47 protein-coding genes (1 of these 47 cut by a window edge) are annotated in these 57,671 nt (G+C 40.8%); 16 read left to right on the top strand and 31 right to left on the bottom strand.

Going from position 1 to position 57,671, the window contains the following annotated elements:
• Positions 1–23: 23 nt before the first annotated feature.
• The 11 genes from H6G79_RS14690 to H6G79_RS14640 all read right to left on the bottom strand — a co-directional run bounded on the left by H6G79_RS14690 (position 24) and on the right by H6G79_RS14640 (position 14,182).
• Positions 24–872: a MetQ/NlpA family ABC transporter substrate-binding protein gene (locus H6G79_RS14690; RefSeq protein ID WP_190589581.1), complete on the bottom strand. Its 849-nt coding sequence runs from the start codon at positions 870–872 to the stop codon at positions 24–26.
• Positions 873–1,064: 192 nt separating this feature from the next.
• Complete coding sequence (locus H6G79_RS14685; protein ID WP_190589582.1) at positions 1,065–1,721, bottom strand: methionine ABC transporter permease; 657 nt, start codon at positions 1,719–1,721, stop codon at positions 1,065–1,067.
• An 85-nt stretch (positions 1,722–1,806) separates the two neighbouring features.
• Positions 1,807–3,027 (bottom strand): LLM class flavin-dependent oxidoreductase, encoded by a 1,221-nt coding sequence (locus H6G79_RS14680; RefSeq protein ID WP_242048358.1) that lies wholly within the window; start codon positions 3,025–3,027, stop codon positions 1,807–1,809.
• Positions 3,028–3,292: 265 nt separating this feature from the next.
• The gene (locus tag H6G79_RS14675; RefSeq protein WP_190589583.1) at positions 3,293–4,531 is read right to left on the bottom strand and encodes an acyl-CoA dehydrogenase family protein; all 1,239 of its coding nucleotides are present in this window, start codon (positions 4,529–4,531) and stop codon (positions 3,293–3,295) included.
• A gap of 385 nt (positions 4,532–4,916) precedes the next feature.
• Positions 4,917–6,857: a TIGR03986 family CRISPR-associated RAMP protein gene (locus tag H6G79_RS14670; protein WP_199333947.1), complete on the bottom strand. Its 1,941-nt coding sequence runs from the start codon at positions 6,855–6,857 to the stop codon at positions 4,917–4,919.
• Positions 6,838–7,452 carry a CRISPR-associated protein Csx19 gene (gene csx19 / locus H6G79_RS14665; protein ID WP_190589585.1) on the bottom strand — a complete coding sequence of 205 codons (615 nt, stop codon included), beginning with the start codon at positions 7,450–7,452 and terminating at the stop codon, positions 6,838–6,840. Before csx19 ends, H6G79_RS14670 begins: the two co-directional genes overlap by 20 nt.
• A complete protein-coding gene (locus H6G79_RS14660) occupies positions 7,445–8,962 on the bottom strand; it encodes an RAMP superfamily CRISPR-associated protein (RefSeq protein ID WP_190589586.1) in 1,518 nt (505 codons plus the stop codon). The genes csx19 and H6G79_RS14660 overlap by 8 nt, the downstream gene beginning before the upstream one ends.
• Entirely contained in the window at positions 8,959–10,578 is a 1,620-nt protein-coding gene (locus tag H6G79_RS14655; protein WP_190589587.1) for an RAMP superfamily CRISPR-associated protein, read from the bottom strand. The genes H6G79_RS14660 and H6G79_RS14655 overlap by 4 nt, the downstream gene beginning before the upstream one ends.
• The gene (locus H6G79_RS14650; protein WP_190589588.1) at positions 10,578–11,243 is read right to left on the bottom strand and encodes an RAMP superfamily CRISPR-associated protein; all 666 of its coding nucleotides are present in this window, start codon (positions 11,241–11,243) and stop codon (positions 10,578–10,580) included. The genes H6G79_RS14655 and H6G79_RS14650 overlap by 1 nt, the downstream gene beginning before the upstream one ends.
• Complete coding sequence (locus H6G79_RS14645; RefSeq protein WP_190589589.1) at positions 11,244–12,884, bottom strand: Cas10/Cmr2 second palm domain-containing protein; 1,641 nt, start codon at positions 12,882–12,884, stop codon at positions 11,244–11,246.
• Positions 12,881–14,182, bottom strand: coding sequence for a DUF1887 family protein (locus tag H6G79_RS14640; RefSeq protein WP_190589590.1), 1,302 nt, complete (start codon positions 14,180–14,182; stop codon positions 12,881–12,883). The genes H6G79_RS14645 and H6G79_RS14640 overlap by 4 nt, the downstream gene beginning before the upstream one ends.
• 112 nt (positions 14,183–14,294) lie before the next feature.
• On the opposite strand from H6G79_RS14640, the gene H6G79_RS14635 reads away from it, so the two are divergent.
• Positions 14,295–15,686, top strand: a complete 1,392-nt coding sequence (locus tag H6G79_RS14635) for a TIGR03985 family CRISPR-associated protein (protein ID WP_190589591.1) — start codon at positions 14,295–14,297, stop codon at positions 15,684–15,686.
• 100 nt (positions 15,687–15,786) lie between these two features.
• Here H6G79_RS14635 and H6G79_RS14630 read toward each other — a convergent pair whose 3' ends face one another.
• The 8 genes from H6G79_RS14630 to H6G79_RS14595 all read right to left on the bottom strand — a co-directional run bounded on the left by H6G79_RS14630 (position 15,787) and on the right by H6G79_RS14595 (position 24,753).
• Complete coding sequence (locus tag H6G79_RS14630) at positions 15,787–17,124, bottom strand: LLM class flavin-dependent oxidoreductase (RefSeq protein WP_190589592.1); 1,338 nt, start codon at positions 17,122–17,124, stop codon at positions 15,787–15,789.
• Between the two features lie 18 nt (positions 17,125–17,142).
• Entirely contained in the window at positions 17,143–17,997 is an 855-nt protein-coding gene (locus H6G79_RS14625; RefSeq protein WP_190589593.1) for a MetQ/NlpA family ABC transporter substrate-binding protein, read from the bottom strand.
• 95 nt (positions 17,998–18,092) lie between these two features.
• On the bottom strand, positions 18,093–19,070 hold the full coding sequence (locus tag H6G79_RS14620; RefSeq protein WP_190589594.1) for a methionine ABC transporter ATP-binding protein: 978 nt from the start codon (positions 19,068–19,070) through the stop codon (positions 18,093–18,095).
• 35 nt (positions 19,071–19,105) lie between these two features.
• Positions 19,106–19,999: a MetQ/NlpA family ABC transporter substrate-binding protein gene (locus tag H6G79_RS14615; RefSeq protein WP_190589595.1), complete on the bottom strand. Its 894-nt coding sequence runs from the start codon at positions 19,997–19,999 to the stop codon at positions 19,106–19,108.
• A gap of 24 nt (positions 20,000–20,023) precedes the next feature.
• Positions 20,024–20,914 (bottom strand): MetQ/NlpA family ABC transporter substrate-binding protein, encoded by an 891-nt coding sequence (locus H6G79_RS14610; protein WP_190589596.1) that lies wholly within the window; start codon positions 20,912–20,914, stop codon positions 20,024–20,026.
• Positions 20,915–21,062: 148 nt separating this feature from the next.
• Positions 21,063–22,148 carry an aliphatic sulfonate ABC transporter substrate-binding protein gene (locus H6G79_RS14605; RefSeq protein ID WP_199331714.1) on the bottom strand — a complete coding sequence of 362 codons (1,086 nt, stop codon included), beginning with the start codon at positions 22,146–22,148 and terminating at the stop codon, positions 21,063–21,065.
• A gap of 578 nt (positions 22,149–22,726) precedes the next feature.
• On the bottom strand, positions 22,727–23,542 hold the full coding sequence (locus tag H6G79_RS14600; protein WP_190589597.1) for a hypothetical protein: 816 nt from the start codon (positions 23,540–23,542) through the stop codon (positions 22,727–22,729).
• A gap of 113 nt (positions 23,543–23,655) precedes the next feature.
• Entirely contained in the window at positions 23,656–24,753 is a 1,098-nt protein-coding gene (locus H6G79_RS14595; protein ID WP_190589598.1) for an LLM class flavin-dependent oxidoreductase, read from the bottom strand.
• A gap of 370 nt (positions 24,754–25,123) precedes the next feature.
• Between H6G79_RS14595 and H6G79_RS14590 the strand changes: the two genes are divergently transcribed.
• The 3 genes from H6G79_RS14590 (at position 25,124) to H6G79_RS14580 (ending at position 28,392) form a co-directional block, all read left to right on the top strand.
• Complete coding sequence (locus H6G79_RS14590; protein ID WP_190589599.1) at positions 25,124–26,179, top strand: LLM class flavin-dependent oxidoreductase; 1,056 nt, start codon at positions 25,124–25,126, stop codon at positions 26,177–26,179.
• Positions 26,180–26,399: 220 nt separating this feature from the next.
• On the top strand, positions 26,400–28,037 hold the full coding sequence (locus tag H6G79_RS14585; RefSeq protein ID WP_199333948.1) for an FAD-dependent oxidoreductase: 1,638 nt from the start codon (positions 26,400–26,402) through the stop codon (positions 28,035–28,037).
• A gap of 13 nt (positions 28,038–28,050) precedes the next feature.
• Positions 28,051–28,392, top strand: coding sequence for a 4Fe-4S binding protein (locus H6G79_RS14580; protein WP_190589600.1), 342 nt, complete (start codon positions 28,051–28,053; stop codon positions 28,390–28,392).
• Between the two features lie 221 nt (positions 28,393–28,613).
• Here the strand turns inward: H6G79_RS14580 and H6G79_RS14575 are convergent, their stop codons facing one another.
• The 3 genes from H6G79_RS14575 to H6G79_RS14565 form a co-directional block, all read right to left on the bottom strand.
• Positions 28,614–30,908, bottom strand: a complete 2,295-nt coding sequence (locus H6G79_RS14575; RefSeq protein ID WP_190589601.1) for an FAD/NAD(P)-binding protein — start codon at positions 30,906–30,908, stop codon at positions 28,614–28,616.
• 192 nt (positions 30,909–31,100) lie between these two features.
• Positions 31,101–31,196, bottom strand: coding sequence for an SDR family oxidoreductase (locus H6G79_RS36765; RefSeq protein ID WP_313933917.1), 96 nt, complete (start codon positions 31,194–31,196; stop codon positions 31,101–31,103).
• 376 nt (positions 31,197–31,572) lie between these two features.
• Positions 31,573–33,582 (bottom strand): outer membrane protein assembly factor, encoded by a 2,010-nt coding sequence (locus H6G79_RS14565; protein WP_190589602.1) that lies wholly within the window; start codon positions 33,580–33,582, stop codon positions 31,573–31,575.
• Positions 33,583–33,904: 322 nt separating this feature from the next.
• Here H6G79_RS14565 and H6G79_RS14560 point away from each other — a divergent pair, with 322 nt between their 5' ends.
• Entirely contained in the window at positions 33,905–35,257 is a 1,353-nt protein-coding gene (locus H6G79_RS14560; protein ID WP_190589709.1) for a lipid-A-disaccharide synthase-related protein, read from the top strand.
• A gap of 109 nt (positions 35,258–35,366) precedes the next feature.
• Here the strand turns inward: H6G79_RS14560 and H6G79_RS14555 are convergent, their stop codons facing one another.
• Positions 35,367–36,089: a response regulator transcription factor gene (locus H6G79_RS14555; protein WP_190589603.1), complete on the bottom strand. Its 723-nt coding sequence runs from the start codon at positions 36,087–36,089 to the stop codon at positions 35,367–35,369.
• Positions 36,090–36,937: 848 nt separating this feature from the next.
• Between H6G79_RS14555 and H6G79_RS14550 the strand changes: the two genes are divergently transcribed.
• The 3 genes from H6G79_RS14550 to H6G79_RS14540 all read left to right on the top strand — a co-directional run bounded on the left by H6G79_RS14550 (position 36,938) and on the right by H6G79_RS14540 (position 40,104).
• Positions 36,938–37,369 (top strand): response regulator, encoded by a 432-nt coding sequence (locus H6G79_RS14550; protein ID WP_190589604.1) that lies wholly within the window; start codon positions 36,938–36,940, stop codon positions 37,367–37,369.
• A 246-nt stretch (positions 37,370–37,615) separates the two neighbouring features.
• Positions 37,616–38,950, top strand: coding sequence for an ATP-binding protein (locus H6G79_RS14545; RefSeq protein WP_190589605.1), 1,335 nt, complete (start codon positions 37,616–37,618; stop codon positions 38,948–38,950).
• 26 nt (positions 38,951–38,976) lie between these two features.
• Complete coding sequence (locus H6G79_RS14540; protein ID WP_190589606.1) at positions 38,977–40,104, top strand: hybrid sensor histidine kinase/response regulator; 1,128 nt, start codon at positions 38,977–38,979, stop codon at positions 40,102–40,104.
• 41 nt (positions 40,105–40,145) lie between these two features.
• Here H6G79_RS14540 and H6G79_RS14535 read toward each other — a convergent pair whose 3' ends face one another.
• The 3 genes from H6G79_RS14535 to H6G79_RS37330 form a co-directional block, all read right to left on the bottom strand.
• Positions 40,146–40,607 (bottom strand): response regulator, encoded by a 462-nt coding sequence (locus tag H6G79_RS14535; RefSeq protein ID WP_190589607.1) that lies wholly within the window; start codon positions 40,605–40,607, stop codon positions 40,146–40,148.
• Positions 40,608–41,319: 712 nt separating this feature from the next.
• A complete protein-coding gene (locus H6G79_RS14530) occupies positions 41,320–43,851 on the bottom strand; it encodes a hypothetical protein (protein ID WP_190589608.1) in 2,532 nt (843 codons plus the stop codon).
• Positions 43,852–44,100: 249 nt separating this feature from the next.
• Positions 44,101–44,322, bottom strand: a complete 222-nt coding sequence (locus tag H6G79_RS37330; protein ID WP_190589609.1) for a peptidoglycan-binding domain-containing protein — start codon at positions 44,320–44,322, stop codon at positions 44,101–44,103.
• A 481-nt stretch (positions 44,323–44,803) separates the two neighbouring features.
• Between H6G79_RS37330 and H6G79_RS14520 the strand changes: the two genes are divergently transcribed.
• The gene (locus H6G79_RS14520; RefSeq protein ID WP_190589610.1) at positions 44,804–45,010 is read left to right on the top strand and encodes a glycogen debranching protein; all 207 of its coding nucleotides are present in this window, start codon (positions 44,804–44,806) and stop codon (positions 45,008–45,010) included.
• 131 nt (positions 45,011–45,141) lie between these two features.
• On the opposite strand, the gene H6G79_RS14515 is transcribed toward H6G79_RS14520, so the two are convergent.
• Positions 45,142–45,828, bottom strand: a complete 687-nt coding sequence (locus H6G79_RS14515; protein WP_190589611.1) for a Uma2 family endonuclease — start codon at positions 45,826–45,828, stop codon at positions 45,142–45,144.
• 248 nt (positions 45,829–46,076) lie between these two features.
• Here H6G79_RS14515 and argS point away from each other — a divergent pair, with 248 nt between their 5' ends.
• The gene (gene argS, locus H6G79_RS14510; protein WP_190589612.1) at positions 46,077–47,843 is read left to right on the top strand and encodes an arginine--tRNA ligase; all 1,767 of its coding nucleotides are present in this window, start codon (positions 46,077–46,079) and stop codon (positions 47,841–47,843) included.
• 321 nt (positions 47,844–48,164) lie between these two features.
• Positions 48,165–49,811 (top strand): serine/threonine protein kinase, encoded by a 1,647-nt coding sequence (locus tag H6G79_RS14505; protein ID WP_190589613.1) that lies wholly within the window; start codon positions 48,165–48,167, stop codon positions 49,809–49,811.
• Positions 49,812–49,873: 62 nt separating this feature from the next.
• Here the strand turns inward: H6G79_RS14505 and H6G79_RS14500 are convergent, their stop codons facing one another.
• Positions 49,874–50,083, bottom strand: a complete 210-nt coding sequence (locus H6G79_RS14500) for a capsule biosynthesis protein (protein ID WP_190589614.1) — start codon at positions 50,081–50,083, stop codon at positions 49,874–49,876.
• Positions 50,084–50,366: 283 nt separating this feature from the next.
• Between H6G79_RS14500 and dapB the strand changes: the two genes are divergently transcribed.
• Both dapB and H6G79_RS14490 read left to right on the top strand, forming a co-directional pair.
• Positions 50,367–51,203, top strand: a complete 837-nt coding sequence (gene dapB / locus H6G79_RS14495; protein ID WP_190589615.1) for a 4-hydroxy-tetrahydrodipicolinate reductase — start codon at positions 50,367–50,369, stop codon at positions 51,201–51,203.
• 88 nt (positions 51,204–51,291) lie between these two features.
• Positions 51,292–51,975: a phosphate ABC transporter permease gene (locus tag H6G79_RS14490; RefSeq protein ID WP_190589616.1), complete on the top strand. Its 684-nt coding sequence runs from the start codon at positions 51,292–51,294 to the stop codon at positions 51,973–51,975.
• Positions 51,976–52,024: 49 nt separating this feature from the next.
• Here H6G79_RS14490 and H6G79_RS14485 read toward each other — a convergent pair whose 3' ends face one another.
• From H6G79_RS14485 to H6G79_RS14475, 3 genes are all read right to left on the bottom strand, one after another.
• Positions 52,025–52,654, bottom strand: coding sequence for a precorrin-8X methylmutase (locus tag H6G79_RS14485; RefSeq protein ID WP_190589617.1), 630 nt, complete (start codon positions 52,652–52,654; stop codon positions 52,025–52,027).
• Between the two features lie 156 nt (positions 52,655–52,810).
• Complete coding sequence (locus tag H6G79_RS14480) at positions 52,811–53,620, bottom strand: TPM domain-containing protein (RefSeq protein WP_190589618.1); 810 nt, start codon at positions 53,618–53,620, stop codon at positions 52,811–52,813.
• Positions 53,621–53,985: 365 nt separating this feature from the next.
• Entirely contained in the window at positions 53,986–54,825 is an 840-nt protein-coding gene (locus tag H6G79_RS14475) for a prephenate/arogenate dehydrogenase (RefSeq protein WP_190589619.1), read from the bottom strand.
• A 178-nt stretch (positions 54,826–55,003) separates the two neighbouring features.
• Here H6G79_RS14475 and H6G79_RS14470 point away from each other — a divergent pair, with 178 nt between their 5' ends.
• The 3 genes from H6G79_RS14470 to H6G79_RS14460 form a co-directional block, all read left to right on the top strand.
• On the top strand, positions 55,004–56,569 hold the full coding sequence (locus tag H6G79_RS14470) for a pentapeptide repeat-containing protein (RefSeq protein ID WP_190589620.1): 1,566 nt from the start codon (positions 55,004–55,006) through the stop codon (positions 56,567–56,569).
• Positions 56,570–56,602: 33 nt separating this feature from the next.
• Positions 56,603–57,196: a DUF1517 domain-containing protein gene (locus tag H6G79_RS14465; protein WP_190589621.1), complete on the top strand. Its 594-nt coding sequence runs from the start codon at positions 56,603–56,605 to the stop codon at positions 57,194–57,196.
• 68 nt (positions 57,197–57,264) lie between these two features.
• A protein-coding gene (locus tag H6G79_RS14460; RefSeq protein ID WP_190589622.1) for a hypothetical protein crosses the window boundary here: on the top strand, positions 57,265–57,671 show its 5' end (the start). Its footprint extends 475 nt past the window's final position; 407 of the gene's 882 nt are visible here — the first part of the coding sequence; it begins with the start codon at positions 57,265–57,267; the stop codon falls past the right edge of the window.

The raw sequence follows: 57,671 nt of genomic DNA, 5'->3' as shown, positions 1-57,671 counted from the left end.
AAGCTTGGCGCGAGACATTTTTGCTAAAAAACTGGTACAAGCCTACCCTTATATTCCTGATTGATAAAATCTTTGACTTTAGGGTCAACGAGTAGCTTATTTAACTTTTGAATTTTGGCTTCATTTTCTCGACCCTGCAACGTCACGAATGCCAGCGCATATTTTTTATCTTTGGCTGTTTCCTGACCCATAGAATTAGGTTCTATCCCTGCCAGCGCAACAGTTTGAGCCGAAGATACAATAAAATCTACGTCATTAATGGCGCGGACTACTTGTACACCTTCAACTTCTTTGATTCGCAAGTTTTTGGGATTAGCGGCAATATCTCTTCGGGTAACAAATTGTGGAGCATTTTCTTTTAACTTAATTAGACCATTTGCTGCTAATAATCGCAATCCTCGGTCGTTATTGATGACATCATTCGCAATTGTGACAGTTGCATTTTGCGGAATTTCGCCGACGGATTTGAGATTTTTTGAGAAAAGACCAAGTGTGTTTAAATAAACTGTATTTAATGCTACTAAATTTATTTTCAATTCCTTCACAGCATTATTCATAAATGGTCTGTGCTGAAAGAAATTGGCATCAATTACCTTATCTCTCAAAGCTGTGTTGGGTTGTATCCAGTCATTAAAGGTAACAACTTGAATTTCTAAGCCTTCTGCTGCTGCTAGATTATTATTGACAAATTTCAAGATATCCTGAGCAACTACACCAGTTACGCCAACTTTAATTATTTCTTTTTGCTCTTTTTGGCTAATTGTCTGCGTACTATTATTAGATTCTTGGGTTGCTGGTTGGCTACAACTGGCAAATATTAAAGAAGCAGTTAGAGAACCTAAAGCTGTTAAGAAAAATCTGCGTGTATTCATAAAAATTTTAATTAAGAAGGATGATGGAAATTTCTTATACCAATTCTGTGTGAAGTTGCGATTAATAAGAAACGAACCGCATAGACGCGGTAGCGGCTTCCCGCAGGGTAGAGCGCAAAGTACACGAAGAGAAGAAAAGAATAAGAGAGAGTTTGGCGCAGTTTTGTAAAGAAATGGTTTTACGGTTTTTGTTTAGCGTTTTCGCATACGTTGAGCAATTAAATCACCTAAGAATTGAATAATTTGCACTAATGCAATTAAAACTACAATGGTAGAAAACATTACTCCTACATCAAAGCGTTGGTAGCCGTATTGAATGGCTAAATTACCTAATCCCCCACCGCCTACAGCCCCAGCCATCGCGGAGGAGTTAAGTAAGCTCACAATCAAAATTGTCATCCCTAATATCAATGAAGGAAAAGCTTCGGGAATCAAGACTTTAAGAACGATTTGCCAATAATTACACCCCATTGCTTGGGCGGCTTCGATGAGTCCCTTATCAACTTCTAAAATGCTGGTTTCTGCAATGCGTCCAAAAAATGGAATGGCGGCGAGGGTAAGGGGAACTAAGGCGGCGGTGCTACCGATGGAAGTACCAACAATTAAGCGGGTGAGTGGTGTTAACACGACAAGCAGAATAATAAACGGAAATGACCGTCCCGTATTGACGATCGCACCTAAAACTTTATGCAATTTGGGAAAGTCTAATAAGTTACCAGGGCCAGTCATTACCAACAATAAGCCCAAGGGCAAGCCTAAAAAGATTGCAACTAGGGCAGATATCCCAACCATATAAAAAGTTTCACTAGTGGCTTGCAGTAAACTTTGGAGTAATTCTTGCCCTTGCATTCATACACCTCTCAACATAATTTTTAGTGAATGGACTCAAATAAACTTTGCGTTCCTCCGCGCTTACCTCTGTGTTCCTCTGCGTTTAAAACCTAAGTCCAGCCTGTTTCAATAGTGGTAGAACACGCTTACCAAATAAATCTAAATCCGGCTCGAAATCGTAAAAAGCTATCTGAAAACCATCAACACCAGCTTTATTGAGTTGCACAAGTTGTTCGGTGATTTGTTCTGGCGAACCAATGAGTTGCACATTACCACCGATCGCACTGCCAACGCTATGACGCAGATTTCCTTTTTTATGCCCTCTCCAAGCGTGTGCATCGCTGCTAACAAGGGAACGTCCCGCAATTGATTCATGATCAGCCTGGTCAACAATGGCTTGGGCATATTCTTCTGCCTCTTTTTCCGTTTCACCCAGGACAATCAACGGATTTAGCAGCGTGCGGACTTGTCTACCTTGAGCGATCGCAGATTGTTTCACTCGTGCTGTATGGGCGGGTAAGGATGACAAAGCACTCTCTATATCTCCGCCAGCCGGACTGGTGATAAACACAATATCAGAATGACGACCTGCAAACTCAATACCCGCATCTGAACCAGTGGCGTTAACTAAAACAGGACGACCATAAAGCGGACGAGGGCTAATGTAAGCATCTTTGAATTGCCAAGAGCTTTTTTGACTCTGGTAAGAAAAGTTCTCGGTTTCTGACCAAAGTCTCTTTAAGACAGTGACAAATTCATCAGCCATTTCATAGCGGCGATCGTGTTCGATTTGACTCCAACCGAACAATTCATGCTCATAAGCCCGGTGTCCCGTGACAACGTTAATTCCCCAGCGACCTTTGGAAATGTGGTCTAATGTCGCCCCAAATTTAGCTAAATGAATGGGATGCCAAGGCCCATAAAGAACGTGAATGGTAGAAATTAAGAGAATCCGCGAAGTCATTCCCGCCAGAGAAGCTGTTGCAATGAAAGCATCTAAACCAGCTTCCGTGCGAGTCGGCCCCTGTCCACCCTTGGGTTGCCATGTGGAATAACCAAAAACGAGGTCAAATCCCAATTCCTCAGCTTTTTGGGTCAACTTGGCATTGTAGTCAAACGACCAATCAGTAGTGCGAGGTAAATATGATGAACTCCAGCCACCGTGATGAATTGGTAAGAACAATCCCAGTAGTACAGGCTGTTTGAGAGCTTGAGATAATGGACTGTCGGGATAGTCTGCGGGAGAGGCGTAGACGCAAAGCGGCTTGTCGCCAGACATCGCTTTTCTCTCTGTTTTGACAGCAGTGGTATCAATTACGCTCATAGAATGGTTAAATCCTTTTAAAATTTCTTTCTTTGTAGGCTAGGACGTACACATAAGTTATCGAAGTTCAACCACATCCCGCCTAGAACTAAAGTTCCAGGCTCATAGCCAAAGTCCACTCAAGTGGACTAGAAGACATTTTTAGTTGAGTCATCTTCAGATGACTTGCGCTATGAGACTCGGAATTCATTCCGAGGCGGGACAGATGCACTACACGAATATTTGTATGTACACCGTAGCCCTACACCCTTAAACCCCTACACCCCTAAAAGAATCCTCTCTGCGGTAATGGCGTACCGTTTATCTCATAGTCTCCAATCGCACGAGCCTTAAAGTGATTGGGATTATGTGAGGATAAAGTACGGGCATTGCGCCAGTGACGGTCAAAGTTTGAGCTTTTTTTGGTTGTCGAAGCCCCGCCAACTTCAAATAGTAGGGTAGCTGAACGTAACGCTAAATCATCAACAATTAATTTGGCTTTGGCTGCATTCAAAGAAGTTTCTAACGCTACAGCCGTTTCTGTTTCTTCACCTTGGGCTTTAGCCGCAGGCAGGCGATCGAGTCCATCGGCGGCGGCTAAAACGATCGCTTCTGCTGCAAAGGCATTAGCCGCAATTTGTCCGACGGTTTGCTGTAAGATGGGGTCGTCTGCTGCTTGCTCGGATACGGCATGGTAAAAAGTCCGAGGACGTTTATGAACGAGGTTTGTGGCATCACGCAGCACGCTACGAATAATGCCAGCGTTGATTGCCGTCAAAAATAATTGGGGGATGATATTGTATGGCAAATTGTCTTTGTCTGTGTCTGTCTCAAAAAACACTTCACTTTTCTCGACACGGACATTCGTGAAGTTAGTGGTTCCTGTGCCTGTAAGCCTTTGACCAAAGCCATCCCAATCATCTACAAGCTCAATCCCATCACGGTTTGTCGGGATGAGAATAAACGCCGTAGTGCCATCTGGTACTAGTACCCGCACAAAAATCAAGTCTGCATAAAGGCTGCCAGTGCTGTAATATTTCGTGCCATTCAGACGATAGCCGTCGCCATCGGGTGTTAATTTTGTATTCACGACTTGACCACCGCCAGCCCGTTTAACTTCTAATTCGGTGGAAGCGAGGCCAATAATTGCCCCATCAACTACTTCCTTTAGCCAGCGACGATTTCTTTCGGTGCGTTCTGAGCGCAAAATTCGCTCTGTGACAGAAAAATGATTCCGCACAATGTGAGCCACGTTCGGGTCAGCATCGCCTAACTTAATCACCACCTCGAATAATTCCCGCGCCGTGCTACCACCGCCACCTTCCGCAACGGGGATTCGCAATGCACCCAACCGAGAACGCCGGATTAATTCAACCACATCAAACGGCAGGATGCGATCGCGATCGCGTTCACTTGCTCCCAGAGCAATAAAATCAAACAAAGCTTGCAATTCAGGAGAATTGGCAGTTACAGGAGATGAAAATTGGATTGTCCTATCCGTAATTTTCTCTGGACTTTTAATCATTATTTCTGTCTCCGAATTTTCTATCTTGTATAAAATTTGTCTTAATAAGTGGTGAGGCTGTTCTTGGGACATTGCGAATGCTCTACGAATCTATCTCTATTAGTTCACGCGTCAATACCGCTTCGTCTTTCCAAAGTTGACGAATACTTCCACTTCCAAAGCTATTCCAACGACCAACTTTTAAGATCAACAGCAAACTACCAAAAATTTATCGAATTACCGTAGATTGATATTCCCAAATTTTTCATAGGTTGTCAATCTCATTGATTACAGTGGTGAAACAGGTAGACTTAATGAATCAAGTATAAAAAAATACTTTCTATAAAGCCTTAGAGAATTATAGAAAGCTGAAGCTGTAATATTTAGTATTCAAACTCGCATGAATTTATACATCTAAAGGAGTTGGTAAGACGCGCCGATTTTTATATTCATTAGGTTCGCCATCTAGTGGATTTTGCTCTCGTTCAATTTCCATATAGCGAGTTTTTGATGCTGAGGGACTTTGCCAACTCAGCATTTTTAAAAGCATTTGAATCCTGGGTATATCTTGAAACTTTCCTGTTTGTCTAAGCTCTTGAAGAATATAATTTTCAAACACCCGTTGATAATCTGGGTTATCATCTAGGTCTTCTGCTATTTCCCAATTGTTATTGTTAAATAACTTGCTATATCGGGCTTTTCTTTTACTTAAATATAAGCTACTTGCTATTTTTACTGCTCCCATACCCAAAGGTTTACCCATTCCTAGTGAAAGGCGGTAATTATCATTTTGAGCAATATCAAGAATCCAGATTAATGCACCAAGTTCGACGTTAGTTAAGTTTTCAAAACGGATAGTAAATTTAAATGTAACACCTGGGTTAATTGGTTTAATCTGAGTTTGAGTATCTTCATTTTTATCAGGTTTAGGATGTTGAATATCAGGATTACTTCCTTTATGCCAATATAGTTTATGTCCACGAATTACAGTTTCTTCTGTAGGTTGACTTGCATAATGTTTAAGTTTTGACTTGTCAGCATTAGTTTCTTCTGGTTGCACTAGATAATGCTGATATGTAGTAGGCTTAGGACTAGCAAGAATCTTGGGAGTGATTATACCTTGATTCATAAATACTTGATCTAAAGGAGTTTCACAAGTTGCATCACTCACAGAAATTCTACCTGCACGACTTTGTTCTTTACCTTCAGGTTGTTGAGTACGTCTGACAAAACCGAAAATTGCCTCAGCAATATCAATTACAGAATCATCTCGTAAATGTTCTGGAATAAAATCTACAACTGTCGCCGCTTTACCATCACCATTGGGAGAGTAGGGAATGCGGAAATAGGGACTATAACCAAATAATGTCACGATATTTCCTTGTTGTGGTTGACAATAAAATACAGGACGGCCTTCTTGCAACATTCCTAATTTGTCGTCAAAAGGAGGTTTTTTCTGAAAGTCAGTTAAAGCATTCAAATAATGATCTTTTGCTTCTGAATCAATTATGTATGTTTTATTAGGATTAGGATTAGGAGCAAATACAACGCAGTGATATGTGCGTATGCTTTCACTGTCAGTGTCAGAAGTTTCCTTCATGTTTCCGCTAGTGACTAATGTACCTTGATTGAGTGGGTATCGTTTGGGAATAGTAACATCTTCAGCTATATATCGTCTCTTAGGTTTAATTCTTTGATAACTAATTGGTAAATATTGTGGTAGATAATCTAAATCATCAAATCTCTTTAATTCAGGAAAATCAGCAGATGATAAATCTTCTTCTTTTACCCAAGCGAATGATGTTAAAGAATTGTTGACTTTAATTTCCTTAGCTGGTGTAATCTTCCAGGTATCACCATCACGTTTGAGATAACCAGCTTTTACCTTACTGGAATCTATATATTGTCGGTATGCTTGTGCTAGGGAATCATCTTTAGGTAAGGTGGCAACAGCACGAAAAAATAATCGCCGAAAGTCTGAGACTTGAGATATCTTGCTGAAAGTAATAATTTCGATTAAATTCCGTAGCATTCCTCGCAAGCTACTACCAGGAAGTACGGGTTTTTTAGTGATTGGGTCAATGTAATAAAAATCTGGTACATTTTTTGCTTCTTTACCATCTTTAAATTCTTCTTGGGTTAATCCACAACGAATGTAGAGTGGTGACGAAGTTGTTAATGTGCATTCAATTCTGCCAGTATGCCTATCTGAATAATAGCGGTTATTATCGCGTAGCTTGCCATTAGGTTCTAATTCTGATGTCACTATTTTATCAGGTAGCTCGACAAAATTGTAAGGTGCGATCGCCTGCCGATGAGTTTGAATTTTACGAATGTGCTTTTTCATCAATAACCTTCCTTGATTTCAGTGATACAAGCCGACTAAGAGAAATTCGAGCTAAACCTGTTTTTTCGTCATCATCAATATAATTACGAACAACAAGATACAGAGGACGATATAATTCTTTAGTTCTATCAAACTCAATGTTTAGTAAAGGTACAGCATGACGTAAACCTTGAGAACCATCTGAAACTAAAGTAAATTTATCTTTAACTTCTTCTGCTTGTGTTCCCCAAAGAATTTGTTTTTCGGTAATAAATTCTGTATCTTGATCATCTTTGATATTAATAGCTCTTAAACCATCTTCAGTTCTCCAAAACATGATTTCTTGACTATCACCAAAAATTCGACCTTGTTGTAAGGTTTCATATCTAAAAAATGGGAATTTATATTGAGAAAATAATTCTTCAGGTTCAGTCGCTGTAATTAAATTACCTTCCAAATCAAAATATCCCCAGATGACACCATCTTCTGCATGAACTAAGAGATATTTTAAGCTAGATTCTGAAGACTGAACTTTTGCTCTTATCCATGCACGTAAGTCACTAGTATTAGAGATGGCTTGAATATCATCCAGGATTTGACAATCTGGTTTATTCATACTGTTTTACCTGATTTACAAGTTCTGTTACTAAATTATTTAATTCAGCTTGGATTTTATTGAAAGAAGATTTTTTATTCAGCAAATCCTCGACTTGCAATTTGTTATCCTTAAGTTTAAATTTCCATTTTTTGGGAACATCTGTATACCAATTAATCGTTGCTTCCTTACCTTGTAATCTTCCCCGTCCGATGCTACTTGTACTACCTACGGGTAAATCACCAGTCCATAAATCTTTCAGTAATAAAATCAGTAAGCCAATTTCATATTTTTCTGGTTTGCGTAATTCGATTTTTAATTCTATTTCTGTCTGATCACTGGCGAAAATTGGTTGTTCTTGAAATAATGCACCATGTAATGCACCACCAGTAAATCTATCAATCGCAATGCGCGTTTGAACTAAATCGTTGGTTTCTTTAATTATGCTTTCATCGACTACTAACCGACTAGCTTGTGCTTTTTGATTGTCGTTTTGAGAAGCTGAATCAGAATTATCTTTTTTCTTTTCGACAAAACCAAATAGCTCATTAATTATCTGCTCATTTACTATTTGATGATTTTCAGCTAGGGTATTCACAATTCGTTCGGCTCGATGACGCAAGACACCAGCTAAACTAGTACCGGATAAAATTGGTTTGAGTTCACCATTGCGTCGGGATTTGAGATGTACGTCATCGGGAGCTTTATTAGTATCAGCTTGGTAGGAACGAATTAATAAGGGACTTGCAAGGGTAAAGATTGCTTGGATTGTAAGACGATTTCTTTTATCTTTCCAATTTGGTTTTATCTTAATTCCTGCTTTTTGAAATGCTTCTACTATTGTTGGATAAATGTTATACGTTGGAAGTAAATCTGTTTTCCAATGTTCAAAATTCAACCATTCTTTTAGCTGGTCGAGTTTTTGTAAATCAAATTGCCATACTTGCCATTTTATTACATGACAGCGACCAAATCCGCGTCTTTTTTTTATTCCTATGGAAATTTCACTGTTTTCTAATCCTTGCAAAACAATGAATAATTCTCTAATTAATTGCTCGCGGTTATCTTTTGCTCTTACTAATAATTCAAAGTAAAGTTCAAATTTAGTACCAGCTTCTAATAGTTCTAAATCATATTTCTTTTTATCTACTGCTGTTCCTGTGCTACTGTTGATTTCCACTCCGTCTCTTAACTCAGTTTTGATTAATTCACTACTTAATGAATCATTGACAATTAATGGACTTTGTTCACCATCATTATCACTGCGATCGCTACCAAATAATAATGATGTTTCTGTTGCATCATAGCCATTTTCAACTTCTCTTAAATAATTCCTTAAAGCTCCTGTAATAGATGAACCCATGAGCAATGCTTTATCTTCTATAGTATCTCGTAAAATTACTAAATCGACATTTCCATCCTGATCACCACTTCCTAAACCAGTGGGTGTATCTAAAATTAAAGTTCCTTTGATAATTATACGTTCACTAATCAAGCGTTGATTGCGGCTTTTAAGACGTTGATAATTCATCTAATTTTCTCCTTTGTTGCTTTCTTCACTAGTGCCATAATTAACCTTAATGTGTATTTCTCTGCTAGTTTACTTTCTATGGCTAATTCGTCACTAATACTTCGTTCTACGTTAGCAATTTTTACTTTTTTCTCTTCTTGATTACTCATCCAAGTCCAAGAATTTGGATTGTTTAACCAGTTCTCAAGCTGCTCTTTAAAAGACAGATTATTTTCGCCTATTTTTAATTTTTCAAACGGACTACTATTATTTATAAGTGATAAAACCAAGTCACAATTACCTGTTGCAATAGCTTCTCTGGCTAACAATTCTAGTCGAGAAAGTTGACTGTTAGTAATATCACCTTTGATTGAATTTATTCCTAGATATGTTTGTAAAGCTTCTTCTATCTTTTTGTGCAACATTCTCTCAGCCATTTGTGCGGCTAATGTACGTGATATCTCTGTTTGTAGCTCAGGTAAATTATTGCTGGTATTTTTATTTGGTCGATTGAGGGTAAATTCTTCTTCCTTAAACCAGTTAATAGCAACTCTACCAAAACCTTCGACTCTTTTTTCGCCAATACCTCTAAGTTCTATTGCTTTAATTTTTTCTAGTGTTAAATCAGAATTATCTATTTCAAAAACGAAAATGCTACCAGATGTAAATGCAGGAACAGTCGGTAGAGGTAATCCCCATTTGCGATTGAATCCACCAACTATAGTAGAATTAGTAAAGCATTTGATTGGCTGAAGTTCTAAGCCTAAAATTTTTTGTAGTTCTCGTGTCAGTGGTGCAGGTATTTCGTGTTTTGTAGACGGTGGAATTATTGCATATTGACCCCAGTCATCGTGTAATATCAAATTACTCAAGAGTGTAACCGTCAAGAAATCTCTCTCGCTTCTATCATCATCATCTCCAGAAATATTGACTTCGTTCCAGTCAGCAGCATCAATGATATTACTGATATGAGTGATTTTAGTATGTCCATACCCTGCACTTTGAGAACCACCAAGCCAAATATCTGGTGATATAGTTAGCAACTCTCTGATGAATTGAGCATCAGTTTCATTACTACACAAAATTACTGCTTGAAAAGTCTGTTCGCTATCTATGGCTTCGTAACGAAATATTTCTCCTTCTCCTTGTAGTTTAGTCGAACGTCCTTTTTTGCGATCGCGTCGATTATGAATATTAATCCGTCGCGTTTCCGTATAATAATTTATACTGCCACGCTCCGTAGTCCAAAAACCTTCTCCAACAGGTTTGGGACTTTCTGGTTCGTCTCCTCTTTCAAAGCTAAAATCATAAACCGTTACAGTAGATTCCTCAGTTAATTCTGCATTTTTTTCCTTAAACCAAGAACGAGGAATTGGTAGAGTGCGTTTACCTTCGTTACTGTGCAAGTAAGCATTTAAATAACAGGTACTATTTCCATCAAAAAACAACCGCTTCACTTCATCCTTAGCTAAATCTAATTCTGATAAACCATGCTGTTTCATGTACCGTCCAATTACAGCACCCCGAATCATACTACCGGGAATATAGGAATAAGAAACATCACTATTTGGATCACCCTCAAATGAAGTTGCAAGTAGTGGTTGTTGAGTTTGTAATGACACAGTAATTACTTTCACTAGACTTTCTCCTCAACTTTGCCAAATAAGTTTAGATAATCATGGGTAATATCTTTTCCAGAAATATAATGTAAAGTACATTTGATATGACCTCTTCCTCTGTTACGTCCACTTCCTATGCGTCTTAAAGCTAATGTACTTGCAGATAAAAGAGATAATATTTCATCACTGGGTTGAGTTTCAAAAATTAAATCTGCTTGAAATTCCAGTTGACGTATAACTACCCGAAATGAGCGCAAACTACCTTCCTCAGCTACACCTATTTGAGAGTTAATAGCAGTTTGACGGCGAATTGTAGTTAAAGAATCAAGGATTTCATTGCTCGTTAATTCTTCATTCTTAATTTGCCAAGCTACTGCTGTGCGTAAATCTTCTGGTAAACAAGCATCACCAACGTGCATGATACCTATTGATTCTAAAGAACTACCAGGTATACCGAATAGAGTACAAGCAATATTTTCCCAATAAGAAGAAATATCTTCTGGTAGGACACCTATTAAATTATCTGCTTCTTCACTTAATAACCCTTTTAATGTCCGTCCGCGTAAGTAAGGAAAACCATAAGCATCATGCTCTACTTCTTGGTCAATCACACCTGCGACACCATCACCCCTACCAAAAGTTGTATCACTCAAAAGTGTGATTTTTAATTTATATATAATCATTTAATCACCTTCTATTCCTAAATAAAAATCCATAGCTTCAATAGCATCAAAGTAACCACACCTATCATTTACCCAACCTTGTTTGATTATTGTTTCATTTTGTCCCGATAAATCTGTAAACGATGGTAAATTTGGTAATTTATAAGTTAGTAGAAATTGTGCTACAGCATCAGTAGAACCTTTCCGTAGCACCTCTCTCAATGTCATGGTTTTATTTTTGCGCCCTTTCCATTCATCTCCCTGTTTAAACTCCTTAATAACTTGAACTAAACCTGACCAAGTACGCCATTCATCCTGATTCTCTAACCGTAATGGACGCATTTCTAATTGCCAATTTTTATCTTTTACTCGATATTCACGCTGACGAATCTCGGATATTGAACCTAGTAAACCACTAGCTGCAAAATGCCAATCAATTGCGGAGAAATAATCTGAGTCATATTTTTCTCGCTCATATTTCACAAATTTCTTTGCTGATTTACTACATAAATCTTCACTCATCTTATAAGCTCGTGAAAAAGGATAATGAGTTTTAACGACACAAACACCAGCGCAAGCTGTTAAAGGTTGTCCGTCACTGACTTCTTGTTCTTCAAATTTTTGTAAAAATAACGCCGCCAATTCTAAACCTAGTCTACCTTCACAGAGCAAGGTAATATCATCGCCTGCATAAACTAAAGGACGAAGAGGAAGATAGAATATATTACCTTCCTTATGTTTCTTTAATTCAAGTTCTCCCAATTTACCAATAACTCTTCCTAATTCAATCTTTTTTATGAGAGTTTCAGCCACAGCTTTAAGTGCATTAGTACCTGCTACATCAACACTGTCAGAGAACCTTCGCATTGCATTAATGTAATCTCGATTTTCTCTATCCTTACCATAATTTTTAAATCTATCTCCCATCCCATTACCATCAATATGGACAACGGCTACATAGCTAGATTCGCCTTCAGAACGACCTAGATTATCAGTTCGGTACGGAAATTGATAAATATTTTGGTCAACTACTTCCGAGAAAATGTCCTGAAGTTTTTGATTGGCTTTTTTAACAGCTTTTAATTTCTGTTTTGCTTCAGTAGAAATTAAATATCTTTCTTTTCCTTCATCGTCATCATCATTGATTTCCTTATCTCTATCACTTATATCAACAGCAGGAAGTTGAGTTGAATTACAACTAGCTGTAACACCTAAACCTAATAATGGTGCAGAATGTATACGCTCATATTTTTGACGCTCTATCTCATTCTTTTTCAAGTCTTCAACTATTTCATATAAATTATCTTTATCCCAATCAAAATCAGCATGAGCAACTAATAAATTTACCCCTGATGCTTCGGTTAAAACCTTTTTACTCAATATCCGAGTAAATTTGATAGCAATTTCCCGTGATTTAAACACTATCAGAGCATTACCACCATTTGCATAAATTACTTCTGCATTAAGTCCGCTAGTATCAATCGGGTCTTTTTGACGAGTTTTATGAACTCCAAAGTTAGTTTCTAGGATGTCTTCAACCCATTCTTTTGTCGCTTGGGATAAAAGAAATGAAGCTCCAATATTTTCACGCAGCCGGTTGGTATTGAAGATATAATTTTGCTTGCCAGTTGTATCAATTACAGTAACAGTAAATTGTGTCATTTTGCTTCCTTGTCATTTTCACTAATCCAATTAACAATCTTGCTAGATAAATCTAGTAAATCTGCACGTCCAAAAACAGCAATTTTTTTACTGGAAAGTGTATTTGCAATTTCTGATTTGAGAGTATCTGGTTCATCAGAACAGCAAATTAACGCGACTCTTGCTTCGTCCCCTCCCATTTGTCTGGCTCTTAAATATGCTTCAAAAAGTTTACCCTTACATATATCTTTCTTTCTAGCAGTTGTGCAAGAAATTGCAAAAAGCTGATAACCGCGTGTAAAAGCGACATCAAATTGAAATTTATCTTTAGATTGATTAGGAATACCTTCAAAATCGAATCCGTAGTCTTTTAGAGATTGACTATTCGCAATATTTTTGACTTGTTGTAATGTATAATGCTCTAGCCATATCCCATCCAACCATTCACAAAATTTCTCAATTTTTGAAAAAATGTTAAGGTTTGTGACTTGTGCTAAAGCAAGTTGATTCTTACTAGTTAGTAATTGTACTTCCCCAAATACTTCTATTATTGCTAATGGTAATTGGTCTAAAGGTAGTAATAATTTAGATAATTCAGTAGGAGACTTCCAATCTCGGTTCTTATTTTTCTTGCGTGCTTGTTCACAAAATATCTTTTCATACCAATCAAACCACTGTTTTTCTTTCGCCTTATCTGCAAACACTTTGACAAGTTCTTCAGCTAGTTCTAGTAATTGTGTTTCTTTAGTAGGACGCTTTTGTAACCTTAATCCATGTAATTGAAAAAGAGTTTCCAGCTTTAATTCCAGCGTATCTGGTGTAACTTTTAAACGCTCTCGTTCGTTATCTTCCTTATCTATACATATTTCTAACTTACGAGCGTCAAGATAGCTAAAAATAATACCGTTACGTCGTCTGTAGATTTTATGAGTTGTATTTTGCGTATCTTGAATTTCCTCATAAAACAACGTCCGGTAAGAGTGTGCGGACATGGCTTTTGTACCACCTGTATAATTTAGCCCTATTTTCCCGTTGTTGATGGTCTTTAACTTGGCGTTAATTTCTTTTTGAATGTAGTAAGCATCTGACTCATACTGATTCAGTGGTAGAAATTTCACACTAAACTTGTTTTCAGGCTCGTTATCAAAACTCGTTTTTAGCCGCTTGGCTTCATCGAAGGTATCTGTCGTATGCACCAAATACGCAGTTCCACCCTGGTGAAGCAACAATTTAGCAGCTACGTAATTAGGTAGGGGGTTTTCACCAACCAGCAAAAATAGATGCTCAACTTTATACGGCTCAAACTTAGATGTATTCATAGGGGTGAGGTATCAGTTGTAAAAATCTCCCCCTAGTATTACACAGTATCGGAAATACCCTTTTCCAATACTTGCTAACCTAGAAAGTGTAGCTCAGACGTATTTAGCCACTGTGAATCTGCGTTTTACTGATTACCCATCCCCACAACTGTTAAAACAACTAGCCAAAGGTTCTTTAGAGCAGAGTCAAAATCTTACCCGTGCTATCCGCCTATGGACACTTCTACATTGGCTTTATAGCGACAAAGGATATACGAAAATTATAAGTAATTTTACTTATAATGATTGGCGTAAAGCTTTTTTTAGTACAACTCATCAAGATGAGAATAAGCAGGATATTCTAAATCACCAAGACTCAAACTGTGCTTGTAGCAAAACTATCGGACAATGGCTGCAAGAATTGGAAGTACCTATAGATAAATGGAAATATTATCTAAAAACAGAAATATCAATATCTAATTCTGATTTAGAAAAGCTACTAGAAGAACGTCTCTTTGCTCAAGTTAGGAAGTCATTGCAAAGTGATTTAGATTTATTGGTTAGTCGCAGGTATTTACAAAGATTAGATTCTACGCCAGGGAGAAGTAAATATTATCGGAGAGTCGAAAAATTGCCGTGCTTAGAATTTGCTGTTAGCCATAAAAATCAAGCTTATTTAGCAGAAACTTTAGGTATGTTCAGTTTTCTTGACCCCAGTTTACCTTTACTAGCTGAAGAATTTTCAGAACAGGTAGATGAAGATAATCATCGTGTATTTATGTATGTTGATTATCTTGTACCAGAATCAAGTCCCATACAAGATGCAGTGGATGAAATTCAAAGTGAACTACAGTCACTTTGGAACTCACAAGAAATTCTTCCTATACTTCTGACTTACTACAGCGCACATCTAAACTTACAAAAAGAGTGTGCTGTTTACCCTGTTTGTATTTATTTTATGGAAAGGGCTAAATATTTATGTGCTTACGGTACTACCCCAACAGGCGAAATTAATTGGTACAAATATCGCTTAGATAGGATAATATCTCAACATATAGAAACCCTAGATTGGACAGATACTCGTGTACCACAATTATTAAGACAACAATATAGTAATAACAAATTACCAACCCCAAAAACTGTAAATACTAAGCTAAAAGAAGTTTGGGGATGTGATTTTTATAAAGACAAAGAGTTAATGATATTGCGCTTTGAACGCGATTTTCACAACCGCTTTATCCAAGGTATTAGCATTCATGATGCTTTTAAAATGATTGATTACCAAATGGTTGCTAGATTAATTAAACAAAATACTCCAAATGTAAAACATCAAAAGGTTATTTTAGAAATTCTCGAATCTCGTCCAAGCACCGATGCTTATTACCAAGTCGATTATCGAGTTAACGACTATTATGTACTACGATGGTTGCGTGCTTTAGGTTCTAAAGTTGAAGTATTACTTCCTTTAAATTTACGCCAAGAGATGGCAGAGGAAAGCCAAAATGTTTGGAACTTGTATAACTAAACTAGAGTTGGAGAAGCTGCACGAATAGTAAATGGGGAATTTTGGCGATCGCACTCTTGCATAACATAATCATATCTTAATCCCCCTATTGAGACTATACTTATACTACTGTCTTTTGAAAGAAACGGTTAGCGGGGCGGGGGAGTCCCAAATTTTCCCGCAAGGTTGTTCCTTCATACTCGGTACGGAAAATTCCCCGGCTTTGGAGTTCTGGCACAACCTTGTCAACAAAATCGTTCAACCCTTCCGGCAGATAAGGGAACATAATATTAAAGCCGTCCGAGCCTTCTTCCTTCAGCCATTGCTCCATCTCATCGGCGATGGTCTGGGGTGTTCCCACAAAAGCTAAACCGCCGTAACTGCCAACACGTTGCGCTAGTTGTCGAATGGTCAAGTTTTCACGCTGTGCTAAGGCGATGACTCTTTCCCGTGAAGAGTGTCCGGCGTTGGTTGGCGGAATTTCTGGTAAGGGGCCATCAGGGTCAAAACCGGAAACATCGTAGCCCAGCGCACCATTTAAACTAGCGATTCCACTGTCATAATGCACAAGACTATCTAAATAAACGCGCTTTGCTTGCGCTTCGGCGACGGTTTCCCCAACCACAACTAAAACACCAGGTAAAATTTTGATACTATCTGGGTCACGTCCAATTGCTTTCGCCCGTCCTTTGATATCTGCAAATAATGCTTTGCCAGCCTCCAAATTACCAGCAGGCGCAAACACAGCCTCGGCAGTTTCGGCGGCTAATTGTCGTCCGGCTTCCGATGCACCAGCCTGGACAATTACAGGCCAGCCTTGCACGGGTCTTGCAATATTTAATGGCCCCCGCACCGAGAGATATTTACCTTTGTGATTCAGAACATGAAGCTTTTCGGGGTCAAAATAAATCCCGGCTTCCACATCCCGAACAAAAGCATCATCAGCAAAGGAATCCCAAAGCCCTGTAACCACATCATAAAATTCCCTCGCCCGACGGTAGCGTTCATCATGCTCTATCTCTTCTTCTAAACCAAAATTGAGTGCTGCGTCTGGATTGGCTGTGGTGACAATATTCCAGCCAGCGCGACCGCCACTAATATGGTCAAGAGAGGCAAAGCGACGCGCAATATGAAAAGGCGCATCATAAGTTGTAGAAGCTGTAGCTACTAATCCGATGTTTTCGGTGACGGTAGAGAGGGCAGAAAGCAGGGTAAATGGCTCAAAGGAGGTAACAGTATGACTGCGTTTCAGGGCATTTATGGGCATATTCAGCACGGCTAAGTGATCTGCCATGAAGAATGCGTCAAACTTGCCTGCTTCGAGTTTTTGGATGAATTTTTTCAGTGCTGGGAAGTTGAAATTAGCATCAGGTATAGCTCCTGGATAACGCCAAGCACCTGTATGGATGCTGACGGGGCGCATGAATGCACCTAATTTTAATTGCTTAGTTCTGCTCATTATCCCTCCATATCATGTTTAGAATACAGGGGCGATCGTCCCTTTGAGATAGTTATTGATGTAGTCTTTCAATTTGGGATCGACCACCAATTGATTTAGCTTTTGGATATTTGGATCATTTACTTTTGATTGTACAGTTGCTAAACCCACTGCATAATTTTTGTTAGCCATACCAATTTCGTCTAACACAATTGGGTCTAGGGATACTTTTGCTTGGACTAAAAAAGATGCCGAGGTCACGGCTAAATCGACATCATCCAATGCTCTGACGATCGCGTAATTATCTAATTCTTGAATTTGCAGGTTTTTGGGATGCTTAATTACATCTTTGACGCTGTAATACTCCCCTGACTTTTCTTTTAAATTGATTAAGTTAATTTGTTTGAGAAATTTTAAAGCCCGATCCTGATTGCTATCATCGTTAGAAATAGCGATGGTTACTCCAGTAGGAATGTCCTTAAGGGATTTTGTTTTGATTTTTTTTGAATATAGCCCTGTGATGGTGGTATAGCTGCGATTTAACATGACAAAATCAGCATTAAGTCTTTTAGCAGCTTGTCTCATAAATGGTTCATGTTGGAAAAAGTTAGCATCAATTTCGCCATTTTTAAGAGCATCATTAATTTTGACAGAATCAGCAATAGTCACAATTTGAAAGTCTAAACCGTGACTGGGGGCTATTTCTTTTTGAATGAATTTTAAAACATCTTCTGTGGTGGTATTGCGAGAACCAACTTTGAGTAATGTTGTCTTGGTTGATTGACTCACCAATTGACCAGTAGAAGTAGGCTGTTTTGGTGTACAACTAGCAAAAGAAATAGATGCGATCGCAGTGACTGTGGCAAGTAAAAAATAGCGGCGGTTGATTCCCATTTTCCGAATTACTGAATACTTTAATAATGTATGTTTCTAGCTCTAAAATGCAGGGGCGATCGTGCCTTGATAGGTTTTTGTTAAACTAGCCATGATCAATGTACTTCCACTTCAAATTCGGCTTCATGTAAATAGTTCAAAGCTTGCGTTATCTTTTGTCCTGCTAATTCAATGTGGAATTGACCAACTCGGCGATCGCCTACTGTCTCCACACTCCCACTCAGGATATTGACATCCACATCAAACCGTCGGGCTAAGGTGGCGAAAATCGGCTGACTGGCTTGTTCTCCCGCAAAGGCGATCGTGGCGAGGACAGCACCAGGTTTTGCTCTATAACCATTCCGACGGGGAAAAACTTCTTGGGCGAGAAATGATTCCGGTCTAGCGATTAAATCACTCACATATCCCTTTTCAACAATTTTGCCAGCATTGAGTACCGCCACACTATCGCAGATTTGCTTGACCACACCCATTTCATGAGTAATGAGTAAAATTGTCAAACCCATACGCTTATTCAAATCACGTAACAAGTCCAGAATCGACCTAGTTGTTTGCGGGTCAAGTGCAGATGTCGCTTCATCAGACAATAAAACTTTCGGTTCTCCCGCCAAAGCCCTAGCAATACCTACCCGTTGCTTTTGTCCCCCAGACAGTTGCGCCGGATAAGCATCAGCTTTACCTTGCAAACCCACCAGTGAAATTAATTCTTCTACCTTAGCCCGACGTTGTAGCCTACTCAGACCCATCACTTCCAAAGGAAAAGCAATATTTTCCGCCACTGTTCTGCAACTTAGTAAATTAAAGTGTTGAAAAATCATGCCAATATGTTGACGGGCGACACGTAATTTATCTCCCGACAATTTTGTGATTTCCTGTCCATCAACCACAACTGAACCTGATGTTGGTTTTTCTAGTTGATTGACACAACGAATTAATGTACTTTTACCTGCGCCACTTTGACCTAAAACGCCAAAAATTTCGCCTGGTTTAACAAACAGGCTAACTCCATCTAAAGCGACAACTTTTTGAGTACCTTGGTGATAAATTTTGCGAACATCAGTAAATGTGATCATTTCAGAATTACCCCACAATTAATCATGACTATTTTTTAAGGAATGGGAATCACTGCGCCTTGATATTTATCTCTAATAAATTGTTTGACTTGATCATCCCGTAACAACTTATAAAGTTTTTGAATTCTGGGGTCATTTTCCTGCCCTTGTAATGTTGTCACTGTCACCGCATAAATCGGATTTTTACTGGATTCTAACGCCAAGGCATCTTTATCTGTTCTTAGTCCTCCTGCCAGCACTGTTGCACCCGTCATCACAGCTAAATCAACATCAGGAAGCGAAGGAATCATTTGAGTCGCTGGTACTTCTTTGACTTGTAAGTTTTTAGGATTTTCGGCAATATCTTTAGGACTAACTAAACCTTTAGCAGTAGTTTTTAATTTCACTAATCCAGCTTCTTCAATTACCTTCAAAGCCCGATGAGCATTATTAATATCACCAGGGATAATCACAGTGCCATTTTTCGGCACTTCTGCCAAAGATTTGTGTCTTTTGGAATATACACCCACTGGATTTAAGTGAATCGGCGGATTTAAAGCCACCATTTTAATATTATGTTGCTTGCCAAAATCCTCCATAAAAGGAACGTGTTGAAAGTAATTAGCATCAATTTGTTTATCTCTCAGCGCAAAGTTATTTTGTACACTGTCACTAAAGGTGAAAATTTCAATATCTAATCCCGCCTGTGGTGCGAGATTTTTCTTGACAAACTCTAAAATTTCTCCGGCTGGAACTGGTGAAACTCCAACTTTAATTTTTTCTTTGGTTGCTGTTGTTGTTGTGTTAGAGGCTGGGGTAGCAGATGGATTAGTATTTGTATTAGCAGAATTATTTTGCGCTGAACTACAACTAGTAAAAACAGTAGAAGCTGTAAAAGAGACAACTGCTAAGAGAAAAAACCGACGATTGATGTTGTTAAGCAAAGTCATTGATTTAATTGCAAGTAATGAAAATTAAGGGATGGGAATTACTGCACCTTGGTATTTATCTCTAATAAATTGTTTGACTTTATCGTCCCGCAACAACTTATAGAGTTTCTGCACTCTGGGGTCGGTTTCTTTACCTTTTAATGTTGTGACAGTCACCGCATAAATTGGGTCTTTAGCAGTCTCTAAAGCTAAAGCATCTTTATCGGTTTTTAATCCAGCTTGCACAATCCAATTACCTGTAACTCCGGCTAAATCCACATCAGGTAAACTCGGAATTGCTTGCGCTCCTGGTATTTCTTTAATTTGGATGTTTTTGGGGTTAGCAATAATATCTTTAGGACTCGCCGGACGAACATTTTCTTTAAGTTTGATTAATCCTGATGATTCTAAGACTTTTAAAGCCCGATGAGCATTACTAGGATCATCAGGAATTGTTACTAGAGCTTTGTTAGGTACATCATTAAGGGACTTATATTTTTTAGAAAAGAGTCCCACGGGATTTAAATGAATTTGCGGCGTAAAAGCATACATTTCAAAATTATGTTTCTTGCCATAGTCCTCCATAAAAGGAATATGCTGGAAATAATTAGCATCAATCACACCATCTTTCAAAGCTGTATTATTCTGCACAAAGTCATTGAATGTAACTATTTCGATATCTAGTCCCGCTTCTGGTGCTAAATTCTTTTTGACAAACTCTAAAATTTCGCCTGCTGGAACTGGTGTGACACCAACTTTGATTTTTTCTTTGGCTGGAGTTGTGGTTGTATTGGCTGCTGTGGTGGCTGAAGGATTCACATTATTCACAGCCGAATTATTCTGCGGTGAACTACAACTAGCAAAGACTGTAGAAGCTGCAAATGATGTGATGGCGATGAAAAAGAATCGGCGGTTAATGTTAGTAGGTAATTTCATAGTTGTAATTACGAGTTAATTTGACTGTAAGAACTCAGCACCCAGGAATCAAAAGTCAGATATTGATCAGGAATGTAGCCTGATTTATATATATTATTCAGATTCTTTAACTATTCTGGCTCCTGACTTCTGAATTCTTAAGTTTGATTTACCATTTTTGGTCAGGAATCCAGTTGTAGTTTTTATCTTTGACATCTATTTTTTTCGGAATGATTTTGAGTTCATAAAATGTATCTGCCATACGTTGCAGACCACTTAAAACTTCATCTGTGACTGGTAATACTTCCCGTTGACCACCCCGTTCTTCTACTGTTTCCATTGTTTTTAGGTCAATTTTGTACAGTTTAGAAAGCAGTTTGGCAGAATCTTTGTAGTTTTCTCTCGACCAAGTACCAGCTTTTTCTAGCTCTTGTAAAACTATCTTGAGAACGTCGGGATGATCGCGGACAAAATCTGGAGCAGCATAATAAAAACTAGGGCTTTCGAGTGCTGCTTTATCTCCAAAGACGGCGCTATTATCTGCCAGTAAGCGAGTGCGGAGTTTACGTTCAGCTTCAGCTGTGTAAGGGTCCCAAATTAACCACGCATCAATATCACCACGTTCAAATGCTGGTAAGGCTTCAGCAGGTGTCAGATAAAGAGGTTGAATATCACTAAATTTCAACCCGACTTTTTCTAAAGCACGCACAATAATGTAGTGTTGACCAGAACCTTTTGCAAAAGCAACTTTCTTACCTTTTAAATCAGCAAGTGTTTTGATTGGGGAATTTTCTTGGACTAAAATAGCGGAACCTCTAGTGCTACCTGTACCGGCTGCGACTCTAACAAAGGGTTTATCACCGGCTTGAGCAAACACGCTTCCTGTACCACCACCGCCACCAAATACAATCGCACCTGCTCCCATCCCATCTAAAAGCGGTGCTGTGGAGGAAAATTCATTCCACGTTACAGATATCCCCAAGGGTTGTAATCGCTTTTCTAAACTTCCTTGGGCTTTGATAATATTCAACAACGCCATCCCTTTTTGATGACCCATTTTCAGGACTGTGAGCTTGGGTGCTTGGGCTTTTTGGGTGGATGTATCAGCTGAATTACTGGGGGCGCAAGATGCGATCGCTAAACTCAATCCCATACCCAGCACAAACAATACAGCAAAAGTTTTAATTCTTTGATGCCGAAATAATCCCCACTTTCTAAAAAAACTTAACAATTTATTTAGTATTTGCTCTATCATAAATTAACCCTCCTTATTATCAATGCAGTCTTGGGTTTTGCAATTATTTGTAATTAACATTAGGCATAGAAAAACCTGTTTTTCCTACGCCAGAAACTTTTGTTAAACCTAATTAAAATCAGTCTGTCAATTAGTGCTATTAGAAAAAATATAGTATACCCATTAACTATAAAATTGTTGTGTTCTTGGCGACTAAAACCAATATTTCTTACATCAATAAATAGAAAAGATGGATATCTCCAAAATCTCAACAAAAAATTATCCGTATTGATAAACAAAAGTTCAGTTAAGCATAACTGTAGGTTGGATGGAACGAAGTCTAACCCAACAAAACCTCCTAAATTTTGGCTTTTGTTCCTTAACCAGACCTATGTATTTTAAGGTTTGTGGTACTAGTTGAAACTTATTGTGCGATACCTCAGCAAAACAAAAAATAATGTTACTAATCATCAATGAATTAGTAACATTTAAAATCTTATAAAATATGAAAAATTAATGTGTTACCACGGTAAACCACAGAGGTTAATCGTTCCTTTTTTGGAGCTTTATAATTCATGCTCAAAGGATGGTTTTGATCATTAATCATTCACACTCACAAGTTTGGGCAATCTAGAAACAGGGACATCCAAGAAATAAGATAGAACTTCCTGCCGCCAAGTATCATAAAGTACTGGCAAATTATCAATTTCAACTCCAATACCTTTTTGACTTAATTGCCAATGATCTCGCAGATAAGGATTACGCCGACCTTGACCTTCTTCATCAGCTTCTAGAACTTGGGCAATTAAATCTTCTTTCTCGGCTTGTGAGGCGCGATCAAATTTACGTTGCCACCAATCAACCACACCTAAACGATGAACTGCTTCATCTGGTAAGATTTTTTCTGCTGCATATTTGGCAGAGTCTGGGTCATTGATTTTGCTAGTACGGCTATTGATAAATAACAAAGCCACAATATGCAGTTCATAATGTAATTCAAATGCTAAAAAGCCTTGCCAATTACGAATGGGTAAATCACCCATGTAATCCCAATGTTTCTGCACTTGTTTTTGGATATCTTCAATGGGGTCATGTCCAGATATTGCTTGCGCTCTTAAACGAGTATTTTGGGCATGTGCGCCATCGTCCCCTATTTGTCTGCTCAAAAATAGTTGTAATTCTGGGTCTGGAAAGGAGTCAATTATCTTAGCGCAGACTTGCACAATAAATAAATCATGGGCTGCACCAGCTACACGAAAACGATAAAAATTCTCTCTTTCTTCATCAGTTTCCGGTGGTCTTGGTTCAACTAATCGCTTTTTTGGAATGTGCGGTGCGTGTTTATCAACTAATTTATCGAAGATTTCTAGTTCTAAATCTGTAGTCCAAGCTGGACGAGTCAAGATTGCAGTCATAAAGTTTCCTTTGGGTAATGAGGAGTAGGAAAAGATTTTTGGATTCAATCTCAAATCCGTCTTGAAAAGTTTGCTCAAGTCGGGAAACCCGCCCACGCAACTTTTCGCAAAATCTAAAATCTAAAATTCTTAGCCCCTATTTTCGAGTTGGCGATCGCTTCACTTTCTACTGTTAAAGCTCTTACTCTTGGTATAATCTCCGCAGCAAAACGCTCCATTTCTGTCGTAAAAGGTTGGAATTGCAGCATAAAAGTATCAATTCCTACTTTGGTAAATTCAGCAATACGCTGGGCTACAGTTTCATAACTCCCAACCAAACCAGCCGCAGTCCCGCCATTGCTCCCCACACCTGGGTATTTCGCCATGTTTTTAAACATAACCACTTCGGAATCTACGCCTTTGAGTAGTTCTGTGCGATCGTCCTGGGCGAGTACCATTGCTCTTAAGTTCTGATACTCTGCTTCGGCTTCTGCATCTGTCGGTCGAGCAATGACAAAGGCTGACATTGCAAAGCCTATAGGTTGAGAGCGAGAGTGAGTTTTTTGCCGCACTTGAGCAATTGTTTCGCGGATAACTTCAATCGGACGACCATTGAGAAAGAATGTGTGCGCTTGTTTTGCGGCTAGTTCTTGCGCTGGTTCTGACTCTCCCCCGACATACACACGCGGATGGGGTTTAGCAATAGGTGGAGGATTTAGCTTTAAATCATTGATGTGAAAATAGTCGCCGTGGAAGTTGACTGTTTCTCCACTCCACAAAGCTTTGACAACTCTTATCCATTCATCAGAATAGCGATAACGTTCGTCGTGAGACAAAAAATTGATCCCTGGTTTTTCCATTTCTGGCCTAAACCAAGCACTCACTAAGTTAATGGCAAAACGTCCTTGGCTAATTGCATCAATCCCTAAAGCCATCTTGGCTAAGACGGCGGGATGAAATAGTAATGGCTTAACAGCTGCAATAATCTCAATAGAACTTGTAGCTTCTGCAAGGGCGGCGGCTGCTGTCCAGGTTTCTAATTGGTCAAGTTGTTGGTTCCTGGGATTGATGATATGTTGCGCTATTAAAGTTGTGGTAAATCCACACCTTTGGGCCAACCGAATTAAACTCTTAGCTCGTGAGTAACTAGCATCACGAGGTTCAAGAGGATGGTTCATCACGCCGCAGTTGCCGTAAACGGGAATCCATATCCCATAGCGTGGTTCAGACATAGTTTTCTAGAACCTTTGTAGTCGGCACTAAAACTAAAGTTTTGTAGCCAGATATCCTACGGTAAATCGGTAGATTTATAGTAGTATACTATGAGGTTTGCATATATGAGCATAAAAAACAAGGGGATATTGAGATTTTTATCTCCTAGGGCTTATGTACAAAAGTTGTCTGTTGAGGTTGGTTCAGGTTGGGTTTCAGGGTGTAGAGGAATAGTAGTTCACTAACCCAAAATTGCTGTGTAGACCTAGCTCTTGTGCAGGAGGCAGGGCGAAGATTTAGACCATACATTCACCCTGATTCAAACCCTTGATTTTGCTGATTAATACCTCAGCCTTATTTCTGTTGTGTTTGTTGAACTTGGAGGTAAAGATGTCAGAACCACGTTATGGTATTTGGTCGCCTGTTGGCGGTAACTTTGGCCCTCTCAACGCACCAGAGGAACCGATAGATGCTAGTTATGAGCGCACGCGATCGCTAGTATTAGAAGCAGAACGTTTAGGATATGTCACAACCTTAGTTGCCCAACACATTGCCAACCCCCGTAGTTTAGATTTAGAACAGTTAGAAACTTGGACAGCTTGTGCAGCCTTAGCAGAAGCCACAGAAACTATAGAAATTATCGCCGCCATTAAACCTTTATTATTTCACCCAGCCGTCTTAGCCAAGATGGCTTTAGGTATTGATGCCATTAGTCAGGGACGTTTTGCCATTAACTTAATTAGTGCTTGGTTCCGTCCAGAAATGGAACGGACGAATATTCCCTTCCCCCCCCACGATGAACGTTATCGCTATTCAGGAGAATGGTTGCAAGTAGTCAGAGCCTTATGGAGTGGTGAGAAAGTAAACTTTGAAGGTGAATATTTCAAAATTCAAGATTTAAGTTTTCGACCCTTCCCTGTTGCTCAACCTTATCCACGGATTTATCTTGGCGGCGCATCAGAACCAGCGCAGATATTAGCAGCGCAACAAGCTGATGTTTACTTTATCAACGGTCAACCGATTGAAGATGTCCGCAAAGTAATTCAACAAGTTATCAGCCGTCCCCGTTCCTTACCCCAACCAGTGCGTTTTGGTTTGTCAGCCTTTGTGATTGCGCGTCCCACCGACGAAGAAGCACAAGCAGAACTAGAACGCCTCATGGCACTACAAAAGCTAGAAGAACAATATAAATTAAGCGTGGCCAAAGGCGTTGACAAAGAAGCCGTTATGTTTCAACTCTTTGCCAAAAATCCTGCTGTTGGGGGGAATGGTGGTACAGCCGCAGGTTTAGTTGGCAGTTATGATACAGTTGCCACTCGCGTTGCAGCTTTTGTGGATGCCGGGATCGATACTTTCATGCTGCAATTTAATCCCTTTGTCCGAGAGATGACACGTTTTGCCGAAGAAATTATGCCGCGTGTGCGACACTTGCAGAAAGTTGCTTAGGAATTTCTCAGCAGGCAACAGTAACAAGATTAACTTGTAATACTTAATGTTTGACAAACTAACAGTTAGGGTATCATACTAACTGTTATTCGTTTTAAGTACTCTTTGTGTATATTATGCAGACTCTATTTTCTGCATAATCAGTCCGATAAAACCTCACTCATTTATTACAAACAAATCAGCGACTACCGCTAAGGCAATACCAAAAAGGAGAAAAAAATTGCTCACAGAAAATGAACTACAACTAAATGCTGACGTGTTGGTGATTGGTGGTGGCCCTGCCGCAGCATGGGCAGCATGGTCAGCAGCATCTCAAGGTGTCAAAGTCATCATTGTTGATAAAGGTTTTCTGGGTACGAGTGGTGCTGCTGCTGCAAGTGGTAATGGCATCATGGCTCCTTCTCCAGAGAACTGGGAAAAAGTTGTCTCAGAGCGTTATCGTGCAGGAAAAGACTTAGCTAACTTGCGTTGGATAGAGCGTGTAGTTGAAAAAACTTGGCTGAGTTTGCCTTTATTAGAAGATTGGGGTTATCGTTTCCCGAAAGAAAATGGGGAATCTGTGCGTCAGAGTTACTATGGCCCGGAGTATATGCGGGTAATGCGAAAAAACCTGCTACGTTCTGGGGTGCAGATTCTCGACCAAAGTCCGGCTCTAGAGCTTTTAGTCGCTGAAGATGGTTCTGTGGCTGGGGCAAGGGGTGTACAAAGGCAACATCATCGTTTTTATACAGTTCGTGCTGGTGCAGTAGTATTGGCAAATGGTGGCTGTGCATTCTTAAGTAAAGCATTAGGTTGCAACACTAACACAGGTGATGGAATGCTAATGGCGGTAGAAGCTGGCGGCGAACTCTCTAGTATGGAAGCTTCTAATCACTATGCAATCTCCACTGCTTTTAATGCCACAGTTACAAGGGGTGTTCCCTTTGGGTGGGCAAGTTATAGCGATGAAGAGGGGAATGATTTAGGTGGCTATATTAATGGTCGTCGTGATCCTAGCTTCTTACCAAATGCTTTGATGAAAGGGTCTGTTTATGCTCGTTTAGATAGAGCTACACCAGAAGTTAAAGCCGTGATTGAAAAGTCCCATTTCATTGCTTTTCTACCTTATAAAAAAGCTGGGATTGATCCCTATACAGAAAGAGTACCTGTGACATTGATTTTAGAAGGGACAGTCCGGGGTACAGGTGGTATTCGGATTATCGATGATAGTTGCGCGACAAAAGTACCTGGACTGTATGCGGCTGGGGATGCGGCATCACGAGAATTTTTAGCTGGTTTAGCTTCTGGCGGTGGTGGCCCTAATGCGGCTTGGGCAATCTCTACAGGGCAGTGGGCAGGAGAAGGGGCGGCTAAGTTTGCCAAGAGTTTGGGCGCACATACAGATGAAAGAACTGTACGTGCAGCTGGTCAGGTGGCAATGCGATCGCCCTCCACGTCTTCTGATACTTTTGATCATGAGGCGATCGTGCGTGGTGTGCAAGCCCAGATGTTCCCATTAGAGAAAAACTACTTGCGTTCGGAACAGAAACTTCTAGACTCTCTCGCCAAATTAGAAACACTGTGGCAACAAGTACAAGGGAATCCCAAACAAGATAGTGTCCGCGATATTGAATTTTCTCGGCGTGCAGTTGCTTTGACTGCCATCGCCAGATGGGCTTATTTTAGTGCTTTACATCGTACAGAAACCCGCAGCGAACATATCCGCATAGATCATCCCCAAACTGATCCCAACCAGCGATATTACCAAGCCACAGGCGGTTTAGATAAGCTGTGGGTGAGACGCGATTGGATTACGGATGCTTCCATTACATCACCAGTAGAAACCACTCAAGCCACACCCGTTGTATCAAAGTTATAGCCAGAATAAAATTATGATTGAGCTTGTCAGCCATAAACTCTGTATTAGTTGCAATCTTTGTGTTCAAGTTTGTCCGACTAATGTCTTTGATGCAGTTCCCAACCAACCACCTGTAATTGCTCGTAAAGAAGACTGTCAAACTTGTTTTATGTGTGAAGCTTATTGTCCTGCGGATGCGCTTTATGTTGCACCCCAGTCTCATACAGAGATTGCAGTTAATGAGGATGATTTGATTGAAAGTGGCATTATGGGTGAATATCGCCGGATATTAGGTTGGGGATATGGCAGAAAAAATAATAGTGAATTAGATACGGCGCATAAATTACGCCAATTACCGCGCCCATATCAAAGTTAATCAAATTTTCTGGGGAAACTGGGTGAAAGGGTTTAGCCTGGATTTCTCACAAGAGAGAAATCCAGGGGTGTGGGAGGATGGTGAAGAAATCTTTCCCCCCACACTCCCCACACTCCCCACTCCCCTACCCATACGTGAGAAATTCGGGTTAGGTATGCAAAACCCTCTCACCCCTACACCCAATCCTCAGATATGTAAAAGTTTCAAAATTTCACTCTGTTTTAGATATACATAGCAAAGTAATCGTTGTAGATTTCTGTATTCGTCATGACAGTTAGTTCTATTTGTTTTTGTTCTGCATCTGTAACAGAGGTTGTAACTGTATCCACGCTTTCTTGAGGAATAAAGTCACCACAGTATTGATTTGCAGGTACAGCTGCATTCATTTTTTGGGGATAACTCAATTTCAGATTATTCATGATGGTGATGAATTGGCTGCGGTTGCGAACGCTAAATCTGGCGTTGAGGCGTTTTTCTTCACCAATTGTCGAAACTGTGCGTCCTTTGTAGTCGTGGGCTGGATATACCAAGGTATCATCGGGCAAGGTGAACAGGCGTTGTGTTACCGCATCATATAAAGTGCCTGGATCACCTTCTTGAAAATCTGTGCGTCCACAACCCCGAATCAATAAAGCATCACCAGTTAACAGGTGAGTTTTGTTGACTAAATATGCGATGTGGCTGGCAGTGTGTCCTGGCGTAAAAATTGCTTCAATGATTACTGAGCTAATTTCGAGAATTTCACCACCCACAAGGGAGCGATCGGCTTTTGTCACCGCCGGATTTTGCGGCACAATTACCTGACAAGCAGTTTTGCGCCGGAGTTGACCTGCCCCGGTAATATGGTCAGCATGAAGGTGAGTTTCTAGGCAATAACGTAGTTTTAATCCCAATTCTTCTAAGGATTGCAAATCGCGGTCAACTTGTTCTAATACAGGATCAACTAATACTGCATCTCCGGTTTGTTGATCAGCAATTAAATAAGTATAGGTGCTGCTTTCTGGGTCAAAAAATTGCCGAAATAAAAAGTTTGATGGGGATGAATTGGGATCGCTGGCTTGGCTATTGGATAACGGCATTGTCGGAATTGAACGCACCCGCACTGGTAATGAATCCAACAATGTTTTTGCTAGTTTCTGTGCCTGTACCCGTAATTCTGGAACCGCGATTGTTTCCCATAAGTCGCCTTTGCGCGGAGTTCCCAAGGTATAAAGTAAATTGGAAACAGAATTATCGGCGGTGTATAAAGCACCATCTGTATTTGTATCTAGTCCTAAACCAATGCTATTGGGACGGACTAATTTTTGCGATCGCAAATTATCAATTAGCGGATGAGGCGAGTGGCGATAATCTGCGGCTACCCCTGTGCAGTTCACCACCCGATTCACCTGTAAAACGATGTTATTCTGAGTTTTGCGCTCAGATATGGTGACTGCTACACCTTTGGATAATGGTTGATATTCTTGAATTCGTCCGGCGGCAATGATTAATTGACCAGAATCCACCATTTCTTTAATCACATCTGCGACTTTTTGGGCAATCCGGTGACGATGGACATCCCAATAAGGTGTAATATGACGCAAAAAACGCTGCTGTTCTAAAGTTGGTAGTTTTTGCCAGATTTGTTGTGTCAGAGGGCGCAGAGAATCAATCACAGCCCGCCAGTCGTAACCTTGGGCTGTGGCATGTTTGACCTCTTGTCGTAGTCGTCGTACCCAACCTCGTGCTGTATTGGGTGCAGTTTCAAGAGTTAACCAAGCTGGATAAGGTTGAGAGGCTTGATGTTGTTGGGGGAATAATCCCCGACGCGACACAGCATAAATTTTGCCTTGATGCTGGCGATCGTGCAGAGATAACACCATATCCACCATTGTTAGCCCAGTACCAACCAGCAACACAGAAGCATCAGGATCAAGTCCTGCTAGGGCATCGGCTGACCAAGCATTCCGCCGATGATTTTCGTTGTTAGTATTGGGATGATCACTGGCTGGAGGTGTAAAAGGCGAGTTTCCTAAAGCCAAAACTACTTTATCTGCATAAAAACAGCGGCCGCTACGTAAAGCAACAATTGTTCCCTTGTCTTCTGGTTCAATTCCGACAACTTCATCTGTTAAGCGTTCGAGATGTACGTCATTAGGTGCAGTTGCTTCGGCTTCTGCCAAAATTGATTGAATATATAAACCATAAACTTTACGCGGAATAAAACTACTAGGATTAACTTCTTCGGTAAAAAATGGTTCTAACTCGTTTTGGTTGTAATACAACCACCGCAGCAGATGTCCTGGATCATGAGCAAATGCACTCATATTCCCTGCGGACACATTCAGCAAATGACAGTTGGTATCTGTGCTGTAGGCAATGCCTTTACCAATTTGATGGCTACGCTCAATCAGCTTGATAATGAGGGGCTGGCTGGCAGTTTTCATCAGATGCGTAGCCACTAGAGAACCACTAAAGCCTCCGCCAACAATAACTATCGTGGTTGGAGTGTGGGTAGTTAAAGAATTAGGCTGCATAGTAGTCTCGTATCAATAGTTACAGAGAGTTGGTCAAGTCTGTTTACTAGGGATAAATCTATTTCCAGCCCAGCCAACAAAATTCAGACTTGATCTCATATAAAGTTTCATAATACTCTGAATTCAGTCCAAAAATACATTTTATCGGTAGAAAAACCGTATTTGTAAAATTACACAGCTAATATCAATACATCACAAATGAGTCAGGTAGCCACCATCAACGGCTAAAACTTGGCCTGTGATATATGACGCGGCTGGAGAAGCGAGGAAGACAACAGCACCTGCAATTTCTAGCCATAAGCCTTGTCCTGCTCCAGTTACTAAAGCAATTTTTTGGACTAAAGTAAACTCTGATCAAGTCACAATAACTGCTGCTAATAATAAAAATGCCCTTACTCAAGGGCAACAGGTTACGCATTTAGGAAAGAAGAACGCTGACGATCAAATCTAAATTTTGGATTTATAACAGTTTTGATACTCCTTATTGTATATCGGAATATCGGAGTTTGCAAGTGAGAGTTTGGCAGAAATAGGATTTACGCTTCGGTTATACCATTTTGGATTTTAGATTTTGGATTGGGAAATTGCTTACTGGTGAGCTTTTCAGTAACCCATTTGTCGCAATCATTTTTCAAATTGGTATTAGTTCTGAGAAATCGACTGGTTAAAATCGCTGACCGATACCCAGATGCACTTTACTTTCGCCTTGGTCGTTAATGCCGTAGTCAGCACGAATTAACCCCAGTGGGGAATCTAAGCGCACACCTGCACCGTAGCCAAAGCCGTAACCGGGTTTATCACGCGCACCCGCCGGGTCTCCTAAAACGGTGCTACCAGAACCTAAATCTGAGCCGAAGTCGGCAAATAACACGCCCCCAACTATGGGTAGAATGGGGAAGCGGTATTCTGCGGAAGCTAAAACGTAACTGCGTCCACTGCCAACTTTACCTGCATCGTAACCGCGCACAGAGTTGGAACCACCCAAATTAAAGGCTTCGTAAGGTGGTAAATCGCCAATGACTGTCCCTGCTTGGACATTTAAAGCGAATACTTGCGTTTGTTTACTGTCGAATACTTTGACAGGTACATATTGACTGAAATTGGCGGTGACGCGGTTGAGGGAGATATTTCCTTGACCGATGGGTATAGATTGTTCTGTACTTAATTTGAGTAAGGAACCTTGAGTGGGGTTGAGTGGGTTATTGCGTTTGTCTTTAGCGGCGGTGAAAGAGACGGTAGTTAAGTCATCAATACCTGTACCACTGGCAGATAAGGGATTTCCTTGGGCATCGGTTGAATTAATATTACCTTGGCGATCGCGGATTGTTGTTCTTGTATAATTCAATCCTAAAGACGCATCCCAACCATCAATCGGTCTTTGCAAGCTGACACTCCCGCCAATTTGCCCTTCTCGCACTTTATCACCGTTAGCTAATTTAATGGTGTCATCAAAGGTGTCGGAAAGTTCTTGGCGACGGAAGCCGTTAACGGTGTAGCCTAAACTGTCAGGATTGTTGGGACGATAAGGATTAATTAATTTCCCGTCAAATTGCAAATCACGACTACTAACACCTACATTTAAATTTAAAATATTGTTCTTTCCGGCAACGTTTTGATCTTGATAATTAACAGTGCCTATAATGCCTTGATTAGCGTTATAACTTCCACCCAAATTAATTGCCCGTGCGCCATTTTCCTTGAGTTCATAAACTAAATCTAATTTACTAGCATCGCCTTCTAAGGCAACATTCACACTCGAAAATAAGCCTGTGCGGTATAATTGTTGAATATCTTGCTGGACTAACTTTTCTTGAAATATTTGCCCAGTTTGTAGTTTAATTTGCTGCCGTAAAAACTCTGGTTTAGTCCTTCCGGTGACGGGATTACCTTTACTATCAACAGTTTGACCTTCATCGTTGACAAATCGGAATTTAATATCACCTACTAAACCTTCGGCGACGTTGATGTTAAGTATTCCCTCCCGGCTGGGTTTAATTGATAGGACTCGCGCCAAGTTATAACCGTTGTCGCTGTACCATTTATTGACCTGTTGCACCGCTTTTTGCAATCCGGTGGGACTGATGGCGCTATTGAATTGCGGTTGAAATTGTTCCAGGGCTACTTGATAAGTTAGTACCTTTGCACCAGAAAGTTGCAGCGATCGCACTATTACTGGTTGCACTTGATAAGTTACACTCAACCCTGCGGCTGTGCTGCGGCTATTAACATTGGCGGTGGTAAATAAACCAGTCTCTAAAATTGCGGCGACATCTTTTTGTAGCTGGTTTTGGCTGGTGTCTCCCCCAGGCTGGGTTTTAATCACGCGGCGGACAATTTCTTGCAATTCGGGAGTTGCGCCTACTATCTGTACATCTATTGCTGTAACAACTAAGTTATTATCTGTTGGTAAAGTAGTCTTACTTTGATTAACTGGAGTGAGTACTACAGGAGATTTTTTGTTAATAACTGTGGATTTTTGGGTAAATTGCGGCGTAACCACAGTTTCCGGTGCTGAAATGGCTTCGGTGCGGATGGGAGTTTCTTCAATTACCGGAACTACGACATCTTTTTTAGTTTCTTTGGCTGGGGTAGTTGTTACAGCTAGTGCTTGTTGAGTGACATTACTAGCCGCTAAAGTAGCTAAAGTTAAAATTGCAGTTTTAGAAATTTGCATAACAAATAATTACTAATTCGTAATTCGTAATTGAAGTATGCAAGCCTACGCTACCACTGTGTTGATTGGGTTTACCCAAAACCACAGCAGTTCCCTCAATTTATTGACGGAAGTAATAAGCTTCAAACCCCTAGCTAACTTCTATGGGTTATACCAATTCTCCGTGAAGATGCACTTAATTTTTTTACGAACCGCCAAGAACGCCAAGAGCGCCAAGGAAGACAAAAATAATTATTTAGTGCAAGCTGACAGAGATTTGGTGTTAATTACGAATTATCAATTACAAGTTATTTTGACAGTTAATCTTGATGTTTTGTTTCTTATGAGTCATTCACCATCTGCAAGTTCTCGGTTACGCTTACTATTTTTAAGTAACGGTCATGGCGAAGATATCATCGCAGTCCGCATTGTGCAAGCATTCCAGCAACTATCAAACCCACCAGAGATGTTTGCTTTACCGTTGGTGGGTGAAGGACATGCTTATCATAAATTAGGCATTCCTTTGATTGGTGCAGTACAGACAATGCCTTCTGGTGGTTTTATATATATGGATAACCGCCAACTGATGCGGGATGTGCGCGGCGGTTTAGTACAGTTGACTCTCAGCCAAATTCAAGCGATGCGGCGGTGGGTGAGTTCGCAACCAAAATCAGGTAAACAAACAGCAATTTTAGCGGTGGGAGATATTGTCCCGTTATTGTTTGCTTATTTTAGTGGCGCGAATTATGCTTTTGTCGGCACAGCAAAATCTGAGTATTATGTGCAGGATGAAACAGGATTGTTACCACGCTCATCTAAATCTGCACGTTGGGAAAATTTTTCTGGTTCAATTTACCATCCTTGGGAACGTTGGTTAATGAGTCGTCGCCGTTGTCGGGCGGTGTTTCCCAGAGATAGTTTGACTACGGAAATTTTAAAACAATGGCCGATTCCCGCCGTTGATGTGGGGAATCCGATGATGGATAACTTGGAACCGAGTTTTCCCACGCAACGATTTTACACTGCTGATATCCAACAACAAGAATTAGCTAGACCATTGGTTGTGACGCTGCTTCCGGGTTCTCGCCCACCAGAAGCTTATCAAAATTGGCAATTAATTATGGAGGCTGTATCTGCACTGCTGGCTAGTTTTCAAGAACGAGATGCAGCAGGGCATACTTGTGGTAATGTAGTGTTTTTAGCAGCGATCGCACCCAGTCTGGATACCAGTCAACTCACCTCTAACTTACAAATTCAAGGTTGGCGACCCCACACAACATCACCAATTTCTCTACCTGATACCAATACGTTAATTTATCAGCAACGCCATGCTTATTTGCTAATCTCTCAACAAGCTTATAACGATTGTATACATTTGGGAGATGTGGCGATCGCAATGGCGGGGACTGCTACAGAACAATTTGTTGGTCTAGGCAAGCCTGCGATCGCAATTCCCGGACAGGGGCCACAATATAATTATGCTTTTGCTGAAGCCCAAAGCCGTCTTTTAGGATCTTCTTTGATTTTAATTGAGAAACCATCCCAAGCAGCGAAGGTGTTGCGATCGCTACTACAACATCCTGACAGGTTACAAATCATCGCCGAAAATGGTTTGCGGCGAATGGGTCAACCAGGCGCAGCTAGACGAATTGCTGATTGTTTAGCCGAAAGATTAGTTTTAAAAAGCAAAAAGTAAAAAGGTAAAAGATTCTCTTGTTTGAGAGTAAAGTGCTGATTTTTGAGCATCAATAATCTAGTAACTACAGCTATAACCTTTGCCTTTTGCCTTTTAACTTTTAACTTCTCTATGCAACTAACCCAGAACGTAACGCACGCACGGCGGCTTGAGTACGGTCGTCAGCGCAGAGTTTGTTTAAGATGTTGCGGACGTGGGTTTTAACTGTACCAACTGTAATGTAAAGTTTTTCGGCAATTTGACCGTTACTGCAACCAGCAACAATTAATTCTAAAATTTCTAATTCTCGTTGGGTGAGGGGATAGGTTTCTAGAACTTGTTCGTATTCTGTGGCTAAGGCTTCAATTTTCACGGTCTTGGGCTGATCACCCTTTTGGTTTTCCCCTGGTATGCCTTGGCGCATCTTACGTAATACTACATTAGCGATCGCCGGATCAATCCAAGAGTTCCCACTGTAAGTTGCTTGGATGGCTTCTGTTAACTTGCTAATACTAGTTTCTTTCATGTAGTAAGAGTCTGCACCAGCCGCAAACGCCGCCAATACTGCATCCTCTGTATGATCCATTGTCAAAATCAGGATTTTGGTAGCTGTTTGTCCAGTCTCAGCTTGATAACGTCTATATTTACGGGTGAGTTCAATCCCATCCATATCAGGTAAGCCAATGTCTACCACTGCGACATCTGGCTTTGCCGTTTCTAACAGTTTCATTCCTTGGGTAGCGTTAGCAGCTTCTCCAATTACTTTCAACCCGCTTTGCGACTGTAATGCAGCCTTCAGCCCCATTCTAGTTAAATCGTGATCCTCAATTAAAATAATGCTGATTTCGTTCATCACTAAACTCACTCTTCTATATATTCGCGTCTGTTCAACTGCGCTTTTGTCAATCACTTAATCTAAGTTTTTCCAAACCAAAGATAGATGATATGGCAATGCTCTTGCATCCACCGATAGAAGTATGATTTTCCCAGTTTTTCAAATGGATAGATACAAATATCTAGCCAGAGATGTATGGATATTCTACAACCAAATATGAAATATTTATCTCAATTTATCGTCTTTAACAACCTTTCGTAATATTTAGCGAAATAATTGATATATGACTCATATTTGATTTGGGAAAAAAATCAGTACACCCAGTTCAGCCTTCTTTCCTACTCCCTACTCCCTGCCTAAACAACTAGATTCAGGAGTCAAACCCTATTCCTATAGTTGTTGTCGAGACCTTGTATACCAAGTCTTGAGATCATTTTTAGAGTTCAGTTTCGCCTAAAATTGCTAGAGCCATCCTCCATGATTTATCAACATCTCACTCTCTTAATTTCCCAAATCCTGATATAGCTGTAACCCACCCTACTGAATATTTACTTTATAAACAGCCTTTGAATCAACAATAGTATGAATTAGCAGGCCATTGGCCAAGATGGAGGTAAGACAGTCAAACGGCTCAAGCTGATGATGCAAAATATTTGTTTACAACTCTCACTAATGGCTGAGGACAGGCATTAACAGGCTCATTTACAATGATAGTGAGCTTAAATCAGGCTTTTTTGCTTAGAGATTATTAAGCTGTTAATTACTAATCATAAAGATAGTGTAATTAATTAATTATTAATAATCAAGTTTATTTTCATAAGTGATTTAACTCATAATTACAAAAGTTGAGTTTGTTACCGAAAAACATGCTGGAAAGAGTGATTAATATATTACTAGTGGAGGATGATGAAGTTGATGTCATGAATGTCAAGCGGGCATTTAAAAAAGTTAATATTACTAATCCACTGTATCTAGCAACTAATGGTTTAGAAGCTCTCGAAATGTTGCGTAACGATTATGGTCAAAACCCAAGTGTACCAACAGAGCGTCGCTTGATTTTATTAGATTTAAATATGCCAAAAATGAGCGGTATCGAATTTCTGCAAGAATTACGTTCTGATCCAAAATTATGTACCACGCCTGTAGTAGTGATGACTACCTCAAATCAGGATCAAGATAGGGTACAAGCCTACAACTTAAACGTTGCTGGCTATATCCTTAAACCAGTCACATTCAATAAATTTGTCGAGACAATGGCTACCTTGAATAAATACTGGGTATTGTGCGAAATACCTTAAACAACTAAAACCTGATAGGAAATATGTATAAGATGGATTTTCTTTAAACAAAGACTAATAATCAGAGTCAAAATAATTACCGAATTGAGATATTATTTTGTTAATCAATATAATAATGTCCACTAAAGATGTTTCTTTAATTCGTATATCCAAACCTGTAACTCAAATCTCAAACTTTTTATTTGGATAGACAGAAAATAAAAATGATAGACATTAAACCGCATTGGACAGCGAAAATAAAAACAAATGGAAGAAACGCTGAGAATTTTGGTTGTAGACGATGATGAAGTAGACCGGATGGCAGTACGCCGTGCCTTGATGCAAGCAGGTGTCAAAATGGAACTGTCAGAGGCTGGTAATGGCCATGAAGCACTGTTAGCATTGGCGAGTATCACCTTTGATTGTGTTTTCCTAGATTATCGCTTGCCAGATCAAGATGGTTTAACACTGATTCGTCGGGTACAAGCATCAGAAATCAAAGTTCCTTTAGTGGTTTTGACAGCACAAGGTGATGAACAAATCGCAGTCGAGTTGATGAAAGCTGGCGCGACAGATTATCTGGCAAAATCACGGGTATCTTCAGAAATCTTGGCACAAATTTTACGCAATGCTATGCGAGTATATCGTGCTGAAATGCAAGCAAATTTAGCACTACAACAGTTAAAAGAAAGTAACGAACAACTCATCCGCAAAAATCAAGAACTCGAAAGACAAAGACAACAAATTCAAATCCAAAATTTAAAATTAATCGAAGCATCACGGTTAAAAACCCAGTTTTTAGCTACAATGTCTCATGAATTACGGACACCAATGAATGCAATTATTGGGTTTTCGCAAATTTTATTGCGACCAAAATTCGGGCAATTATCGCCTCAACAAACCGATATGGTCGAGCGCATTCTGAATAATGGCAAGCATTTATTAATGTTATTAAATGAAGTTCTAGATTTTTCTAAATTAGAAGCAGGTAGACTGGAACTAAAAGCCGAATTATTTGATGTAACGACAGTGATCAATAGCACTGTCAAAGAAATGCAATCTCTAGCAGAAGCGAAAAAATTAGATTTGCAAGTCGAGATAGATTTAGAAAATCCTTGGGTATTTAATGACTCGGTACGTGTGCGGCAAATTTTAGTAAATTTGCTGTCAAATGCAATTAAGTTTACCGAAACAGGTTCTATCTGGCTAGAAGTGGAAGAACTGCCAGAAAATCGGATAGCGATCGCAGTTCGTGATACAGGTATTGGTATCGCTCCCAAAGATTTTCAGCATATTTTTGAAGCCTTTCGCCAAGTTGATCAAAGCCTCACACGGAAATATCCAGGTACAGGCTTGGGTTTGGCAATTGTCGATTCCTTGGTGCGAATGATGAATGGCCAAATCTTGATCGAGAGTCAATTGGGAATCGGTTCGATGTTTAAAGTCGAGTTACCCCGACAAATATTAGCCAAAGAGATAGCCGGAAAAATCCCGGCTTTAAATGTTGATGGTGAACATATTTTTTTCTCGGCGCATAATCCCCATAAGTCTTCTCCCCCATCTCGTCGTTCATCGATGAGGTATCCCAACCTCAAACTATAAATCCCTAGCACAAAAGTAAATTAGTCATGTCTGTTGTGGAAAAGTCTCAAAAAGTTGATCGCATTCTTGCCGTTGATGACACTAAAGATAACCTGATCTTAGTGCAGACAATTTTAGAAAGTGAAGGCTATCACATCGATTTAGCAACTGACGGTAAATCTGCTTTAGAATATGTCGAAAAATCTCCGCCAGACTTGATTTTGCTGGATGTGATGATGCCAGGGATGGATGGTTATGAAGTGACAGATCGCATTCGCAAGAACCCAGCAATTAAAGTTTATATTCCCATTCTGCTGATTACAGCCTTTCATGAATCTAGTGTAGTAGAGGGACTAGATGCAGGTGCAGATGATTTTATTCGCAAACCTTTTGATACAGATGAACTACTAGCAAGAGTGCGATCGCTTTTGCGACTCAAGCGCAGTTTAGACGAACAAGATAAAATGGCTCGTCAACGGGAAGACTTTGTATCGCGTCTTACCCATGACTTGCGTACTCCCTTGGTAGCCGCAGATCGAATGCTGGGGTTGTTTCTTGAAGAAACATTCTGCAAAATTTCGCCGGAAATGAAACAAGCCATCTCCGTGATGATTCGCAGCAACAAAAACTTAATGCAAATGGTCAATACCTTGTTAGAAGTGTCTCGTATGGATGCAGGGAAAAAGACCTTCAACGATGATGTTTGCAACTTACCCGAAATCATACAAGAAGTAGTCAGCGAGTTAGCACCCCTGGCGAGTGAGAAAAATTTAAATGTCACAGTAGACAGCAGTGGTTTAGCCAACAATCCCACAAATCTCGGAGTGGTGATGGGTGATCCTTTAGAACTGCGCCGTGTGTTCAACAACCTCTTGGGTAACGCCATCAAATTTACCGATACAGGCAAAATTACAATTCGGATTTCCGAACAAGCAGACAACCCCCAAGGCAAAACCTGGGTAATCATCACCGTGGAAGATACAGGTTATGGTATCGCCCCCGAAGACCAAGCAGGTATATTCGAGCGATTTCGTCAAGGGAGAAATAAACGCTCTGGTAGCGGTTTAGGGTTGCATCTTTCATACAGAATTGCTGAAGCTCACGGTGGTGATATTACCGTTGCTTCCGAACTGGGTAAAGGCAGTGTGTTTACAGTGCGACTACCAAAAATCTAAGCAAAGTGCTGAGTTATGATTCAGACTTCAGCCTTGTTTTCCTACTCCCTAGCCTCTAGCCGCTCATCATTGGAACAAGGCTCTAATTTTCCCTTCAAAAGACGGCGAACCACACTTTCTAAATCTTCAATCAAAAATGGCTTGCTAATGTAGTCATCAAATCCCGCCTTGAGAATGCGTTCTTTGTCTTCTCTGGTGGCTAAAGCCGTTACTGCGAGTACGGGAATTTTATGAGTTAGGGGATTTTCCTTGAGATAACGTACAACTTCAATGCCACTGAAACTAGGTAACAAAATATCTAACATGATCAAGTCTGGCTGATACTCTTTAGCCACCAACAATGTTGAGGAACTGTCTGATTGACAGATAAATTGACAGCCAAGTGACTCAAGAGCATAACTAATCAGCAACAGATTATCATCATTATCTTCCACTGCCAAAATTAAAGGCTGCTGAGAGTGCTGCTGCTTGCTATCACTGATGAATGAATGTGCTAGATACATCTTTTCTCCAGAAAAATCAATGGGGATTTATCGTCTCTGGTGATTTTGCAGACGAGCCATCCCACAAGGGATAGGATGGAGGGACTTGAGAATTGCGTTCAGATTATTTTTTGCCAGTTGAGTTATGAGTACAGTCTATCTACAATCTTAAATTCAATGTCTCAAATTGACAGACTTTTATAGGTTGAGCAGACACTTTTTGATTATACGCAAAATTACATAATTTTTTGGCAAGAGCTTATCATAATTTGATATAAAAAAATTTAATTTAGGCTATGGTCTATGGTGAGGCGATCGCTATCACAATTAAAAATACAAACTTATAGGTATAAATGAGTAAGGAGTTAGGAGTAATGAATAATGAGTTAGTAGAAATACTCATTACTTATCAGGACTTACGCAAAATTATGAAAAAACGTAGACGCGTTCTTCGGCTACCCGCAGAGTAGGAAAAAAGTTATGAGATTTTGAGAGATTTCTTACGTAAGTCCTATACTCACTACTCATACCAATTCGCAATTCGCAGGCTCGCTAACGCAATTAAGAAATCTAGCTCAAGTAAGACTTTCCTGATTTATATCTGTCGCATTCTTATTTCAAATGGGTATCACTACTCACTACTCATTACTCACTCCACTTCGTCCCATAAAGTTTAAAGGGTGCAAAGGTTTTGAACACCCTTACACCCTTACACCCTGTGATACCCCTAAACTTAATATTGCGGCTGAGTCTCAGGCGTTGGCGGATTTTGATTATAAGCTTCTGCTTCCGGGTTCGGCACGGCTTCTGGGGTTGGCGCAGGATTTGTTTGCGGTGGCGGATTATTATTTGTCACAGCAACTTTGAATTTCGGCATTTTATATATTTTTGCCAAAGCTTCAATCAACGAAAAATCATAGACGCTCAGAGCTTTATCATCGTAACAATTAGGAGCATCGGGAGATTTAGTCATCATCTCCGGTACAAGACTTGTGAGTGCTTCGGGAACATTCTGAATGTTTTCTGTATATCTCATCTGCTCGGTTGTGATGTGTGCAAAACACAAAGCTCGAATCTTTAGAGCGTCCTTGTCAGAAATTTTCAGATAGTTCAACTCATCCAAATTAGACTTGTAAAGACCCGCTACAGCTTCAGTCCAATAACGCTGACGATATTCTTCATCCGAAGCTGCATTCTCTTTGGGAGATACGTGTAAATCTCTAACTGCGGCGATCAGTGCATCATTTGTGCGAGCTAATTGCGTCAAATTCAATAACTCTTTGTTGAGTTTTTCGGGAGTTTGCTCATTTTTAGCTAACAATTTGAAGATTTTCAGCAAAGCACGCTGGTTAAAAAGATGAGCTTGTCTGAAGTTTTCATCAGTGATTGAAGGTTGAATTCTAGAATCAGGTGGATTTTTGAGAAAGAAATCTACCATACTGAGCCGCGCATAGCGAGTCATACCTTCAATATTGTCCAGAGCCGCCGCTTTTTTGTAATATTCTTTCGCTTTGACTAAATCTCCTAAATGTTCCGCAGAATCTCCTAAACCAATTTCTACTTTTGCTTTGTCTTCATCACTACTAATGAATTTTTTTGCTTGGAGAAAACTATCTTGAGCTTTCAGCCAATTAGTATTATGTAAATATCCTTGTCCTTGAGCAATATAAACTTTTCCCCAGGCGGGTAATGATGCAGCGACAGAACCTGTAATAGCCGTCATTCCCGCCGCGATCGCTAAGGCTGTAGGTGCTTGTTTGGTGGGGGGTAACTGTAAGTTAGTAAAGAGTTTTTCGAGGGTTTTTCGACCACCACTAGTCAAAGCTGCTGCGCCACCTGCACCTAAACCAATGACTTGCAATACCGCCGCCATGTTTTGTGATAAGTCGGCTTGTTGAGTTTCTTGTCCTTCAACCTTCTGGAAAAATACTTGGCTACTATAAGCTGTAAACGCTGCACCAATACCTAGACAAAGCACAGCCAAAGTATTGAGTAACCAGTCACGGCGTGTCCCTGGTTCTTCTTCCGAACCAACGATCGCAGGTTTGAGTTCCCACCACCAGCGATTTTGGCGTTTTAAGCTATCTTTCCATTGTTTGATTTGGTTATCTTTGTTGAAATCAAGACGATATTGTTTTAATTTGTTGTCTAAAGCAATGAGTTGTCTGGCTAGTTTTTCGGGGACGGGTTTATTGCGATAGGCTTGTTCTAAAGCTTCTTCTACTCCATCACGCGCCAAGAGTGTTTCTAAAAGTTGATCAGAAGAAGGTGGTTTACTAGTTGCAACGATTTCAACTGTTTTTTCGTAACGTGCGATCGCTTCATTCGGTAACGGAACAGAACGGGTAAAAGACCACCACCAACTCATTTCCGGTGGTTTCAGGTTGTTTTTCCATTCATCAACAATATCATCGTTAGCAAAAGACCAAGATTGCGCTTTTAACCGCTTGTCTAATTCAATGATTTTTTCGGTTAAATGACGTGGTGGTTGTTGTTGCTTATTCCAAGCTTTTTCCACTGCGTCCCGCGCTAGTAGTACTTCTAAGAGTTCTTCCGAAGTCGCTGTTGGTGGAGATTCCATCTCCTCTAAAGCTGCTGCGTAACGTTGGATAGCTTGTGCTGGTAGTGGTTCTGTATCGCTGAGTTCCCACCACCAAGTATTAGGTGTAGTTTTACTTAAGCTGATTTTCCAGTACTCTAATTTACCATCTTTAGTAATTACATCGGCGAGCGATCGCAAACTTTCATCCAAATCAATGACAATTTTAGCGATATGCTCTGGTAAAGGTTGATTATCACGGGAAGTTTCAATTGCGTCCCGTGCTAGTAATACTTCTAAAATTTGTTCTTGAGTCGGATGGGGAAGCGCGGCTGACAATGCAGAGATAGCTTGTTGATAGCGTTTTGCCACTTGGATTGGTGACATCGCTAACGGATATTTTAAATGCCACCACCACATATTCGGCGGTGCATTTAAGCTATCTTTCCATTGTGCTAATTCATCATCTTCACTCAGCACTTTGGCTTGTGCTTTCAGGCGCTCATCTAAACTTAATAACCTCGCGTAACTACTACCAGTGGGGTTTTGATCAATTTGCCTCTTCTTCTCTACCCCATCACGCGCTACTAATACAGTCACTTTTTGGTCAAATGTTGCTTGTAAAGGCGCTTCTTCTAATGCAATTAAAGCTTCCTCATAAACATCAAGTGCTATATCTAATTGCGATTTTGCTGATACTGAAGGTTGTCCATTTGTATGAACCATTATTTGGATATTCCTTGACTAAGCTATATTTGTATGAGCGATTTTTATGTTTTTATATACTCTGCATTTCTTCTACTTCATCACAAGCATCCGTCTTCAAAACATCACAAATATTAGTGCCACCGCAACGATGACACTAATATCTATATTTGCCACAGTAAATGCTTTACCTTTTATTTTTTATTGTGCTGCCAAAATCAGAATAAAGGTACATCACCTCTCAAGTTATTCGTTAAAAATCCTAGTTATTTAGCAGCCTTGGTTCATTAACGCATACCAAGTGTTAGGGCCGACAACACCATCAGCCACCAGACCATTAGACATTTGAAAGTGTCGGACAGCATTTTCTGTCATCGGGCCAAATATACCATCAGCAGAGATAGAATAGCCCAATGCTTGTAAAGTTTGCTGCACCATATATACATCGCCTGTCTCACAGCCTTGTTGCAAAAAATAACCTGGATAAGACATTTTCTCTCCTATGCTTAAAATGCGCTTTTTTTGACAAGTATTTATGACTAATGATGTTATTTACATCCCTGTTACAGAGATAGTAAAATACTTGATTAATCACAAACTTTGACTGATGACAAATTCCAAATTTCACCACCAAATCCTATCAAGCTAACTCGATATAAATTTGAAATTGTGAATTAATTGGGAATTTCATTTTTGAGAAATTAAGTATATTTTTGTTCGCCAATCAGCGAATGTCATCAGTTAAACTACGCAAGAAATGTATGGCGTAACATATTGCAATTTATTAAGCTAGTGGCTGGTTTTTCAACTTACACAAAACTAACTTAGCGATCAGAATAGAAAAAACTCGGTTAAAAAACTTAAGATGGATAAATTTTTGGCATCAGCCCCACAATGAATGGGTTTTTAGCTTTGCTAGTATTCTAAAATGACCAAATGCCTTGTTAATTTATAGCTTTCGAGAGGATACACCATGACTATTTGGGTAAATGAGCAAATTGATCCATCGGGTATGATATATGCCTGCATTGCTTGTTGTAATGAGTCTCAAGCCAAAGATTGTCATGAGTCGTTTGAAAAAAATTTGACAGAGCAACAAAAAACAGATGGTTGGATAGCTAGATTACGGATAGTTGATTCTTGGGATGAAGTACCAGTTAATGCTTTAAAGCTCAATTGAGGCGAGAGGTTAGAGGTTAGGAGCTAGAGGCTAGTGAGAATCACGGCTGACGCAGAAAGTCTGCTTGTTGAGACAGGGGGTAAGGGTTTTGCTCATTTATACACTTATACCCCTACATCCCTGAACCATCTTTAAATCTCATCTGGATTAATGCCCAACTCCCGCAACCTTTGTGCTAGTCTCTCAGCACGTTCCTTTTCTTGCTGCACTAACTCCTCTGGTGTAGGTAATCTCTGTCCAACTTCGTCATACCAATACAACCACTCGCGCGTCCTTCCCAGATAAGTACCGCGTTCTCTACCAAGTGCTAAATTAATTTCTGGTATCCACACCCGTGAACCTGGTTGTAAGATGTATTCACTATTTTCTAAACGATAAACTTCTAAAGGTTCTCGTTTACGCCGATATCTCCGGTTGGGGACGTAAATTGCATAATATAAAATGCCTAACTTCGCGTAGTCGATTTTTTTCTTTTCGTATTCGCCGCCGTAGGTTTGTGAAACAACTTCTAAGGCAAAAATAGGAACAATACCATCTTCTTCCCAGAGAACATAGCTTAAACGTCCCTCTTCACCAATAAAACGTTCTACACCTATGCTGAGAAACCCATCAGGTACTAATTGCGGAGTTTCGGGTGCATAATAAATCCCCATATCAACGCCGAAAAACCAATCGGTGCGTTGACTCCAGACTAAAGCTAAAATAGCTTCTAGTAAATTGGGAATCAGGTTTTGTAGTTCGTTATCCACTGGCGTATCATCAGAGTCGGGTAATTCTGCCGAGGACGGAAGGCAGCTGAGGGGGTTGTACTGTACCATGAAAATCCTCAGTTAAATTAGGTGATTATATTTTAAGGTTAAAATAATCAAGCCTTTGAGAATACCTCACTTTCACCCGAATTTCTCACGTATGGGTAGCGGGTGTGGGGAGAGAGGGGAGTGTGGGGAGTGTGGGGGGAAAGATTTCTTCACTATCCTCCCACCCTTCCCACACCCCTGTATTTCTCACAAGAGAGAAATCCAGGTCTCAGCAGTCGCGTTTTGCCTGTCACAGATAACATTTATATATGAATGCTACACAAGAACAATTAAAAGTTAAATTTGAGCAGGCGATGGTTGCTGCTTTTGGTGATGAATACGCCACAGTAGATCCGATTTTAGTACCTGCGGGTAATCCGAAATTTGGTGATTATCAAGCGAATGTGGCTTTATCCCTGAGTAAAAAATTAGGACAGCAACCAAGAGCGATCGCTGCTGCTATAGTTGACAAGTTAGATGTTGCCCAAATCTGCGAATCACCAGAAATTGCTGGCCCCGGTTTTATTAACCTCAGACTTAAAACCGCTTACCTAGAAGCACAACTCAAAGCAATTCACGCCGACTCCCGGTTAGGTGTTCCCCCAGCGAAAACGCCACAGCGAGAAATTGTTGATTTTTCCAGTCCGAACATTGCCAAAGAAATGCACGTCGGACATTTGCGTTCCACCATTATTGGTGATTCTATCGCCCGGATTTTGGAATTTCGCGGACATGATGTTTTGCGGTTAAATCATGTGGGTGATTGGGGTACACAATTCGGAATGCTCATCACTTACCTGCGAGAAGTTTACCCCCAAGCGTTAACCACCGCCAACGCCTTAGATATCGGCGATTTAGTCAGCTTTTACCGCCAAGCAAAACAGCGTTTTGATGCTGATGAAACCTTCCAAGAAGCAGCACGCCAAGAAGTCGTGAGATTACAAGCAGGCGCAGAAGATACAATTCATGCGTGGAAACTGCTGTGTGAACAATCCCGCAAAGAATTTCAGGTTATTTATGACTTGCTGGATATCCATATCAATGAACGCGGCGAATCTTTTTACAACCCCTTATTACCCAAAATTGTGGAAGATTTAGCCGACTCTGGCTTACTTGTAGAAGATCAAGGCGCAAAAGTTGTTTTTTTAGAAGGCTATACCAACAGAGAAGGTGAACCGTTACCATTAATTGTGCAGAAATCCGATGGTGGTTATAACTACGCCACCACAGATTTAGCTGCATTGCGCTACCGCATTCAACAAGATGCAGCCAAACGCATCATTTATGTAACCGATGCGGGACAAAGTAATCACTTTGCTCAATTTTTCCAAGTTGCACGCAAAGCTGGTTGGATTCCTGATGATGTGGAACTAGTGCATGTTCCCTTTGGTTTGGTGTTAGGGGAAGATGGCAAAAAATTCAAAACCCGTTCTGGAGATACTGTCCGGTTACGAGATTTGCTCGATGAAGCAATTATCCGCGCTCGTGCTGACTTAGAAAAGAGATTACAAGCAGATGAGCGTACAGAAACAACAGAATTTATTGCCAATGTTGCCCAAATTATTGGTATTAGCGCCGTTAAGTATGCTGACTTGAGCCAAAACCGCACCAGTAACTACATCTTCAGCTATGACAAAATGCTGGATCTCAAAGGCAATACAGCCCCTTATATGCTTTACGCCTACGCTCGAATTCAAGGTATTAGCCGCAAGGGTGGAATTAACTTTGAAGAATTAGGTGATCAAGCACAACTTGTATTAGAGCATGAAACTGAATTTGCTCTTGCCAAGTATTTACTGCAATTGGGCGAAGTGATTAGTACTGTGGAACAAGACTTGTTACCAAATCGTTTATGTGAATATCTATACGAATTGAGTAAAAAGTTTAATGTGTTCTACGATCGCAATCATGGAGTTAGGGTATTAGACGCAGAAGAACCACAGCGCACATCCCGTTTAGTATTGTGCGATTTAACCGCCAGAACTTTAAAACTTGGATTATCGCTGTTGGGAATTCAAGTATTAGAGAGAATGTAGGTTACAAAGGGAGTAGGAAGTGGGGAGTAGGAAATAAACCTTGTTAATCTTTGGCAGAAAAATGACGTTTTCAAAGCGTAAATGTACGCGGGAGTAAAATTTTCACCTTCTGCCTCTGGTTGGTGAATCTCGACTTCGCTCGATTACCGCGTAGCCGAACCGCCGCCTTCTTCTTCACCTTCACCTAATTTTCAAGATGCAATGTGTGAGCCTACTGTATCATGAAAAAGATTAAGCGGTGGCAATGAGGTGGAGGCTGTTCAATTTCGGGTGGCATATATCTGCTCATTCAGGATTTAGGACTCAAAACGCAGAACATCTATGTTAGCAGGCAAAATTTTGCAGGGTGGAAAATATACCCTCACCCAAGAAATCGGACATGGTGGCTTTGGTATTACCTTTAAAGCTACACATCACTACTTAGGTCAAGATGTAGTGGTGAAAACTATTAACGAACGCTTGCGGCAACATCCAGATTTTGCCAAGTTCGAGCGCCAATTCCAAGATGAAGCTAGAAGACTAGCTACTTGTATCCATCCCAATATTGTGCGGGTAAGTGACTTTTTTATTGAAGATGGTCTACCCTACATGGTGATGGAATACATTCCTGGGGAAACTTTGGGCAATGCTTTTGTCCTACCAGGGATACCCTTACCGGAAGCCACAGCTATTCACTACATCCGCCAAATTGGTGCAGCCCTACAAGTAGTCCACAATAATGGTTTGCTCCACCGCGATATCAAACCAGATAATATTATTCTCCGCCAAGGCACTCAAGAAGTAATATTAATTGATTTTGGGATTTCACGAGAATTTAATAGTGGTGTCAAACAAACTCACACCGGCATAGTTTCCGAAGGCTACGCACCCATTGAACAATACTTGACACAAGCGCCGCGCACCCCGGCTACAGATGTTTATGGTTTGGCAGCAACCTTGTATGCTTTGTTAACAGCACAGGTTCCCATGCCAGCATTATTGCGCGATCGCGAAAAAATGGCATCTCCCAAAGAATTACAACCCCATCTGAGTGCCGCCGTCAATCAAGCTGTGATGCGCGGTATGGCGGTTGATTCTCGCTTCCGTCCCTCAACCGTGGCTGAATGGTTACAACTACTACCGGGTAGTGAGAGCAAGAATATTACCCAAAGCGTTGCCACTAATACAGTCGCCACCGTTGATTTATCAATGCAGCCAGGACGAGGAGTTTTTGGCAAGAAACACAAGGAATATCGGACAAAAAACCCGATGGCAGCCTTGACTAAAACACTCGCAGGGTCTAAAGCCTTAGTTGGTGTAGGTGTGGCTTTATTTGCCGCGAGTGCGGGTTTTGGCATCACTAATTTATTGTCTTCCCATAACAAGCCAAATTCATCCGCCACACCCCTGTTTACTAACCCAGTCACACAATCAAGAGACAATAATTCTAATACCGAGGGTTCACAGTCAACGGCGGAAGCAAATAACACTAACAAAAATACCCAAACAACCACTGCAACCGAATCAGCGTATATTTCCAAACGCCGCCGACAAAACCGCCCAGCACCTACACCACAAGCCACAACCAACAGCAACCCAACCTCAGAAAATACTGCCGCCACCAACTCCGAAACTTCGTCTCAGCAAAATCCCGAACAAGCATCTGTTACACCGAATACCTTACCGACACCATCATTAGTAGATAAACTGAGAGCCTATCGTTCTAATCGAGAAGTTAATCGGGAAAGTGCAACCAAGCGATCGCCAAATAATACCCCACCTGCCACCACCAATCAAACTACACCCAATCCATCAAGCAAGCGATCGAATCCTGTGGTGATACCAGTACCACCACCTACCACAGAATCAAAAAGCCCAGATTCTTCGGCTGTAGTTGTCCCAACTGTAGAAAATAAGCAAAATTCTGCTCCTGACAGCCCATCCCCAAAAGATGAAAAGTCAACAACAGAAAGTAACACTAGTAACTAAGTACCAGTTGTGAACACAAGGATTTTGACTCAGCACTCAGCACTTTCAACTCATCACTCTACTTAAGGGTTTAAGGTAAAAACGCTATCATCTGGTGACGGTGTAGGGGCAGGGATAACAAAGGGTAATATCTGGGGGGGTTCAGATGTAGTCGCAGCGTTAGATGGTTGCAACTGTCCAAAACGAATGAAAACACCAATTCCCAAGCCAAAACAAAAGCAAAAACTAATAAAACCAAAAGAAAGTAATTGCATCAATTTTTGGTTGGCCATAATGCACTCCTCAAAAGATGGTATTAGTTTACTGCAACAAAACCGGAACTTGGCAAGGATGTAAGGGCAAAATCAAGTCAAAAGTAAAAAGTTCAAAGTCAAAAATTCTCTGATTTTTGACTTCCGCATAGAGGTGTTCAAGACCCTTCCCTTTTACCCCTTCACCGTTCGGCTGAAGCTCACGGCGAAGCCCTCAAACCCCTTCACCCAATCTCCACAGACAATCTTGGAGCGTAAGTAGTTTACTATGGACAATGAATAATTGACCATTGACCATTGACTTATGACAAATCAAACTCCGATTCCGGTGATTATTAACGGTGCTGCTGGCAAAATGGGTCGTGAGGTAGTCAAAGCAGTCGCCCAAGCACCTGATTTAACTCTGATGGGTGCAATTGACCGTAACCCCGAACTTCAAGGTAAAGATGCTGGGGAACTTGCTGGTTTAAGTGAACCTTTAGAAGTACCAATTACTGACCAATTAGAACCGATGTTAGGGTACGTGGCGGGTGAGCGACAGCTACCACCAGGAGTCATAGTAGACTTTACCCACCCTGATTCAGTTTATGACAATGTACGGAGTGCGATCGCCTATGGCATTCGTCCGGTTGTCGGAACTACAGGCTTAAGTCCCGAACAAATTCAAAATTTAGCCGACTTCGCCGAAAAAGCCAGTACTGGCTGCTTGATTATTCCTAATTTCTCCATTGGGATGGTGTTACTCCAACAAGCCGCCGTCACCGCATCACAATATTTTGACCATGTAGAAATTATCGAATTGCATCACAACCAAAAAGCTGATGCACCCAGTGGTACAGCAATTCAAACTGCTCAGTTACTAGCAGAACTCGGTAAAACTTTTAACCCAGCAATTGTCCATGAAACCGAGAAAATACCGGGAGCCAGAGGCAGCCTAGCCGATGAAGGAATTAGAATTCATAGCGTACGCTTGCCAGGATTAATTGCCCATCAAGAAGTAATTTTTGGTGCTGCTGGTCAAATTTATACCTTACGCCATGATACAAGCGATCGCGCCTGCTATATGCCTGGAGTGTTACTGGCAATTCGCAAAGTCTCACAGTTAAAGTCGTTAGTGTATGGTTTAGAAAAGATACTTTAAAAGAAGAATTCAGAATGCAGAATCCAGAATATTCTGACTCCTGAATTCTGACTCCTTGTTAAACACTAGCACTCAACACCCAGCACCCATGCTTGTTCCACTGACTCGCCAGAAATTTGAACAAATTATCCCCCTCATTGCTACTGGTCAGCAGTACAAGTACTACTGGGGGAAATTTTCTAATTTTTTACAGCGACTATTAGTTTCGGTAGTTTCTGTAGTTGTGGTTTTACTAGTGAAAGCCCTGTTTGGGCTGGATTTTGGCCCCCTCCTATTTTTCTTGGGGGTTATTGGGGCGATGTTTTGGCTGTGGTACCCAGTGTTCCAAGCCAGTATTCGGAATGCCAAATGTCGTCGTTATAAGTACAGTGGCTTTTTCCGGGGACGCATATTAGATTGGTGGATTACAGATAGATTGATGGGTAAACAAGAAACTGTTAACAGCAAAGGCGAATTGGTAATTGTTGAAAACCGGGAGAAACGAATAAATCTAGAGGTAGGTGACGATACAGGGTTTAGCGTTGAGTTAGATGCACCTCTGCGGCCTTATCATAAAGCGATCGCCCGTGGTCAAATAGCGGAAATGATTGTTATGTCGAACCGTGCCGATTTAGGCACCATTGAAGATTTCAGCGATGTTTACATTCCCAGCCGCGACATCTGGGTTAACGATTATCCCTATCTCCGCCGAGACTTCTTTTCAGAAGCCAGCCGCCGCATCCGCGAAGACCAACAAGATAGACCACGGCGAAGGCGGCGGAAAACAGAGTGAAGTATGAAGTATGAAATTTAATATTTCTCCTTCTGCCTCCTGCCTTCTCCTAACTTCCCCGACTCGCATTCTGTCCGTAAGCTTGCCAAGCTAAATCTACCAATCCATCAACAACAGCAGCAGCAACAACGGCATTTCCTTTACGACTTTCAATAGTAATATAGGGAACTAGAGAATCTTGCAGGCGGCTTTTATCAGTATCTACATCAATAAATCCGACTGGAGTCGCAATAATTAAAGCTGGGCGAATTTCTTCCGCTTCAATTAAATCTATTAGTGCTGTTAGTGCTGTCTGTGCCTGACCAACTACAAAAATGCCCTCTGGATAACGTTTGGCGAGAGTTTCAATTCCCCATGCTGCCAGTGTTTTTTCCTTTTGCGGACGTGTGACAGTTTCCATGCTGCAATAGACTGGGTTAGCAAACGTGCTTTGGATGTCGGAAGCAATACCTACTTGTACCATTGGGACATCTACTACGATTGTGGTGCGTGCTGCTAATGCTGCTGCACCAGCTTGTAAAGCATGTTCCGAAAACCGAATTAAAGATTTATATTCAAAGTCAGCAGTGGCGTATATCACCCGCCTCACAATTTCATACTCTGCGGGTGAAAAGACATGATCGCCAATTTCACTGTCGATGATTGCTAAACTTTGAGCATCAGTTACGTGCCATTCCATCACTATTCAGCGCCGATATACCAGCTTTCAGCTTATCAGCTAAGAGTGAATGCTGAGTCAAAATCAACAGGACTTCCACACTAGGTTATCATTTCAGGCTGGTGTAAGGGTGTAGGTGTTCTAAACCCTTACACCCTTTGTGATAACTACCAACAATCACAACTCCGCACTCGAAGAAGGACGGCTGAACACAGGGGATAGGTAAGCCACTAAAGCACCAATAAAAAAGCCAGAAATATTTCGCACTAGGGGTAGCCAATCACTAGTGCGCGTTACTACTGGCCCAATACCGAAGGCGATAAACAAAATTCCCCATAATGGCGAGAAAATTAACGCCCATTGCCAAGCAACAATTTGTTTGTCATTGCGGGGTTGGGCAGCAAATCCACAAATTATCCCACCAATGACTGAGGTAACTAGGGTGAGAATCCACTGTTCTCTGGGTAGTCCAGGTACAACGTTACAACCGCCTTTGAGTAAGCAGCCTTTAACTGAGTTGAGGGCTTGTAAAATTGCTTGGTCTTCGCCTTGTTCTCGCACAAAGTACAAGTTACCAAAACGAGTTTGTAATTCTATCCAAAATGTCCGGGGTAAAAGCTCATAAACGTCATCGCCCACACTAAAGCTGAGAATGTTACCGCCACGAGAATCTGCAACTAGCAGGATACTTTTATCATCTAAACCCCAATAATTGATCACTGCTCGACCAGGGGTGCGATCGTACTGAGTTAATACGCGCAGTTTCCAGCCAGTATCGGTTTCAAATTGCTTGATATCTGAAACTAGCTTGTCTTCCTGAATATCAGTCAGAGTTTTCGCTAAGTCAATAACCGGAGTTTGGAAGTTAGGTAATAAATCAGGATTGTCATAAGCCAGTGCTGCGGAAGGATTTGTTAACCAAATTGACCCAGCCACCAAAAATATGCCAATAGATACTAAAATTCGTCGCCAAAAACAAGACTGCATGGATTCTCTTATACAAATATCAACACTAAAAGTGAACAAGTTGTTTTAAAAAGTAGGAGAGAAAAGTGATACTTCTTTACACTTGTTTACTTTACTCTAATATTAGGGTCGAGGAAAAGTGGGAATTCAGGGGTGGGGAGTGGGGAGTAGGAAATGAGGCAGAAGTGCAGGGTGCAGGGGGCGGGGGGAAAAAGAAAAATACTCGACTAGACGAGGGTTGAGCGAAGCGATGCACTGAGCTTGCCGAGGTGTCGAAACCCGATAATCTTCAGTTAGGTTTAATTTAGTCCTTCTATTCATAGACCATGATAGCGATCGCTATTTTTTGCTTCAGTATTTTGGAATGCGAAAATTTCAATTCCTACTTACTCTGTAAACAAAGGTCTTGCTTGTTGGGTTGACTGCAACTTGGCTTCTAAGGTGTTCCAATCTTCTTGTTCAATCAAGTTAATAACTTCATTAATGTTGTGGCGATATTGTTGCAATGAACTCAACAAGGCTTGGCGATTATATTTTGCCATCATCACTCCCAACTCAGGGTTGCCACCACCGACTCGGCTGGTATCTCGGAACCCAGAACTAGCTAAATTTTGCGCTAATTGTAAAACTGCGGGGTCAGTTTCACCCATACAAGCAGTAATTAAAGCGGCACTTAGCATCACAGGTAAATGGGAAATCCAACTAACGGCGCGGTCATGTTGGGCTGGTTGACAGTGGTAAATTTTTGCGCCCAGCGATCGCACAATCTCCTCTAAAATAGCGATCGCATCTTGGGGTGTATGGGTATCTGGTGTGAGTACGTAAGGTCTATCGACAAATAAATTTTTTTGCGCCGCCTCTATGCCACTATCAGCCGTTCCCGCCATTGGATGACCGCCCACAAACCGTTCCCACATCGGTGAAATTGCCTCGACTATAGGTGCCTTCACCGAACCCACATCAGTAATAATCGTAGCGGGAGAAAGATGTGTAATTAACTGCTCAACTTGGGGAACAATAAGGGCGATAGGCGTACAAATAAAAATTACGTCTGCGGCTGCTAACAAACTCATTTCCACAGATGCCTCATCCACACTGCCAAGGGCTACAGCTGTTTGACAGGTAGATTCCCGGCGACTGACCCCCAAGAGATGATGACCTTGCGATCGCAAATCATAACCCAAAGAACCGCCTATCAATCCCAAACCCAAAATACCAATATTCATAAATTTAGACAGTTTATTTTTATGTACATTTTAGGGGCTAAGGATTGAGAAGAAGCAAGGGAGACAAGGAGCAGGGGACAAGGGGAAAATTTTCTCCCCTCTGCTCCCTACTCCCTGCCCCATTTCCTACTCCCCACTCCCCACTCCCTATTCCCTTAACTTTGTATGGGTAGCATCAATGACTGTAGAGGAATTACTCGAACAATACGCAGCAGGGGTTACAGATTTTAGCGGAGTCGAACTTGGCGAAGCGAACCTGAGTGGTGTCAAACTCAATGGTATCAACCTGAGTCATGCTAATTTGAGTGTCGTTAATCTCAGTGGGGCAAATCTCAGCGAGGCTAATTTGAGCCATGCTAAGTTGAATGTCGCCCGACTGAGTGGCGTGAATTTCGTGGGTACAATCATGAATCACGCTAGTTTGAATGTGGCAAACTTGATTCGTTCTGACCTCAGCCGCGCTCAATTGCGTGGTGCTTCTTTAGTACGTGCGGAGTTAATTCGGGCAGACCTGAGTCGCGCTGACTTATTTGAAGCTAATCTCAGTAATGCTGACTTACGTGAAGCCACCCTACGTAAAGCCAATCTTCGCCGCGCTAACTTGCATGAAACAATCTTAAAAGGTTGTACCTTAGCTGGTGCGAACTTAGAGATGGCGAACTTAAACGCCGCCGACTTACACCGTAGCGACCTCAGTGGTGCTAACTTACGTGATGCAGAATTGAAACAGGCAAATCTCACCCATGCTAACCTCAGTGGGGCTGATTTAAGTGGCGCAAACCTGCGTTGGGCTGATTTGAGTGGCGCAAACCTCAGTTGGGCTGATTTAAGCGGTGCAAAATTGAGTGGTGCGACCTTGATGGGGGCAAACTTGAGCAATGCTAATTTAACCAATACAAGTTTTGTCCATGCCAACTTAACAGAGGCGACATTAATTAAAGCCGAATGGGTTGGTGCTGATTTAACAGGCGCAACCTTAACTGGGGCAAAACTGCATTCTGCGTCTCGGTTTGGGTTAAAAACAGAAGGAATGATTTGTGAATGGGTTGATCTTAGTCCAAAAGGCGATCGCTCGATCATCCAAAAATTTGAAGCCGACGACCCACGGGAATTTTTTAACGAAACCCCCCCAACCATTAGAATTATCGTCGATGCAGCCTTAGAACCAGAAGCGAACTTTGCCCTTGCGGGTGCTTATTTCCACATTGCTCAAGAATATCGCATCATCAAACAACCCCCCAGCATGGAAATTGGCCGTCGCCGGACTGTATTCACATTTCGAGTAGACAGCGATGAAGCTTTATTACCTACAGCCTGTTTGGCAATTCTCCCCTTTAGAGATGCGACTAATACCCACAAAAGCATTTATCAAGTGGTAGAGATTCTGAATAAAAAAGATGTACCTGACTTAGACATCAAAATCTCCCATCAGGTGAAGACACTGACCACACTCATCGAAGAAGCTATTAGTCAGGCGCAAACCATTCGGCAAATGAAAAAAAATCTGGAACTAGCAGCAAAATTAAATTTCTTTCGAGCGCCTACGCAAACAATCTTAACTAATACCAGCGCCCAAACCCTGACAGTATATGATAACCCCTACTTTGGGAAAAAATTTATTCATACCTCGCAACTCGATGCCGCATTTTTAGCAGATAAATCCTCTGATACTGCCACAATTGCATCACTTTCGTTAAATATAGTTGTAGATTTTCTCAAAAGCTTTCACTATATCAATGAATAAAGAAAAACTCAAACGAATTTTTGGAGGTAGCAAATGCGTGATACCTTTAACAAAATGGTTGGTCGGACTCGCTATGTAGTCTCTCGGTTATTTATTCACTTGGGTGGGTCAGATGTTGCGCCAATTTTAGGTGTATTAAATCGTGGAGCGAGAGATGCGATCGATTCTGAAGGCGATATGCAGGTTTTAGGAGAATCATTAGTCGAACTGAGCGAAACCCTTCTGCGCTACGATCAAGATTGGATGTCTGCTGCCAACGAAGGCGACGTATTTTGGAGTGAAGGCGAAGCAGGTGATTATGTCAACGAGTTATTTACTGACTCGGCCGAAAGGTACGGTGCTGATATTGATTGGGATTCTCCTTCTGGGTTTGATGAACCTTTATCTATTCCAGTTACCCGCAATGTTGTGGTGATGATTACCGTCGCTTTGGAAGGTGAAGTACCAGAGTTAGAAACCGACCTATCGAATATTCGCGCACTCAAAGAAGGGTTAAAAGCCCTGATTAATCTGCACTACAAAAACAAATTCAGAGCCATTCAAGTACATTTTTCGCCAGCACAGCTAGGCGATGAACTGAGCAACGATGAATTGTTGCAATATTACCCAGAATTGATACCTTTGTAAGTTGTTGGGTTGTCCGCACACCAACCATTTTAAGAAGTTGTTAAGCTCGGAGATAAGACAATACTGCAATGATCATGACCATATTACGTAAATTTACAGTTGTTGTTTTAGCCTTGAGTTTGTGTATAACAACTGTTGCCTGTGGCGGTGGAGAGCAAACTACTCCTACAGGCCGGAATGTTAGCCAAACTTCTACTGCCACCAAATTAACTGATGGTCAGTATCAAGTACAACAGGCTACCTATGACGATGGAACGGGAGAATATACACTGTTTTTACTAAACAGCACACCTCCCACCTTTACAACCGAAAACTTGCAAATGGCCAGGCTGACTGATGACGAAATTAAAGCAGGTAAAAAATCTTACCTGAAAGTAGAAAAAGGCCAGCCAGCTTTATACCTGACAGAAGACTTCAAAATTGAGTACGTCCACAACGTAACTCAAACCCAAACTAACCCCCAAACAGGAAGACA

The sequence above is a fragment of the Anabaena sp. FACHB-83 genome, assembly GCF_014697485.1.
Lineage (GTDB): Bacteria > Cyanobacteriota > Cyanobacteriia > Cyanobacteriales > Nostocaceae > Nostoc_B.
This window is presented reverse-complemented; position numbering and strand designations above follow the sequence as displayed.

Coding starts and splice junctions, on each gene's coding strand:
- H6G79_RS14690 (WP_190589581.1), bottom strand. CDS start 872: ATGAATACACGCAGATTTTTCTTAACAGCTTTAGGTTCTCTAACTGCT.
- H6G79_RS14685 (WP_190589582.1), bottom strand. CDS start 1,721: ATGCAAGGGCAAGAATTACTCCAAAGTTTACTGCAAGCCACTAGTGAA.
- H6G79_RS14680 (WP_242048358.1), bottom strand. CDS start 3,027: ATGAGCGTAATTGATACCACTGCTGTCAAAACAGAGAGAAAAGCGATG.
- H6G79_RS14675 (WP_190589583.1), bottom strand. CDS start 4,531: ATGATTAAAAGTCCAGAGAAAATTACGGATAGGACAATCCAATTTTCA.
- H6G79_RS14670 (WP_199333947.1), bottom strand. CDS start 6,857: ATGAAAAAGCACATTCGTAAAATTCAAACTCATCGGCAGGCGATCGCA.
- csx19 (WP_190589585.1), bottom strand. CDS start 7,452: ATGAATAAACCAGATTGTCAAATCCTGGATGATATTCAAGCCATCTCT.
- H6G79_RS14660 (WP_190589586.1), bottom strand. CDS start 8,962: ATGAATTATCAACGTCTTAAAAGCCGCAATCAACGCTTGATTAGTGAA.
- H6G79_RS14650 (WP_190589588.1), bottom strand. CDS start 11,243: ATGATTATATATAAATTAAAAATCACACTTTTGAGTGATACAACTTTT.
- H6G79_RS14645 (WP_190589589.1), bottom strand. CDS start 12,884: ATGACACAATTTACTGTTACTGTAATTGATACAACTGGCAAGCAAAAT.
- H6G79_RS14640 (WP_190589590.1), bottom strand. CDS start 14,182: ATGAATACATCTAAGTTTGAGCCGTATAAAGTTGAGCATCTATTTTTG.
- H6G79_RS14630 (WP_190589592.1), bottom strand. CDS start 17,124: ATGAGCAGAACTAAGCAATTAAAATTAGGTGCATTCATGCGCCCCGTC.
- H6G79_RS14625 (WP_190589593.1), bottom strand. CDS start 17,997: ATGGGAATCAACCGCCGCTATTTTTTACTTGCCACAGTCACTGCGATC.
- H6G79_RS14620 (WP_190589594.1), bottom strand. CDS start 19,070: ATGATCACATTTACTGATGTTCGCAAAATTTATCACCAAGGTACTCAA.
- H6G79_RS14615 (WP_190589595.1), bottom strand. CDS start 19,999: ATGACTTTGCTTAACAACATCAATCGTCGGTTTTTTCTCTTAGCAGTT.
- H6G79_RS14610 (WP_190589596.1), bottom strand. CDS start 20,914: ATGAAATTACCTACTAACATTAACCGCCGATTCTTTTTCATCGCCATC.
- H6G79_RS14605 (WP_199331714.1), bottom strand. CDS start 22,148: ATGATAGAGCAAATACTAAATAAATTGTTAAGTTTTTTTAGAAAGTGG.
- H6G79_RS14600 (WP_190589597.1), bottom strand. CDS start 23,542: ATGACTGCAATCTTGACTCGTCCAGCTTGGACTACAGATTTAGAACTA.
- H6G79_RS14595 (WP_190589598.1), bottom strand. CDS start 24,753: ATGTCTGAACCACGCTATGGGATATGGATTCCCGTTTACGGCAACTGC.
- H6G79_RS14590 (WP_190589599.1), top strand. CDS start 25,124: ATGTCAGAACCACGTTATGGTATTTGGTCGCCTGTTGGCGGTAACTTT.
- H6G79_RS14580 (WP_190589600.1), top strand. CDS start 28,051: ATGATTGAGCTTGTCAGCCATAAACTCTGTATTAGTTGCAATCTTTGT.
- H6G79_RS14575 (WP_190589601.1), bottom strand. CDS start 30,908: ATGCAGCCTAATTCTTTAACTACCCACACTCCAACCACGATAGTTATT.
- H6G79_RS14565 (WP_190589602.1), bottom strand. CDS start 33,582: ATGCAAATTTCTAAAACTGCAATTTTAACTTTAGCTACTTTAGCGGCT.
- H6G79_RS14560 (WP_190589709.1), top strand. CDS start 33,905: ATGAGTCATTCACCATCTGCAAGTTCTCGGTTACGCTTACTATTTTTA.
- H6G79_RS14555 (WP_190589603.1), bottom strand. CDS start 36,089: ATGAACGAAATCAGCATTATTTTAATTGAGGATCACGATTTAACTAGA.
- H6G79_RS14550 (WP_190589604.1), top strand. CDS start 36,938: ATGCTGGAAAGAGTGATTAATATATTACTAGTGGAGGATGATGAAGTT.
- H6G79_RS14545 (WP_190589605.1), top strand. CDS start 37,616: ATGGAAGAAACGCTGAGAATTTTGGTTGTAGACGATGATGAAGTAGAC.
- H6G79_RS14540 (WP_190589606.1), top strand. CDS start 38,977: ATGTCTGTTGTGGAAAAGTCTCAAAAAGTTGATCGCATTCTTGCCGTT.
- H6G79_RS14535 (WP_190589607.1), bottom strand. CDS start 40,607: ATGTATCTAGCACATTCATTCATCAGTGATAGCAAGCAGCAGCACTCT.
- H6G79_RS14530 (WP_190589608.1), bottom strand. CDS start 43,851: ATGGTTCATACAAATGGACAACCTTCAGTATCAGCAAAATCGCAATTA.
- H6G79_RS37330 (WP_190589609.1), bottom strand. CDS start 44,322: ATGTCTTATCCAGGTTATTTTTTGCAACAAGGCTGTGAGACAGGCGAT.
- H6G79_RS14520 (WP_190589610.1), top strand. CDS start 44,804: ATGACTATTTGGGTAAATGAGCAAATTGATCCATCGGGTATGATATAT.
- H6G79_RS14515 (WP_190589611.1), bottom strand. CDS start 45,828: ATGGTACAGTACAACCCCCTCAGCTGCCTTCCGTCCTCGGCAGAATTA.
- argS (WP_190589612.1), top strand. CDS start 46,077: ATGAATGCTACACAAGAACAATTAAAAGTTAAATTTGAGCAGGCGATG.
- H6G79_RS14505 (WP_190589613.1), top strand. CDS start 48,165: ATGTTAGCAGGCAAAATTTTGCAGGGTGGAAAATATACCCTCACCCAA.
- H6G79_RS14500 (WP_190589614.1), bottom strand. CDS start 50,083: ATGGCCAACCAAAAATTGATGCAATTACTTTCTTTTGGTTTTATTAGT.
- dapB (WP_190589615.1), top strand. CDS start 50,367: ATGACAAATCAAACTCCGATTCCGGTGATTATTAACGGTGCTGCTGGC.
- H6G79_RS14490 (WP_190589616.1), top strand. CDS start 51,292: ATGCTTGTTCCACTGACTCGCCAGAAATTTGAACAAATTATCCCCCTC.
- H6G79_RS14485 (WP_190589617.1), bottom strand. CDS start 52,654: ATGGAATGGCACGTAACTGATGCTCAAAGTTTAGCAATCATCGACAGT.
- H6G79_RS14480 (WP_190589618.1), bottom strand. CDS start 53,620: ATGCAGTCTTGTTTTTGGCGACGAATTTTAGTATCTATTGGCATATTT.
- H6G79_RS14475 (WP_190589619.1), bottom strand. CDS start 54,825: ATGAATATTGGTATTTTGGGTTTGGGATTGATAGGCGGTTCTTTGGGT.
- H6G79_RS14470 (WP_190589620.1), top strand. CDS start 55,004: ATGACTGTAGAGGAATTACTCGAACAATACGCAGCAGGGGTTACAGAT.
- H6G79_RS14465 (WP_190589621.1), top strand. CDS start 56,603: ATGCGTGATACCTTTAACAAAATGGTTGGTCGGACTCGCTATGTAGTC.